The sequence below is a fragment of the Streptomyces sp. CB02980 genome, from assembly GCF_014451325.2.
In the GTDB taxonomy this organism is placed as follows: Bacteria; Actinomycetota; Actinomycetes; order Streptomycetales; family Streptomycetaceae; genus Streptomyces.
The window spans coordinates 566,716-621,987 of the sequence record NZ_JACSCH020000003.1 but is presented as its reverse complement, the minus strand read 5'-3'; the positions used below and the strand labels follow the sequence as shown (position 1 = coordinate 621,987).

General features: G+C 72.1%; 53 protein-coding genes, 3 tRNA genes and 1 pseudogene (2 of these 57 cut by a window edge). 31 read left to right on the top strand and 26 right to left on the bottom strand.

Annotated elements, in window-relative coordinates; translation table 11 throughout:
- Together E0F75_RS09805 and E0F75_RS09800 are read left to right on the top strand one after the other, a co-directional pair.
- Positions 1–496, top strand: the 3' portion of a protein-coding gene (locus E0F75_RS09805) for an alpha/beta fold hydrolase (RefSeq protein WP_187622079.1). Its footprint begins 419 nt before the window's first position; the window shows 496 of its 915 coding nt (coding positions 420–915); its start codon lies off the left edge, out of view; the stop codon is at positions 494–496.
- 163 nt (positions 497–659) lie between these two features.
- A complete protein-coding gene (locus E0F75_RS09800) occupies positions 660–1,718 on the top strand; it encodes an aldo/keto reductase (protein WP_187622078.1) in 1,059 nt (352 codons plus the stop codon).
- Positions 1,719–1,860: 142 nt separating this feature from the next.
- Here the strand turns inward: E0F75_RS09800 and E0F75_RS09795 are convergent, their stop codons facing one another.
- Positions 1,861–2,712, bottom strand: coding sequence for a helix-turn-helix transcriptional regulator (locus tag E0F75_RS09795; protein ID WP_187622077.1), 852 nt, complete (start codon positions 2,710–2,712; stop codon positions 1,861–1,863).
- A gap of 318 nt (positions 2,713–3,030) precedes the next feature.
- Between E0F75_RS09795 and E0F75_RS09790 the strand changes: the two genes are divergently transcribed.
- Positions 3,031–3,831: an alpha/beta fold hydrolase gene (locus E0F75_RS09790; RefSeq protein WP_187622076.1), complete on the top strand. Its 801-nt coding sequence runs from the start codon at positions 3,031–3,033 to the stop codon at positions 3,829–3,831.
- A gap of 16 nt (positions 3,832–3,847) precedes the next feature.
- Positions 3,848–5,053 (top strand): winged helix DNA-binding domain-containing protein, encoded by a 1,206-nt coding sequence (locus E0F75_RS09785; protein ID WP_229312604.1) that lies wholly within the window; start codon positions 3,848–3,850, stop codon positions 5,051–5,053.
- A 162-nt stretch (positions 5,054–5,215) separates the two neighbouring features.
- Here the strand turns inward: E0F75_RS09785 and E0F75_RS09780 are convergent, their stop codons facing one another.
- The gene (locus E0F75_RS09780) at positions 5,216–5,845 is read right to left on the bottom strand and encodes a MarC family protein (protein WP_187622074.1); all 630 of its coding nucleotides are present in this window, start codon (positions 5,843–5,845) and stop codon (positions 5,216–5,218) included.
- A gap of 143 nt (positions 5,846–5,988) precedes the next feature.
- Between E0F75_RS09780 and E0F75_RS09775 the strand changes: the two genes are divergently transcribed.
- Complete coding sequence (locus E0F75_RS09775) at positions 5,989–6,405, top strand: YciI family protein (protein ID WP_187622182.1); 417 nt, start codon at positions 5,989–5,991, stop codon at positions 6,403–6,405.
- A gap of 60 nt (positions 6,406–6,465) precedes the next feature.
- Positions 6,466–7,008, top strand: coding sequence for a GNAT family N-acetyltransferase (locus E0F75_RS09770; protein ID WP_187622073.1), 543 nt, complete (start codon positions 6,466–6,468; stop codon positions 7,006–7,008).
- A gap of 101 nt (positions 7,009–7,109) precedes the next feature.
- Here E0F75_RS09770 and E0F75_RS09765 read toward each other — a convergent pair whose 3' ends face one another.
- Positions 7,110–8,456: a DHA2 family efflux MFS transporter permease subunit gene (locus tag E0F75_RS09765; RefSeq protein ID WP_308189568.1), complete on the bottom strand. Its 1,347-nt coding sequence runs from the start codon at positions 8,454–8,456 to the stop codon at positions 7,110–7,112.
- A 265-nt stretch (positions 8,457–8,721) separates the two neighbouring features.
- Between E0F75_RS09765 and E0F75_RS09760 the strand changes: the two genes are divergently transcribed.
- Complete coding sequence (locus E0F75_RS09760) at positions 8,722–9,522, top strand: TetR/AcrR family transcriptional regulator (RefSeq protein WP_187622071.1); 801 nt, start codon at positions 8,722–8,724, stop codon at positions 9,520–9,522.
- Positions 9,523–9,601: 79 nt separating this feature from the next.
- Entirely contained in the window at positions 9,602–9,889 is a 288-nt protein-coding gene (locus E0F75_RS09755) for a metal-sensitive transcriptional regulator (protein WP_030318196.1), read from the top strand.
- A gap of 89 nt (positions 9,890–9,978) precedes the next feature.
- Here E0F75_RS09755 and wrbA read toward each other — a convergent pair whose 3' ends face one another.
- Entirely contained in the window at positions 9,979–10,587 is a 609-nt protein-coding gene (gene wrbA / locus E0F75_RS09750) for an NAD(P)H:quinone oxidoreductase (RefSeq protein ID WP_187622070.1), read from the bottom strand.
- Between the two features lie 194 nt (positions 10,588–10,781).
- Here wrbA and E0F75_RS09745 point away from each other — a divergent pair, with 194 nt between their 5' ends.
- The gene (locus E0F75_RS09745) at positions 10,782–11,417 is read left to right on the top strand and encodes a TetR/AcrR family transcriptional regulator (protein ID WP_187622069.1); all 636 of its coding nucleotides are present in this window, start codon (positions 10,782–10,784) and stop codon (positions 11,415–11,417) included.
- A gap of 189 nt (positions 11,418–11,606) precedes the next feature.
- Here the strand turns inward: E0F75_RS09745 and E0F75_RS09740 are convergent, their stop codons facing one another.
- Positions 11,607–12,386, bottom strand: coding sequence for a TetR/AcrR family transcriptional regulator C-terminal domain-containing protein (locus E0F75_RS09740; RefSeq protein ID WP_187622068.1), 780 nt, complete (start codon positions 12,384–12,386; stop codon positions 11,607–11,609).
- A 122-nt stretch (positions 12,387–12,508) separates the two neighbouring features.
- Between E0F75_RS09740 and E0F75_RS09735 the strand changes: the two genes are divergently transcribed.
- From E0F75_RS09735 to E0F75_RS09715, 5 genes are all read left to right on the top strand, one after another.
- Complete coding sequence (locus tag E0F75_RS09735) at positions 12,509–14,779, top strand: excinuclease ABC subunit UvrA (RefSeq protein ID WP_187622067.1); 2,271 nt, start codon at positions 12,509–12,511, stop codon at positions 14,777–14,779.
- Positions 14,780–15,275: 496 nt separating this feature from the next.
- On the top strand, positions 15,276–15,848 hold the full coding sequence (locus E0F75_RS09730) for an alpha/beta hydrolase (RefSeq protein WP_187622066.1): 573 nt from the start codon (positions 15,276–15,278) through the stop codon (positions 15,846–15,848).
- A gap of 10 nt (positions 15,849–15,858) precedes the next feature.
- Positions 15,859–16,797 carry a prolyl aminopeptidase gene (gene pip / locus E0F75_RS09725; protein ID WP_187622065.1) on the top strand — a complete coding sequence of 313 codons (939 nt, stop codon included), beginning with the start codon at positions 15,859–15,861 and terminating at the stop codon, positions 16,795–16,797.
- A 41-nt stretch (positions 16,798–16,838) separates the two neighbouring features.
- Positions 16,839–17,492: an HhH-GPD-type base excision DNA repair protein gene (locus E0F75_RS09720; protein ID WP_187622064.1), complete on the top strand. Its 654-nt coding sequence runs from the start codon at positions 16,839–16,841 to the stop codon at positions 17,490–17,492.
- A 115-nt stretch (positions 17,493–17,607) separates the two neighbouring features.
- Positions 17,608–19,161 (top strand): M28 family metallopeptidase, encoded by a 1,554-nt coding sequence (locus tag E0F75_RS09715; RefSeq protein ID WP_187622063.1) that lies wholly within the window; start codon positions 17,608–17,610, stop codon positions 19,159–19,161.
- A 17-nt stretch (positions 19,162–19,178) separates the two neighbouring features.
- Here E0F75_RS09715 and E0F75_RS09710 read toward each other — a convergent pair whose 3' ends face one another.
- Positions 19,179–20,762, bottom strand: a complete 1,584-nt coding sequence (locus E0F75_RS09710; RefSeq protein ID WP_187622062.1) for a helicase HerA-like domain-containing protein — start codon at positions 20,760–20,762, stop codon at positions 19,179–19,181.
- Positions 20,763–20,858: 96 nt separating this feature from the next.
- Between E0F75_RS09710 and E0F75_RS09705 the strand changes: the two genes are divergently transcribed.
- Together E0F75_RS09705 and E0F75_RS09700 are read left to right on the top strand one after the other, a co-directional pair.
- Positions 20,859–21,155: a type II toxin-antitoxin system VapB family antitoxin gene (locus E0F75_RS09705; protein ID WP_015034993.1), complete on the top strand. Its 297-nt coding sequence runs from the start codon at positions 20,859–20,861 to the stop codon at positions 21,153–21,155.
- A 117-nt stretch (positions 21,156–21,272) separates the two neighbouring features.
- Positions 21,273–21,902, top strand: coding sequence for a LytR C-terminal domain-containing protein (locus E0F75_RS09700; RefSeq protein ID WP_187622061.1), 630 nt, complete (start codon positions 21,273–21,275; stop codon positions 21,900–21,902).
- A gap of 39 nt (positions 21,903–21,941) precedes the next feature.
- Here E0F75_RS09700 and upp read toward each other — a convergent pair whose 3' ends face one another.
- Entirely contained in the window at positions 21,942–22,577 is a 636-nt protein-coding gene (gene upp, locus E0F75_RS09695) for a uracil phosphoribosyltransferase (protein WP_024756127.1), read from the bottom strand.
- A 94-nt stretch (positions 22,578–22,671) separates the two neighbouring features.
- On the opposite strand from upp, the gene E0F75_RS09690 reads away from it, so the two are divergent.
- The 4 genes from E0F75_RS09690 (at position 22,672) to E0F75_RS09675 (ending at position 24,345) form a co-directional block, all read left to right on the top strand.
- A complete protein-coding gene (locus E0F75_RS09690) occupies positions 22,672–22,881 on the top strand; it encodes a hypothetical protein (RefSeq protein WP_030318177.1) in 210 nt (69 codons plus the stop codon).
- A gap of 296 nt (positions 22,882–23,177) precedes the next feature.
- Entirely contained in the window at positions 23,178–23,711 is a 534-nt protein-coding gene (locus tag E0F75_RS09685) for a hypothetical protein (protein ID WP_187622060.1), read from the top strand.
- 62 nt (positions 23,712–23,773) lie between these two features.
- Positions 23,774–24,202: a tRNA adenosine(34) deaminase TadA gene (tadA, locus tag E0F75_RS09680; RefSeq protein WP_194480520.1), complete on the top strand. Its 429-nt coding sequence runs from the start codon at positions 23,774–23,776 to the stop codon at positions 24,200–24,202.
- Positions 24,203–24,257: 55 nt separating this feature from the next.
- Positions 24,258–24,345 (top strand) — tRNA-Ser (locus tag E0F75_RS09675).
- A 160-nt stretch (positions 24,346–24,505) separates the two neighbouring features.
- Here the strand turns inward: E0F75_RS09675 and E0F75_RS09670 are convergent.
- Positions 24,506–24,865, bottom strand: coding sequence for a hypothetical protein (locus tag E0F75_RS09670; RefSeq protein ID WP_206706119.1), 360 nt, complete (start codon positions 24,863–24,865; stop codon positions 24,506–24,508).
- Positions 24,866–25,703: 838 nt separating this feature from the next.
- Here E0F75_RS09670 and E0F75_RS09665 point away from each other — a divergent pair.
- The 5 genes from E0F75_RS09665 to E0F75_RS09645 all read left to right on the top strand — a co-directional run bounded on the left by E0F75_RS09665 (position 25,704) and on the right by E0F75_RS09645 (position 29,316).
- Positions 25,704–25,868: a hypothetical protein gene (locus tag E0F75_RS09665; protein WP_167346861.1), complete on the top strand. Its 165-nt coding sequence runs from the start codon at positions 25,704–25,706 to the stop codon at positions 25,866–25,868.
- A gap of 9 nt (positions 25,869–25,877) precedes the next feature.
- The gene (locus E0F75_RS09660) at positions 25,878–26,171 is read left to right on the top strand and encodes a Dabb family protein (protein ID WP_055599441.1); all 294 of its coding nucleotides are present in this window, start codon (positions 25,878–25,880) and stop codon (positions 26,169–26,171) included.
- 223 nt (positions 26,172–26,394) lie between these two features.
- Positions 26,395–27,240, top strand: coding sequence for an RNA polymerase sigma factor SigF (locus tag E0F75_RS09655; RefSeq protein ID WP_187622058.1), 846 nt, complete (start codon positions 26,395–26,397; stop codon positions 27,238–27,240).
- Positions 27,241–27,475: 235 nt separating this feature from the next.
- Complete coding sequence (locus E0F75_RS09650; RefSeq protein ID WP_187622057.1) at positions 27,476–28,381, top strand: RNA polymerase sigma factor SigF; 906 nt, start codon at positions 27,476–27,478, stop codon at positions 28,379–28,381.
- 50 nt (positions 28,382–28,431) lie between these two features.
- Positions 28,432–29,316 carry a hypothetical protein gene (locus E0F75_RS09645; protein ID WP_194480341.1) on the top strand — a complete coding sequence of 295 codons (885 nt, stop codon included), beginning with the start codon at positions 28,432–28,434 and terminating at the stop codon, positions 29,314–29,316.
- Here E0F75_RS09645 and E0F75_RS09640 read toward each other — a convergent pair.
- Positions 29,303–30,241, bottom strand: coding sequence for an oxidoreductase (locus E0F75_RS09640; RefSeq protein ID WP_187622056.1), 939 nt, complete (start codon positions 30,239–30,241; stop codon positions 29,303–29,305). The two genes, E0F75_RS09645 and E0F75_RS09640, sit on opposite strands and share 14 nt — an antisense overlap.
- Before the next feature lie 194 nt (positions 30,242–30,435).
- Between E0F75_RS09640 and E0F75_RS09635 the strand changes: the two genes are divergently transcribed.
- Positions 30,436–31,032 carry a TetR family transcriptional regulator gene (locus E0F75_RS09635; protein WP_229312629.1) on the top strand — a complete coding sequence of 199 codons (597 nt, stop codon included), beginning with the start codon at positions 30,436–30,438 and terminating at the stop codon, positions 31,030–31,032.
- 103 nt (positions 31,033–31,135) lie between these two features.
- Here the strand turns inward: E0F75_RS09635 and E0F75_RS09630 are convergent, their stop codons facing one another.
- Positions 31,136–31,363, bottom strand: coding sequence for a hypothetical protein (locus E0F75_RS09630; protein ID WP_187622054.1), 228 nt, complete (start codon positions 31,361–31,363; stop codon positions 31,136–31,138).
- A gap of 214 nt (positions 31,364–31,577) precedes the next feature.
- Here E0F75_RS09630 and E0F75_RS09625 point away from each other — a divergent pair, with 214 nt between their 5' ends.
- On the top strand, positions 31,578–32,021 hold the full coding sequence (locus E0F75_RS09625) for a MarR family winged helix-turn-helix transcriptional regulator (protein WP_187622180.1): 444 nt from the start codon (positions 31,578–31,580) through the stop codon (positions 32,019–32,021).
- A gap of 15 nt (positions 32,022–32,036) precedes the next feature.
- Positions 32,037–33,656 (top strand): MDR family MFS transporter, encoded by a 1,620-nt coding sequence (locus E0F75_RS09620; RefSeq protein ID WP_187622053.1) that lies wholly within the window; start codon positions 32,037–32,039, stop codon positions 33,654–33,656.
- Between the two features lie 243 nt (positions 33,657–33,899).
- Here E0F75_RS09620 and E0F75_RS09615 read toward each other — a convergent pair.
- The 9 genes and pseudogenes from E0F75_RS09615 to E0F75_RS09575 form a co-directional block, all read right to left on the bottom strand.
- Positions 33,900–34,658, bottom strand: a pseudogene (locus tag E0F75_RS09615) (TetR/AcrR family transcriptional regulator); the annotation flags it as partial.
- A 35-nt stretch (positions 34,659–34,693) separates the two neighbouring features.
- Positions 34,694–36,220, bottom strand: a complete 1,527-nt coding sequence (locus E0F75_RS09610; RefSeq protein WP_187622051.1) for an MFS transporter — start codon at positions 36,218–36,220, stop codon at positions 34,694–34,696.
- 75 nt (positions 36,221–36,295) lie between these two features.
- On the bottom strand, positions 36,296–38,542 hold the full coding sequence (locus E0F75_RS09605; RefSeq protein WP_187622050.1) for a glycosyltransferase family 39 protein: 2,247 nt from the start codon (positions 38,540–38,542) through the stop codon (positions 36,296–36,298).
- Complete coding sequence (locus E0F75_RS09600; protein ID WP_187622049.1) at positions 38,539–39,822, bottom strand: bifunctional glycosyltransferase family 2/GtrA family protein; 1,284 nt, start codon at positions 39,820–39,822, stop codon at positions 38,539–38,541. The genes E0F75_RS09605 and E0F75_RS09600 overlap by 4 nt, the downstream gene beginning before the upstream one ends.
- Before the next feature lie 26 nt (positions 39,823–39,848).
- Entirely contained in the window at positions 39,849–41,414 is a 1,566-nt protein-coding gene (locus tag E0F75_RS09595) for a HAMP domain-containing sensor histidine kinase (protein ID WP_308189563.1), read from the bottom strand.
- 6 nt (positions 41,415–41,420) lie between these two features.
- A complete protein-coding gene (locus tag E0F75_RS09590) occupies positions 41,421–42,164 on the bottom strand; it encodes a response regulator transcription factor (protein ID WP_229312603.1) in 744 nt (247 codons plus the stop codon).
- Positions 42,165–42,249: 85 nt separating this feature from the next.
- The gene (locus E0F75_RS09585) at positions 42,250–43,110 is read right to left on the bottom strand and encodes an amidohydrolase family protein (RefSeq protein WP_229312627.1); all 861 of its coding nucleotides are present in this window, start codon (positions 43,108–43,110) and stop codon (positions 42,250–42,252) included.
- Between the two features lie 112 nt (positions 43,111–43,222).
- The gene (locus E0F75_RS09580; protein WP_187622048.1) at positions 43,223–43,558 is read right to left on the bottom strand and encodes an antibiotic biosynthesis monooxygenase; all 336 of its coding nucleotides are present in this window, start codon (positions 43,556–43,558) and stop codon (positions 43,223–43,225) included.
- Between the two features lie 85 nt (positions 43,559–43,643).
- Positions 43,644–44,474 (bottom strand): DUF2797 domain-containing protein, encoded by an 831-nt coding sequence (locus E0F75_RS09575; protein WP_229312602.1) that lies wholly within the window; start codon positions 44,472–44,474, stop codon positions 43,644–43,646.
- 64 nt (positions 44,475–44,538) lie between these two features.
- Between E0F75_RS09575 and E0F75_RS09570 the strand changes: the two genes are divergently transcribed.
- Positions 44,539–44,934 (top strand): hypothetical protein, encoded by a 396-nt coding sequence (locus E0F75_RS09570; protein WP_187622046.1) that lies wholly within the window; start codon positions 44,539–44,541, stop codon positions 44,932–44,934.
- Here E0F75_RS09570 and E0F75_RS09565 read toward each other — a convergent pair.
- From E0F75_RS09565 to E0F75_RS09550, 4 genes are all read right to left on the bottom strand, one after another.
- Positions 44,919–45,743: a BRO family protein gene (locus tag E0F75_RS09565; RefSeq protein WP_187622045.1), complete on the bottom strand. Its 825-nt coding sequence runs from the start codon at positions 45,741–45,743 to the stop codon at positions 44,919–44,921. The genes E0F75_RS09570 and E0F75_RS09565 overlap by 16 nt on opposite strands.
- A 142-nt stretch (positions 45,744–45,885) precedes the next feature.
- Positions 45,886–46,251, bottom strand: a complete 366-nt coding sequence (locus tag E0F75_RS09560) for a PH domain-containing protein (protein ID WP_030318096.1) — start codon at positions 46,249–46,251, stop codon at positions 45,886–45,888.
- A gap of 106 nt (positions 46,252–46,357) precedes the next feature.
- Positions 46,358–46,430 (bottom strand) — tRNA-Arg (locus E0F75_RS09555).
- 221 nt (positions 46,431–46,651) lie between these two features.
- Positions 46,652–46,742 (bottom strand) — tRNA-Ser (locus E0F75_RS09550).
- A 369-nt stretch (positions 46,743–47,111) separates the two neighbouring features.
- Between E0F75_RS09550 and E0F75_RS09545 the strand changes: the two genes are divergently transcribed.
- Entirely contained in the window at positions 47,112–47,537 is a 426-nt protein-coding gene (locus E0F75_RS09545; RefSeq protein WP_187622044.1) for an SSI family serine proteinase inhibitor, read from the top strand.
- Positions 47,538–47,684: 147 nt separating this feature from the next.
- Positions 47,685–51,638, top strand: a complete 3,954-nt coding sequence (locus E0F75_RS09540) for a PAS domain-containing protein (protein ID WP_187622043.1) — start codon at positions 47,685–47,687, stop codon at positions 51,636–51,638.
- Between the two features lie 118 nt (positions 51,639–51,756).
- Here E0F75_RS09540 and E0F75_RS09535 read toward each other — a convergent pair whose 3' ends face one another.
- From E0F75_RS09535 to E0F75_RS09525, 3 genes are all read right to left on the bottom strand, one after another.
- Positions 51,757–53,409 (bottom strand): long-chain fatty acid--CoA ligase, encoded by a 1,653-nt coding sequence (locus E0F75_RS09535; protein WP_187622042.1) that lies wholly within the window; start codon positions 53,407–53,409, stop codon positions 51,757–51,759.
- 224 nt (positions 53,410–53,633) lie between these two features.
- Positions 53,634–54,179 (bottom strand): SigE family RNA polymerase sigma factor, encoded by a 546-nt coding sequence (locus tag E0F75_RS09530; protein ID WP_073908966.1) that lies wholly within the window; start codon positions 54,177–54,179, stop codon positions 53,634–53,636.
- A 125-nt stretch (positions 54,180–54,304) separates the two neighbouring features.
- Positions 54,305–55,272, bottom strand: the 3' portion of a protein-coding gene (locus tag E0F75_RS09525; RefSeq protein ID WP_229312601.1) for a DUF1906 domain-containing protein. 82 nt of this gene lie beyond the right edge of the window; only the last 968 of its 1,050 coding nucleotides appear in the window; its start codon lies beyond the right edge, outside the window; it ends in the stop codon at positions 54,305–54,307.

Here is a 55,272-nt window from a genome sequence, read left to right as displayed (position 1 = left end):
CCTCGTCGAGGCCGGGCCCGACGGGGCGAACCCCGGCGTCCAGGAACAGATCGGCGGCTGGCTGCGGGCCTGGCCGGTGCCGTTCCCCTCACGGGCGGCGGCCGTCGCGTACCTCGGCGGCGGCACGGACTCCGTCGGCGAGGGCTGGGCACGCGGGCTCGAGGAGCGGGCCGACGGGCTGTGGCCGCGCTTCGACCCCGAGGTCATGGTCCGGTCCCTCGACGAGAACGCCACCCGCGCCTTCTGGGACGAGTGGGCCGCCATCACCTGCCCCACCCTCGTGGTCCTCGGTCAGGGCGAACACGGCGGGATCATCGGCAGCGAGGAGTACGCGGAGATGGTCCGCCGCCGGCCCGCGCTGCACGGCACCAGCCTGCCCGGCACCGGCCACGACGTGCACCTGGAGCGGCCCGGGGTCCTGCACCGGCTGATCGTCGGCTTCCTTGCGGACGGCGGCGCCACGTCTCCTCCGACGGGCCGACCCACGGCGGCTTAGGGCGTCGGGGCGTCAGGGCCGCCTCCATCGGACCTCCGTCGAGCCTCCGTAGGCCCTCCGTCTGCCTCCGTCTGCCTCCGTCGGCCTCCGTCGGCCACGGCGGTCCAGGGCGCCGCACTCATGCCCTTGCCTTGGAGTGCACTCGAATTCCTAGAGTGCGCCCATGCGCTATCGGGTACTCGGCGGGACCGGGTTCGAAGTAAGTACGTACTGCCTCGGCACGATGATGTTCGGCGCCGTCGGCAATCCTGACCACGCGGATTCCATACGTGTCATCCACGCCGCCCTCGACCGGGGCATCAACTTCGTGGACACCGCCGACATGTACTCCTCCGGCGAGTCCGAGGAGATCGTCGGCAAGGCACTGCGCGACTCCAGCCGGCGGGACGCGACCGTCCTCGCCACCAAGGTGTACTTCCCCGTCGGCGGCGAGGGCCCCAACCGGGGTGGTCTCTCCCGTCGTTGGATCACCCGGGCCGTCGAGAACAGCCTCAAGCGGCTCGGCACCGACTGGATCGACCTCTACCAGGTCCACCGGCCCGACCACCGCACGGACATCGAGGAGACCCTCGACGTCCTCGGCGACCTCGTCGGCCAGGGCAAGATCCGGGCATTCGGCTGCTCCACGTTCCCCGCCGAGGAGATCGTCGAGGCCCATGCCGTCGCCGAACGGCGCGGCCTGCGCCGCTTCCGCTCCGAGCAGCCGCCGTACTCGCTGCTCGCACGGGGCGTCGAGGCCTCCGTCCTGCCCGTCGCCCAGCGGTACGGGATGGGCGTCCTGACCTGGGCTCCGCTCGCCTCCGGCTTCCTCACCGGCAAGTACCGCAAGGGGCAGCCGATCGACCTCACCCGCGGGCGCGCCGCGCTCACCCCGCACCGCTTCGACCCGGCGCTCCCCGGCAACGCCGCCAAGCTCGACGCCGTCGAGGAGTTCATCGCCCTCGCCGACGAGATCGGCTGCTCCCTGCCCGAGCTCGCCCTCGCCTTCGCCGCCTCGCACCCGGCCGTGACCTCCGTCATCATCGGGCCGCGGACGATGGAGCAGCTGGAGGGTCTGCTGAAGGGCGCGCCCGTCGTCCTCACGGACGAGGTCCTGGACCGGATCGACGCGATCGTGCCGCCGGGCACGAACCTCTACCGCGCGGACGGCGCCTGGCAGCCGCCCTTCCTCACCCAGCCCGCGCTGCGGCGGCGGCCGTTGGAGGAGCGGGCGGCCGGGTAGGGCTCCCTGGTGCCGTTGTGACCGTTGTGACCGTTGTGACGGCTGTGACGGCTGATCCCGTCGCGGCTGTCGGGGCTATCGCGACTGGCGTAACTGGCGCGACTGCCGGGGCCGCCCGGGTGGCTGTGGCCGCCCGGACCCGTCACCCCTTCGTGAACTGCTCCGTGCCCACCACACCGAGCAGCGCGAGCCGGCTCCCCGTGTCCGTGCCCGGCGGCGGGGTGAACAGGACGAGCCGCTGCTCGCCCTCCGGGGCGAGCAGCACCTGGCAGTCCAGGTCCACCGGGCCGATCACCGGGTGCGCGACCCGCATCCGGTTGTGCCTGCGGACCGCCACCTCGTGCCGCTCCCACAGCTCCGCGAACTCCTCGCTCGCCCCGCGCAGCCGCTCCACCAGCCGGGTCACCGCCGGATCGCCCGAGCGGCGGCCGAACGCCGCGCGCAGATCCGCGACATGGAGGCGGCTGTGGTACGCGTGCTCTTCGGCCGGGTACGACGTCCGGGACTCCGGATCGGCGAACCAGCGCCACACCACGTTCCGGCCGTGCTCCGACACCGTGCACACCCCGCCGAGCAGCGCGCGGGCCATCTCGTTCTGCGCGAGCACGTCCCCCAGGTCGCTCAGGACCTGCGCAGGCGTCGTCCGCAGCTGGTCCAGGAGGTGGAGCAGCCCGGGTGAGACGTGGTCGCCGGCCATGGGGCCCGCCGGCGGCCGGTGCCCTGCCAGGAGGTGCAGGTGGTCGCGCTCGTCGGTGCCGAGCCGCAGCGCGCGGGCGAGCGAGGCGAGCATCTGCGGCGAGGGCTGCGGGCCGCGGGCCTGCTCCAGGCGGATGTAGTAGTCGGCGGACATCCCGGCCAGCTGGGCGACCTCCTCGCGGCGCAGTCCGGGCGTACGGCGCCTGGGCCCCACCGGGAGACCCGCGTCCTGCGGACGGACCCGGTCGCGGGCGCGTCGGAGGAAGTCGGCGAGCTCGCGGCGGTCGATCGTCGTCATATGGTCATCATCCTTCCGGACCCTCGTCAGGAGCAGCTTCTCAGGGCCCTCCCGCGGCTTGAGCAGCACCTCCGCCCGGCCTGAGCAGCACCTCCGCCCAGCCTGATCAGCACCTCCGCCGCGCCTGAGCAGCACCTCCGCCCCGCCGGGCAACACCATCACCCGGCCCGGGCAACACCCTCGCACGTCTCCCCGAGGCCATCCAGGGACTGCCGATCCCAGGGTCGGAAGGGCTCTCCCGTCTGTCTCCGGTGGGCGGCAGGGTTCTGGGTGTCGGCCAACGACACCCCATCCCGACCCACCCCCTGGAGCACACGCATGGCCACCGTCACCGTCGGCACCGCCCTGGTCCGCTACGACGTCGAGGGCTCGGGCGCCGGGCCCGCCCTTCTCCTCGTCCACGGCACCGGCTCCGGTGGCGCCGTCGTCAACTGGGGGCAGACCGCGCCCCGTTTCGCCACCGGCCGTACGGTCATCACGCTCGATCTGTCCGGCGCCGACCGGACCGTCGACGACGGCGGTCCGCTGACCGTCGAGTCGCTCGCCGCGCAGGTGATCGCCGTGATCGAGGACGCGGGCACCGGACCCGTCGACCTGCTCGGCTTCTCCATGGGCTCCCCGGTCTCGGCGGCCGTCGCCGCCCTCCGCCCCGACCTGGTCCACCGGCTCGTCCTGGTCGCGGGGTGGGCGTACACCGAAGGCGACGAGTACCTGCGGAACCTGTTCACGCTCTGGCAGCGACTCGGGGAGTTCGACCCGGCCGGCTTCGGGCGGAGCGTCACCATGACCGGGTTCAGCCGCGGGTTCCTCAACTCCGTCGGCCGCGAGGGCGTCGAGGCGCTCATCCCCAACATGCCGCCCACCCCGGGCACCCTGCGGCACGTGGCGCTCGACCTGGAGGTCGACATCCGGGCGCTGCTGCCGCGGATCACGGCGCCGACGCTGGTCGTGGGGTGCGCGCAGGACGCCACCGTCCCGGTGGAGAACAGCCGGGAGCTGCACGCGGCGATCGGCGGCAGCGCGTACGCGGAGATCGACGCCGGTCATGTCGTCTTCTTCGAGAAGGAGGACGAGTTCGTGGAGACCGTGACGGATTTCCTCGTTCCTGTCCGCGTCTGAGGCCATGCTTGGCCGCATGGGTGAGACGAGGACGAGGACGATCGACGCCGCCGAGCGCAGGGCGCGGCTCGGGGTGCGGCACCGGCTGGCCGGGAGTGTCCGGGCCGGGTCGGCGGAGGAGGTCGCGGGGGCGCTCGTCGCCCTGCACGGGACCGACCCGGCGAGCGTGTTCCTCGCCGTGGGGGCGCGGCTGGCCGGGAAGGCCGGGCCCGTGGCGGAGGTCGAGCGGGCGTTGTACGAGGACCGGTCGCTGGTCCGGATGCACGGCATGCGGCACACGGTCTTCGTCTTCCCCGCCGCGCTCGCCCCCGCGGTCCAGACCTCGACGAGCGACCCGGCCGCCGTCCGCGAGCGCACCACGCTGATCCAGCACTTGGCGGCCGGCAGCGACTTCGACGCCGCGTGGCTGGCGGAGACCGAGCGGCTCGTCCTCGCCGAGCTGGCCGTACGGGGCGAGGCGACCGGCGCCGAACTCGGCAGAGCCGTACCGGCGTTGAGATCGACGTATCTGTACGCGAAGGGCACGCGGCAGGGGGGCGTCCAGTCCGTCGCGAGCCGGGTGCTGCGGGTGCTCGGCATGGAGGGGCGGATCGTACGGGGCCGGCCTCAGGGCACGTGGACGTCCAGCCAGTTCCGTTGGGCGCGTCCCGCCGATGCCCGTTCCGGGCCGGCTTCCGCGCTCGATCCGGCCACGGCGCGCGCCGAGTTGATCCAGCGGTGGCTCCGGGCCTGCGGGCCCGCCACCGAGGCGGATCTGAAGTGGTGGACGGGGTGGAAGGTGACGGATGTGCGCGGGGCGCTCGCCGCCGTCGGGGCGCTGCCGGTGACCCTCGACGAGGGGACCGGTTTCGTCCTGCCGGACGACCTCGACCCCGTGACGGAGCGGGTGGCGGAGCCCGAGCCGTGGGCGGCGCTGCTGCCCGCGCTCGATCCGACGGCGATGGGCTGGCAGGCGCGTGACTGGTACCTGGACCCGGAGCACCGGGCGGCGCTGTACGACCGCAGCGAGAACATCGGGCCGACGGTGTGGTGGGACGGCCGGATCGTCGGCGGGTGGGCTCAGCGCCCGGACGGCGAGATCATCCACCGGCTCCTGACGGACGTGGGCGCGGCGGCCGGGCGGGCGATCGGCGCGGAGGCGGAGCGGCTCGCGGGGTGGGTCGGGGACGTACGGGTGACGCCCAGGTTCCGTACGCCGCTGGAACGGGAGTTGGGCGCCTGAGCCGGTGCCCCTGGTGCCTGAGCCGGTGCCCCGGGCGCCTGAGCCGGTGTCCCGGGCGCCTGAGCCGGTGTCCCGGGCGCCTGAGCCGGTGCCCCCGGCGCCTGAGCCGGTGCCCCCGGCGCCTGAGCCCGTGCCCTTCCCCTACCCTCGCCTCCCCTCCCCTCACTTGCGCAGGTACAGGCCCGGGACGCCCAGTTCCGAGAGGCCGTCCAGGACCAGGTCCACGCCGACGGCCGCGAGCAGCAGGCCGAGCAGACGGCCGAGGAGCTCGATCGTGGCGTGGTGGGTGCGGCGCAGGACGCGGGCGAGCAGCACGACGCAGATCAGGTCGAGCGCGATGACGGAGACGTACGCGCCGACGACGGTCGAGCGCCAGCTGAAGGAGTCGCGGGCGGCCGCCTCGATGAGCACGGCCGTCATGGCGAGCGGACTCACCACGTACGGCATGAGCAGCTCGCGCACGCCGCTGACCAGGTCGGGGGCGTCCTGGTGGGTGGTGTTGGAGCCGAGATGGAGACCGAGGACGAGCCCGACGGCGTAGATGAAGAAGATGACGCCGCCCGCGAGCTGGAGTGCCGGGGTGCTGATGTGGAAGACGTCCAGCAGCCACGGGGCCGTGATGCCCATGACCAGGCCGACGAGGACGGCCGCGCCGGAGGAGATGAGGGCGATGGTCCGCATCTGGCTCACGGGATGGACCTGGGCGAGGCCGGCGAAGGCGAGGAGGACCTTCGGGGGGCCGACGACGGAGAAGAAGGTGATGAAGGCGGCGGAGTAGCTGAAGGCGTTCACACCGGAATCATGGGGCGGGCGGGTGATTTCTCCGGTTTTTCCGGCCGCTGCCCGCGCGGTGTCGAGAACCGGTCTTCCGCTCCGACTGTCCTGCGAGAGGCGGTACGCCCAGGAAGCCGAGAACGATGAGCGAGGAGGACGTCATGAAGTACCTGGTGATGGTGCAGGGCAGTCAGGCCGACTACGAGGCCATGGTGGGCAACCCCACCGACAGCAGCCCCGCCTGGACCAAGCCGGACCTCAAGGCGATGTTCGAGCACATGAACGCGATCAACGAGGAGCTGACGGCGAAGGGCGAGATGCTCGACGGCCAGGGCCTCGCGGCCCCGTCCACGACCCGCTTCGTGACGGTGGACGGCGACGGCGGACCCGTCGTCACGGACGGCCCCTACGCGGAGACCAAGGAGGTCATCGCGGGCTACTGGCTCCTCGACTGCGCCTCCCTGGAGCGCGTGACGGAGATCGCCGCCCAGGTCGCCCGCTGCCCGCAGCCGGCCGGCGCCCCGGAGTACGCGGTGGTCATCAGGCCGGTCGACGAAGCAGGACCCCGTCAGGACTGACCGCGCGAGGCCACTCGCTCGCACCCGGCACTGTCAGTGCCGGGTGCGAGGATCGGCCGCGTGGATATCGGATCCCTCGCTCTGCGACAGTTCACGGCTCCGGAGGACGTCTCCCCGGAGCTGCGGAACGAACTCCTCGACTGCTGGATCGAGGTGACCAACGCGGGTGGGGCGGCCGGTTTCCCCTTCCCGCCGATCGACGCGCACCAGGCAGGACCCGCGGTCGACTTCCTCGTCGCGGGCCTCGATCCCGGGTCGAGCCGTCTTCTGGTCGCGTCGATCGACGACGACGTCGTCGGATGGCTGAACGTCCGCCGCGACGAGTTCCGGCTCGTCGCGCACTGGGGGACGCTCCACCACGTCCAGACCCGGACGGGTCTGTGGGGGCACGGGATCGGGGCCGCCCTCGTGCGTCGCGTACGGGAGATCGCCCGCGACGAGATGGGACTCGAGCAGCTCCGTCTCGCCGCACGCGGTGGCGTCGGCCTCGAGACGTTCTACGGGCGGCTCGGATGGCGGGAGATCGGACGCTGGCCCGGGGCGCTTCGGCTAGCACCCGGGGACGACCGGGACGAGATCCTGATGATCCTGGCCCCGCTCTGATCCTGGCCCCGCTCTGATCCCGTGCCCGCTCCGACCCGTGCCCGCCCAGAACCCGCTCCCGCCCTGCACCCGCGCTCGCTCCGACCTGGGTCGGCCCTCGGTCAGTGCATTCCGTGCGGGCCGCCCGTCATGTGCGGGCGGCCCCTCGGGATGAGCAGTGGGGACGCCAGCGCCGCGGCCGCTGCCGTGACGGTGCAGAGGGTGTACGCGGCGGTCAGGCCGGCCGGGGTGGGGGTCGGGGTGGTCGTGGCGGTCAGGGCGAGGGTGGAGACGAGCGCGACGCCGATCGAGCCGCCCAGTTCGTGGAAGGTGTTCACGATGCCGGAGGCGAGGCCCGCCTCGTGCGGGGCGATCAGGCCCAGGGCCGTCGTCGTCGCCGTGACGAAGACCGCCCCGAGGCCGAGGGACGCCGTCGCGAGGGACGGGAGGAGCGTGGTCCACGGGCCGGACGCGGGGTCGGCGAAGACCAGCGGGAGGCAGCCGAGGGCCGCGACTGTCAGGCCTCCCGTCGCGCAGACGCGCGGGCCTGCCGAGCTCACCAGGCGGGAGCCCAGATGGGCGCCGATCGCCGTGGTGAGTGCGACCGGGAGGAACAGCAGGCCGGTGCGGAGGGCGTCGAGGTGGTGGACGTGCTGGAGGTGCATCGAGCCCAGGAAGAAGAACGAGATCAGGAGCGCCGTCGCAACCAGCATGAGGAGTGAGCCCACGACAACCGGTCGCCGGGTGAACATCCGCAGGTCCATCAGCGGGACGCGGGTCTTCCGTTCGGTGGCCGCGAACGCTCCGTAGAGCACGAGCGCGCCCAGGAGGGGCAGCAGCGTCGCCGTCGACGTCCAGCCGGAGTCGCCCGCCGTGACCAGGCCGTAGACGAGTGCGCCGGTCGCCGTCGTGACGAGGAGGGCGCCGGGGACGTCCAGGCCGCCGCCGCGCTGCGCGGGCTTCGCCGTCGCCGGTACGAACCTCGGCAGGGTCGCCAGGACCGCGAGGCCCACCGGGACGTTGACGTAGAAGATCCACGGCCAGCCCGGGCCCGAGGTGAGGGCGCCGCCGAGCAGGACGCCCACCGCCGATCCCGTACCGCCGACGGCCGCCCAGACGCCCAGCGCCTTCGACCGCTCCCGGCCGCGGAACACCGTCGTGACCAGGGCGAGCGCCGCCGGGGAGAGCAGTGCGGCGCCGATGCCCTGGGCGATCCGGCCGCCGAGCAGGACGCCGGCGTTCGGCGCGAGGCCGCAGGCCAGGGACGCGGCGGTGAAGAGGGCAAGGCCGGTGAGGAGGACCCGGCGGGCGCCGAGGGCGTCGGAGAGCCGTCCGCCGAGCAGCATCAGTCCGCCGAAGCAGAGGGTGTACGCGGTGACGACCCAGGTCAGGGCGGTGCGCCCGAGGTCGAGGTCGGTGGCGAGCGCGGGCAGCGCGACGTTCACCACGGTCACGTCGAGGACCAGCATGAACTGGGCCGCGCAGATCAGGGCGAGGGCCTTCCAGCGGCGCGGGTCGGGGCTCGGGGCGGGGCTCGGGTCGCCGTGGGCCTGGTCGTGCGCCTGGCCGGGGTCGTGGGCCCGGCCGGGATCGCGAGCCTCGTCAGGGTCGTGGGCCTGGTCCTGGTCAGGGTCGTGGGCAGGGGAGGGTGCGGCGGAGTTGGTGGGCATAACTGAACTGTACGGCACAGTACAGTTGAACTCAAGAGTACAGTTTCCTGGGTAGGGTGAGGCCATGGACGCCCAGCCCGCACCGGCCGCCAAGCCCGCCCCCACCGGCCCCCGCGCCGCCCGCAAGCGGCAGGCGATCGTCCGGGCCGCCCGCGACCTCTTCCTCCGCGAGGGCTTCGGCGTCGGGATGGACGCCATCGCCGCCGAGGCCGGCGTCTCCAAGGTGACCGTCTACAACCACTTCGGCAGCAAGGAAGCCCTCTTCACCGCCGTCGTCGCGGGCGGCCTCGACGAGCCGCTCAGCGAAAGCGGCCAGGGCGGTCAGGGCGGTCAGGGCGGTCAGGGCGGTCAGGGCGGTCAGGGCGAACAGGGCGGACGGGGCGGCCAGAGCGGTGAGGGGCGGAGCGACGCGCCCGATCTCGCGCGGCTCGTCGAGGCCGACGGGCCCGACGCACTCAAGGCCGCCCTCACCGACGCCGGTCGCGCCTGGGGCCTGGCCCTGCGCGCCGACACCGAGGGGCGCGCCCTGCGCACCCTCGTCGCCACCGAGGTCCACCGCTTCCCCGAGCTGGGCCGCGCCTGGCGCGCGCACGGCCCGGCCGGCCACCACCCCGCCGTCACGAACGCCCTGCGCACCCTCGCGGACCGGGGCCTCCTCGACATCCCCGACCTGGAGGTCGCCGTCCTCCAGCTCTACTCGCTGCTGGTCTTCCCGCAGATGGTGTTCGAGCAGCACGGGACGGAGCTCGGCGAGGAACTGGGCGAGCGCCTCGTCGTCGACGGGGTCGAGATGTTCCTCCGGCGGTACGCGTCCACACCCGGGTCCGGACCCGCCCCCGCGCCCTCGTCCACGCCCGCATCCTGACGCAGGTGTCATCCTTGGTCTTCGACGGAGCCCCGCGCGGGGAGTAAATTACCCCCTGGGGTATCGATGAGGAGTAGCTGTGGAACTGGATCTCGCTGGTGCGGAGCTGAAGTCGGTACTGAACCGGCTCCGCCGGGCTCAGGGCCAGATCTCCGGCGTGATCCGGATGATCGAGGAAGGCCGTGACTGCGAGGAGGTCGTGACCCAGCTGGCCGCCGCCTCCCGGGCCCTCGACCGGGCCGGGTTCGCGATCATCGCGACCGGCCTCCAGCAGTGCCTGACCGATGTCGAGGACGCCCGCCGGAACGGTGAGGACCGTGACGCGATGCGCGCCCGGCTGGAGAAGCTCTTCCTGTCGCTGGCCTGATCACCGCCCTTCGAGACGCGGACGTACCCCCGGGGGAGCTCCCCCGGGGGTACGTCTTTCATGGACTTCCGTGACGACCGTCGGCGCGATCAGTCGGTCGCGAGGCCCTTCAGGCGCTTCGCGATCGTCGTCAGACGACGGCCCTGGTAGCGGGCGGCCTGGAGGACGTTCTCCTCCGGGGCGCCGTTCGCGCCCGGGTGAGCGGTGCCGTACGGGTTGCCGCCGGCCGCGTAGACCGCCGGGTCCGTGAAGCCGGGGGAGACGATGACCGAGCCCCAGTGGTGGAAGGTGTTGTAGAGCGCGAGCAGCGTCGACTCGTTGCCGCCGTGCAGGTTGTGGGCGCTGGTGAAGGCGGTCGCGGGCTTGTCCGCCATGACGCCCTGCTGCCAGAGGCCGCCCGAGGTGTCGATGTACTGCTTCAGCTGCGCGGCCACGTTGCCGAAACGGGTCGGGGAGCCGAGCGCGTACGCGTCCGCCCACTCCAGGTCCTCGAGGGTGGCGACCTCCACGTCACCGGTGGCGTCCACGTGGGCGCGCCAGGCCGGGTTCGAGTCGATGGCGGCGGCCGGGGCGAGCTCGGGCACCCGGCGCAGCCGTACCTCGGCGCCGGCCTTCTCGGCACCCTCGGCGACGGCCTGGGCGAGCTGGTGGACGGCACCCGTGGCCGAGTAGTAGATGACGGCGACCTTCACGGACATGGCGATCTCCTCAAGCGGATCAGTTTCCGTTTCAACGGAACGAGCCTAAACGGATTGCTATCCGTTTTGCAAGGGGAACGGGTATGCTCACATCGAGGGCTACCGGAACGGGGGACGGGGCGCGAAAAGAGAAACAGCGCGACACAGCGCGCAACAGGGCGCACGGGCGGCGCACCAAGAACAGGAGTCGGCAGATGAGCACCGAGATTCCGCGGGCCGGAGGCACGGCGGCACCCCTGCTCGGCCTCCTCCCCACCGTCGGAACCCCCGCGCCCGAGCGCGCCGACGCCGCCCGCAACCGGCGCAAGATCCTCGACGCCGCCGCCCGGATCGTCAGCGAGGACGGCCCCGAAGCCGTCACCATGAACCAGGTCGCCCATGCCAGCGGCATAGGCGTCGGCACGGTCTACCGCCGCTTCGGCGACGTCTCCCAGCTCCTGTGGGCGCTCCTCGACGACCGCGAGCGCCAGTTCCAGGAGGCGTACATGAGCGGCCCGCCGCCGCTCGGGCCCGGCGCCCCGGCCGACGCACGGCTCGACGCCTTCCTCGACGCGCTCGTCGACCGGGTCGGCGAGCAGCGCGAGATCCTGCTCGCCGCGCACTCCGCCGCGCCCCGCGCCCGCTATCACAGCGGCGCGTACCGCGTGATGCACACGCATGTGGCCCTGCTCATCGGGCGGCTGAGGCCCGGCTCCGACAGCACGCTCCTCGCGCACCTGCTGCTCGCGTCGTTCTCGCCGGACGTCATGCACCATCTGACGGTCGAGCAGGAGCTGTCGGCGGACCGCCTCAAGACGGGGGTACGGGAGCTGCTCCGACTGCGAGCCTGAGCCCCGGATCGACAGCCGCGGGTCGACTGCCCCGCATGGGCAGGCCCGGATCAGCAGGCGCGGGTCGACCGCCCTCGCAAAGGCCGGCCCCTGACCAGCAGCCGCGGGTCGACCGCCCAGCACAGGCAGCCCCTGACCAGCAGCCGCGGGTCGACCGCCCCCGCGTCACCGCCCCCGGCCGCGGATCGGTCAGATCCCGCCCAGCGTCGCCAGGCCGTCCAGCACCCGCGCCAGGCCGAAGCGGTACGCGTGTTCCGCGTCGTACAGGCCGTCGTACGCGAGCGCCGCCGCCTCCCCCACCCGGCTCGCCAGCGGGAACCGCGACTGGTCCAACGCCCGGGCCAGCAGCGGCTCGTGGGCGTCCCACCACTCCCCGTCCGACATCGCGCTCTCCCGCGCCACGGCCCGCGCGTCCAGCTCCGCACGGGCGCCGGACTGGACGAAGCCGAGGACGTACGTCAGCGCCGAGTCCCTGGCCACGTCGTCGAGGCCCAGGCCCTCGAAGGCGCCGAGCTCGTACTCGTACTTGGCCATCACGCCGGGTCCCAGCGGGGCGCGCACGATGCGCAGTTCGACCAGCCACGGGTGACTCAGATGCAGTGCCCGGTTCGCGTCCGCGACCGCCGTGATGCGGTCCCGCCAGGGCTCCTCCGGGCGGAACGGCGGCCGGTCCATGCGCAGGAAGACGGCGTCCAGCATGAGGTCGAGGAGCTCGGCCTTGCCGGGGACGTACGTGTAGAGCGTCATCGGGGTCACCCCGAGGTGCTGGGCCACCGCACGCATGGTCAGAGCGTCGAGCCCGCCGGCGTCCGCGAGGGCGAGGGCCGCGTCGACGACCGCGTCGACCGTGAGGCCCTGCCTCGGGCCGCGGCGCCCCGCCGGGGCGGCCGAGCCGTCGCGCCACAGGAGCTCCAGGGTGCGCGCCGGGTCGCCCGCACCGCTGCTGCTCTTCCCCTTCGCCGCCGCCATGTCGCTGCCGTCCTTCTTCGCGTTCTTCGCGTTCTCGCAGGTCAGGATAGCTCCCGCTTACTTTGTACGCTGTATAGAGTACTCTTCCCCAGCACACAGGACGACCACCGGAGGGCGCACGCATGAACCACCCCGTCGCAGCGGACAGCCACCACGTCATCCAGGTCCGCGGAGCCAGGGAGAACAACCTCAGGAACGTCGACGTCGACCTCCCCAAGCGCCGCCTCACCGTCTTCACCGGAGTCTCCGGCTCCGGGAAGTCCTCGCTCGTCTTCGGCACCATCGCCGCCGAGTCGCAGCGCCTGATCAACGAGACCTACAGCGCCTTCCTGCAGTCCTTCATGCCGTCGCTCGCCCGCCCCGACGTCGACGGACTGCACAACCTGAGCGCCGCGATCGTCGTCGACCAGGAGCGGATGGGCGCCAACTCCCGCTCCACCGTGGGCACCGCCACCGACGCGTACACGATGCTGCGGATCGTCTTCAGCCGCCTCGGCACCCCGCACGTCGGCACCTCGGGCGCCTTCAGCTTCAACCTGCCCGAGGGCATGTGCCCGCGCTGCGAGGGCACCGGCCAGATCTCCGACATCGACGTCGACGAGCTCGTCGACCGCACCAAGTCCCTCAACGAGGGCGCCATCACCGTCCCGGGCTACGCTGTCGACTCCTGGATGTGGCAGGTCATGGCCCACTCCGGTTTCTACGACCCCGACAAGAAGCTCGCGGACTTCACCGACCAGGAGTGGGAGGACTTCCTCCACAAGCCGTCCTGCAAGGTGAAGGTCGGCACCAACAACTTCACCTACGAGGGCCTCGTGGTGAAGCTCCAGCGGACCGTCCTCTCCAAGGACCGGGAGGCCATGCAGGCCCACATCCGCGCCTTCGTCGACCGGGCCGTCGGCTTCCGGACCTGCCCCGAGTGCGAGGGCGCCCGGCTCACCCGGGCGGCGCTGTCCTCCCGTATCGACGGGGTCAACATCGCCGAGTGCTCGGCGATGCAGATCAGCGACCTCGCCGCGTTCGTCCGCCGGATCGAGGACCCCTCCGTCGCCCCGCTCCTCGCCGGCCTGCGCGAGCTCCTCGACTCGCTCGTCGAGATCGGCCTCGGCTACCTCTCCCTCGACCGGTCGTCCGGCACGCTCTCCGGCGGCGAGGCCCAGCGCGTGAAGATGGTCCGCCACCTCGGCTCCCCGCTCACCGACGTCACGTACGTCTTCGACGAGCCGACCACCGGGCTGCACCCGCACGACGTACGGCGCATGAACGACCTGCTCCTGCGGCTGCGCGACAAGGGCAACACCGTCCTCGTCGTCGAGCACAAGCCCGAGGTCATCGAGATCGCCGACCACGTCGTCGACCTCGGCCCGCGGGCCGGGACCGCGGGCGGCGAGATCTGCTACAGCGGAAACGTTCCCGGTCTGCGCACCTCCGGCACCCTCACCGGGAACCACCTCGCGCACCGGGCGAAGCTCCGTGCGGAGGTACGGGTCCCCAGCGGCGCGCTGAGCATCACCGGCGCCACGCAGCACAACCTCAAGGACGTGAGCGTCGAGATCCCGGCCGGGGTCCTGACCGTCGTCACGGGCGTGGCGGGCTCCGGCAAGTCCTCCCTCATCCACGGCAACCTGCCGGGCCGCGAGGGGGTCGTCGTCGCCGACCAGTCCCCCATCCGCGGCTCGCGCCGCTCGAACCCGGCGACGTACACCGGGCTCCTCGGCCCGATCCGTACGGCCTTCGCCAAGGCCAACGGCGTCAAGCCGGCCCTCTTCAGCGCCAACTCCGAGGGCGCCTGCCCGCGCTGCAACGGCCTCGGGCTCGTCTACACCGACCTCGCCATCGCGGCGGGCGTCGCGTCCGTCTGCGAGGAGTGCGAGGGGAAGAGGTTCACGCCCGAGGTCCTCACGTACCGGCTGAACGGGAAGAACATCCACGAGGTCCTGTCGCTGTCGATCGAGGAGGCGTACGACTTCTTCACGGCCAAGAGCCAGGCCCGCACGATCCTCGGCCGCCTCAAGGACGTCGGCCTCGGGTACCTGCGGCTCGGGCAGCCGCTCAACACGCTCTCGGGCGGTGAGCGCCAGCGTCTGAAGCTGGCGATCCACATGGCGGAGAAGGCGGCGGTCTACGTCCTCGACGAGCCCACCACCGGGCTCCACCTGGCCGACGTCGACAAGCTGCTCGCCCTTCTCGACCGGCTCGTCGAGGCCGGCAACACGGTCGTCGTGATCGAACACCACCAGGCGGTGATGGCACACGCGGACTGGCTGATCGACCTGGGGCCGGGGGCGGGGCACGACGGGGGGCGGGTGGTCTTCGAGGGGACGCCGGCGGAACTGGTGGAGAAGTCGGACACCCTGACGGCGCGGCACCTTCGGGAGTACGTGGGCGCCTGACCCGTCGGCGCGGCCCGCCGCCCGCAGTGCGACGCCCGCCTCCGCTTGGGCTGCGCCCGGCCGCCGGGGCACAGCCGTCGCCCGCACGGGCCGCGCCCTCGCCACCCGCCGTGTGGGCACACGCCACGCCCCGCCTCGCCACTCGCCGTGTGGGCAATCGTCCCGCAGGGCGGGACGGGTGGGCACACGGGACGGCGCGCCTGGCGGCGCCTCCGCCCCTTGTGCCTGGACCCGCACCCGACTGTGCACCGCACATGGGGTGCGGGTTCAGGCGCGGAAGCCTAGGCCCGGCAAAGGGCGCCGTTCCGTTGTGCCCACCCGTTCCGCCCCAGCGGAACAGATGCCCACAACGAGGTGGGCGGCGGGCGGAGGCCCAGCCCGGGACGGTGGGGTCCGCCCCAGAGGAACGAATGCTCACAACCGGGCGCCGGAGGCGGTGCGTCCAGTCCTTGGGATCGGGTGGCCCCCGGCACGGGTTCGCGCGCAGCATCTCCGTATGACCGACCCGTCCAAGACCTTCCTCATCCTGCACGGTTTCCAGAACCGGCGGCCCCCCGAGCACTGGCAGCACCAGCTCGCCGAGCAGCTGCGGGCCCGCGGCCACGACGTGCGCTATCCGCAGTTGCCCGAGCCCGAGGCCCCCGTGCTCGGCGACTGGCTCGCCGCGCTGGACGAACACGGCACGCGGCCCGCGCAGGGCGAGTTCGTCGTGCTCGCGCACAGCCTGTCCGTGCTGCTCTGGCTGCGGGCCGGCGCCCGCCGGCCCGCCGCCGACCGGGTGCTGCTCGTCGCCCCGCCCTCGCCCCCCGTCACCGCCTCGATCCCCGAGATCGCCGCCTTCGCCGACGGGCTCGACCTGACGGAGGCCGGGCTCGACGCGCGTCTCGTGTACGGCGACGGCGACCCCTACTGCCCCGGCGGCGCCGACGTGCACTACGGCCTCCCGCTCGGCCTCGACATGGACCACGTACCGGGCGGGGAGCACCTCAACCCCGACTCCGGGTACGGGGATTGGCCCTCGCTCCTGGAGTGGTGCGAAGACCCCTCGGTGCGGATCAAGGGTCATTAGGCTCGGTCGGATGTACTCCGACCACTCCGCACCGTACGACCAGGGCCTGCTCGACGTGGGCGACGGCAACCGCATCCACTGGGAGGTCTCCGGCAATCCGGAGGGCCGGGCCGCGCTCGTCGTCCACGGCGGCCCCGGCTCCGGGTCCTCGCCGCGCAGCCGCCGCTTCTTCGACCCGGAGGCGTACCGCCTGGTCCTGTTCGACCAGCGCGGCTGCGGCCGCTCCACCCCGCACGCGAGCGACCCGGCCGCCGACATGGGCGTGAACACCACCGCGCACCTGGTCGCCGACATGGAGAGGCTGCGCGAGCACCTGGGGATCGACCGCTGGCTGCTGTACGGCGGTTCCTGGGGCTCCACCCTGATCCTGGCGTACGCGGAGGCGTACCCCGAGCGGGTCACGGAGATCGTGATCGCGGCGGTGACGACCACGCGCCGCTCCGAGACGGCCTGGCTGTACGAGGGTGTGGGGCGGTTCTTCCCCGAGGCCCATGAGCGCTTCCGGGCGGGGGCGGACCACGCGGAGGACCTGGTCGGCGCCTACGCCGCCCTGATGAACCACCCCGACCGGGCCGTCCGGGAGAAGGCCGCCGCCGACTGGTGCGCCTGGGAGGACGCGGTCCTGTCGATGGAGGGCCAGGGCACCCCGTACACCGACCGGGTCGACGACACCCGGCTCGGCTTCGTCCGGATCTGCGCGCACTACTTCGCGCACGGTGCCTGGCTGGAGGAGGGCGCCCTGATCCGCGACGCCCACCGGCTCGCCGGCATCCCCGGCGTCCTGATCCACGGCCGGCTCGACATGGGCGGGCCGCTCGGCACCGCCTGGGAGCTGTCCCGGGCTTGGCCGGACGCCGAGCTGCACGTCGTCGAGACCGCAGGTCACCTGGGCGGGAAGGAGACCGGGGAGCTGATCCTCGCCGCCCTCGACCGCTTCGGGAAGGGCTAGTCCACCGCGCGATCACCACGGCCGGGCGGGATGATCGGAACATGAGCCCCGCGTCCAAGAGCCCCGCCGCCGCCTCGCACCCGGAGCACCCCGAGATCCATCTCGCCCAGCAGGCGGAGGCCGACGCGCTGCTCGGCCGCTCGCCGCTGGCCGCGCTCGTCGGCATGCTGCTCGACCAGCAGGTGCCCATGGAGTGGGCCTTCTCCGGGCCGTACACCATCGCCCGGCGGCTCGGCGCGGACGATCTCGACGCGCACGAGATCGCCGCCCGGGACCCGGAGGAGTTCGCCGCGCTGCTCTCCGAGAAGCCCGCCGTGCACCGCTACCCCGGGTCGATGGCCCAGCGCGTACAGCAACTGTGCGCGTTCCTCGTCGAGGAGTACGGGGGCGACGCCGAGGCCGTCTGGGCGGACGCGGCGACCGGGAAGGAGCTGCTCGGGCGCCTCCAGGCGCTGCCCGGCTTCGGCAAGCAGAAGGCGCAGATCTTCCTGGCCCTGCTCGGCAAGCAGTACGGGGTGCGGCCGACGGGCTGGCGGGAGGCGGCGGGCGCGTACGGCGATCAGGGCTCGTACCGCTCGGCCGCCGACATCACGGGGCCGGAGTCGCTGGTGAAGGTGCGGGCCCACAAGCAGGAGATGAAGGCGGCGGCGAAAGCGGCGAAAGCCGCCAAGGAGTCCAAATCCGATGGGAATTGAAAATTCCAGATTTCAATCCTGCTCTATGTGACAGGAATTGTGGAGAAGGTGTTCACAGGATGCCCTGTGGATCGCTAACTTCCCCTCAACCTCGTCCGTAACGGGAAGGACTTCTGTGAACGCTACCCAGCGCCGGGCCGCGGCCATTCTGGCCGCCGCCGCCCTCGCCACCCCGCTGGTCCTCGCCTCGCCCGCCACCGCGGTGAAGGACCCCGCGGCCGCACCCGCCCGCGATGCCGCCAGGCTGGCGAAGAAGCTGGTCCGCGAAACCACTGGCCAGGACGCCTACAAGCACCTGCAGAAGTTCCAGGCGATAGCCGACTCGGCCGGCGGTCACCGCGCCGCCGGCACACTCGGGCACGACGCCTCGGCCGCGTACGTGTACCAGCAGCTCAAGAAGGCCGGCTACGACGTCTCGTACGAGCAGTTCGACTTCATCTACACCCAGACGCTCGCCGAGAAGGTCTCCGTGGAGGCGCCCGCGCCGCGCGCCCTCGAGATCCGCGCCATGACGTACACCAAGTCCACCCCGGTCGGCGGCATCAAGGTCGATCTGGCCGCCGTGCCCGTCGACGCCGACGGCACCACCGGCTGCGAGCCGGGCGACTACGCCGCCGGCGCCTTCACCGGCAAGGTCGCGCTCATCAAGCGCGGTGGCTGCTCCTTCGCGATCAAGCAGGAGCAGGCCGCCGCGGCCGGCGCCGCCGGCGCGATCGTCTACAACAACGTCGAGGGCATCCTCTCCGGCACCCTCGGCGAGCCGGCCGCGGGCAAGATCCCGACCGGTGGCATCAGCCTGGCCGAGGGCGAGAAGCTCGCCGCCGACCTCGCCAAGGGCGCCGTCAAGCTCTCCTTCGAGATCCGCCAGCTCCAGGAGAAGCGCATCACCAACAACGTCATCGCGGAGACCAAGGGCGGCAACGCCGCCAACACCGTGATGCTCGGCTCGCACCTCGACTCCGTCACCGCGGGCCCCGGCATCAACGACAACGGCTCCGGCTCCGCCGGTCTCCTCCAGACCGCCCTGGAGCTCGCCAAGTCGAAGGACAAGGTCCGCAACAAGGTCCGCTTCGCCTGGTGGTCCGCGGAGGAGAACGGCCTCCTCGGCTCCGACCACTACGTCAAGAACCTGACCGCGCTCGACAAGAGCGAGATCAAGCTCTACCTCAACTTCGACATGATCGCCTCGCCGAACTACGGCCTGTTCGTCTACGACGGCGACAACTCGGACAACGTCGGCGAGGGCGCCGGCCCCGCGGGCTCCGCCCAGCTGGAGCGCGACATCACCGACTTCATGGGCTCGCGCGGCCTCCCGAACGAGGGCACCGACTTCTCCGGCCGCTCCGACTACGGCCCGTTCATCAAGGTCGGCATCCCCTCCGGCGGCACCTTCACCGGCGCCGAGGGCATCAAGACCGCCGCCCAGGCCGCCAAGTTCGGCGGCACGGCGGGTGTCGCGTACGACGTGAACTACCACGCCAAGGGCGACGACCTGAAGAACGTCAACATGAAGGCCTTCGACGCCAACATCAAGGTCATCGCCAACGCCGTGGGCACCTACGCCCACGACATCTCCTCGCTGCGCAAGCCGGTCGTCTCCACCCCGACCACGGGCGGCGAGAGCAGCGGCGGCGGCCTGCACAGCGACCACGACGAGGTCACCGAGTAGCAGTCCGGTAGCTCCCGCTACCTCCTGCGGCGGGCGGTGCCGAAGATCGAGCGGCTGATCTCCCGGCCCAGCTGGGTGCCGATCGACCGCGCAAGGGACGTGAAGACCCCACTGCCCACCACCTGTTCGGTGAGGGAGGGCTCCGGCTTCGGAGCCCTCCCTCCACCCTGCTTCTGCGCCTTCTCCGCCTCCTTGGCGGCCGCCGCCTCGAGCGCCGCCGCCTCCGCCGCCTGCTGCTCGGCCGTCAGCCTCTCGTACGCCGACTCGCGGTCCACCGCCTCCGCGTACCGTCCGTAGAGCGGCGAGCCCTTCACCGCCGCGTCCAGGGCGGCCGCGTCGATCGGGCCCATCAGCGACTCCGGCGCCCGCAGCCGGGTCGCCGCGACCGGGGTCGGGGCGCCCTTCTCGCTCAGTACGGTGATCACCGCCTCGCCCGTACCGAGGCCCGTGAGGACCTCCTCCAGGTCGTACGGCGAGTTCGGGAACGTCCGTACCGTCGCCTTCAGGGCCTTCGCGTCGTCCGGGGTGAAGGCGCGCAGCGCGTGCTGCACCCGGTTGCCGAGCTGCGCGAGCACGTCCGACGGCACGTCCTTCGGCGTCTGCGTCACGAAGAACACGCCGATGCCCTTCGAGCGGATCAGCCGCACGGTCTGGGTGATCGACCCCAGGAACGCCTTCGACGCGCCGCTGAACAGCAGATGCGCCTCGTCGAAGAAGAAGACCAGCTTCGGCTTCTCCAGATCGCCGACCTCCGGCAGGTCGTTGAAGAGATCCGCCAGCATCCACATCAGGAAGGTCGAGAAGAGCTGCGGCTTGTCCTGCACCGACGGCAGCTCCAGGACCGAGACGATCCCGCGCCCGTCCGCCGCCGTCCGCAGGAACTCGCTCGTGTCGAACTCCGGCTCCCCGAAGAAACCGCCCGCGCCCTGCTGCTCGAAGGCCGTGATCGACCGCAAGATCACCCCGGCCGTCACCGTGGACAGCCCGCCGATCCCCTTGAGCTCGGCCTTCCCGGTGTCCGAGACCAGGAACGCCACCACCGCCCGGAGGTCCTTGAGGTCCACCAGCTCCAGGCCCTTGGAATCGGCGTAGTGGAAGATCAGGCCGAGCGACTGCTCCTGCGTCTGGTTGAGCTGGAGCACCTTCGACAGCAGTACGGGGCCGAAACCGGTCACCGTGGCGCGCACCGGGATGCCGGGGCCGGTCCCGCCGAGCCCGTAGAACTCGCAGGGGAAGCCCGTCGCCCGCCACTCCTGGCCGACCTGGGCGGCCCGCTCCCGGACCTTCTCGCCGTCCTCGCCGGGGGCCGAGACGCCGGACACGTCGCCCTTGATGTCGGCGAGGAAGACCGGCACGCCGTTCGCCGAGAGCTGCTCGGCGATCAGCTGGAGCGTCTTCGTCTTGCCCGTGCCGGTCGCGCCGGCGACCAGTCCGTGCCGGTTGAGCACGGGCAGCGGGATGCGGATCGGCGCGTCCGGGTGACATGCGCCGTCCCAGAGCAGTGCCCCCAGATCGAGTGCCGCCCCCTCGAAGGCGTACCCGGCGGCGATCTCGGCGGCAGGGCCGCCCAGCGCGGCCGGTGGCTGCTCGCTCACGCTCATCACGGCACCCCAATTCCGGTTTGTCATGGTTCGCACCAGCATCCCACTGCCCGTGCATGGCTGCGCCGGGAGCCGCTCGCCCGGTAGGCTTTCCGTGTGATCTTCAAGCGCATCGGAAACGGAAAGCCGTATCCCGACCACGGCCGGGAAAGCACCCGGCAGTGGGCGGACGTCGCCCCGCGCCCGGTCCGCCTCGATCAGCTGGTCACCACCAAGGGCCAGCTGGACCTGGAGACGCTGCTCGCCGAGGACTCCACGTTCTACGGCGACCTCTTCGCGCACGTCGTGAAGTGGCAGGGCGATCTCTATCTCGAGGACGGACTGCACCGCGCCGTCCGCGCGGCGCTCCAGCAGCGCCAGGTGCTGCACGCCCGCGTCCTGGAAATGGACTGAGCCAGCGCCGACCGGCCCCGTACCCGCTGACCCTTTCGGGGTCAGTTCGCCCCCATCCGGACGCGATCACATGATCATCAAGTAGGCATCGCCGACGGGCGGCATTACGCTGCGTTCATGAGCATGCTCACTCCCCCCGGAATGGGCGGAAAGTACCGCATCACGGGGGACGTCTACCCGCGCATGCGCCGCCCCCACCGCCGGCGCAGGATCATCCTCGCGTCCGCCGCCGCCGCGGTCGTGCTCGGCGCGGCCGGCTGGGGCACGCTCCAGCTCGTCGACGTCTTCTCCGGCGACGAGGGCACCAGGGCGACGGCCGGAAAACAGACCGACTGCAAACCCGTCGCCCGTGCGACGACCGCACCCGCGGCTGCCCTCCCCAAGCCCGCCCAGATCACGGTCAACGTCTACAACGCGACCCCGCGCAGCGGGCTCGCCAAGACGACCGCGGACGAGCTCAAGAAGCGCGGCTTCAAGATCGGCAAGGTGGGGAACGCGCCCGCCGCCTACGACAAGAAGGTCCCCGGCGCCGGACTGCTCCTCGGCGCCACGACCGCCACCAAGGGCGTCTTCCCGGTCCTCGGCACCCAGCTCGCGGGCGCCACGACGAAGACGGACACCCGGGGCACGGCGGACGTGGACCTGATCATCGGGACCGCCTTCAAGAACCTGGCCCCGAAAAAGACGGCGGACGCGGCCCTGGTCGCCCTGACCAAGCCCGCGCCCGTACCGACCGGAAAGTGCTGACGTACTGACCGGGAGCCTTTCGGCGGAGCCGGCAGCCTCCTACTCGGCGGAGCCGTACATGCGGTCGCCCGCGTCGCCCAGGCCCGGAACGATGTAGCCGTTCTCGTTGAGACGCTCGTCGACCGAGGCCGTCACGACGGTGACGGGGGTGCCCGCCAGCTCGCGCTCCATGATCTCGACGCCCTCCGGGGCGGCGAGGAGCACGACCGCGGTCACGTCGTCGGCGCCGCGCTTGATGAGCTCCCGGATGGCCGCGACGAGCGTGCCGCCGGTCGCCAGCATCGGGTCGAGGACGTACACCTGGCGGCCCGAGAGGTCCTCCGGCATCCGCGTGGCGTAGGTCGACGCCTCCAGCGTCTCCTCGTTGCGGATCATGCCCAGGAAGCCGACCTCGGCGGTCGGGAGCAGCCGGACCATGCCGTCGAGCATGCCGAGCCCGGCGCGCAGGATCGGGACCACCAGCGGACGCGGGTACGACAGCTTCACACCGGTCGTGGGCGTGACGGGGGTCTCGATGTCGACCTGCTCGGTCCGGACGTCCCTGGTGGCCTCGTAGGCGAGCAGGGTGACCAGCTCGTCGGCGAGCCGACGGAAGGTCGCGGAATCCGTGCGCTTGTCGCGCAGCGTGGTGAGCTTGTGGGCGACCAGCGGGTGATCGACGACGTGGAGACGCATGGCTCAACAGTAGCCCGCCCCGCACTGGCATCGACCCACGCCACTGGGGGAAGGTGGGTGGCACGGGGACCCAGCGATGGGGTTGGAGTGGCCGATGCCGCACCTGGAAGAACCGGCCGACGGCGCCGCCGAGGGGGCGGCCCGGACACCGGCACCGGAGACCGACGCGGAGCGCCGCAGGCGCCGCGCCCAGTTCCTGCGTGAACTCGGCGAGGCGAAGGCGCTGCGCGAGCGCGTCCAGCCGCGACGCGCGCGGGCGGCCCGGATGCGCCAGGCGATGCGCATGCGCACCTTCCGCTGGTGAGGAGCCTGCCAGGAGTCCGCCAGGAGCCCATCAGGGGCCCCTTGGGCCTGCCGGGCCGCCAGGGGGCTCCCGCCCCGCTCCGGTCCCCGGCCGCGCCCCCGTCCCGTCCCCCTGTGCGCCCCCTGCGTGCGCCGGGGTCGTACGCCCGCCCGATCGCGGGGTCGTTCAGACTGATGCACGACGCAAGAGCCGAAGACCTCTCCTGTGGGCGCCGTATCTGTCACGATGCCGATTGGGCGGGGCGTCAGGAGAGCGCCGCCGGATCGTCACACCTCTGATCAGTGGGAGAGAGTCAGGTGTACTTCGCCGCACTGCTCGCGCGCACCGAAGACGGGTGGGAAGCGAGCGACACGGAGCTCGACGACGTGGAGACCCTGTCGGATCTGACCGAGCTCGCCCGCGAGGCCTCGGACGACGACACGGTGATCGTCTTCATCGAGCAGGAGGACGCGTGGTTCGGGATCGTACGGATCGAGGGTGAGGAAGACCCTCGCATCTACGTCTCGGACGGCGCCGCCGCCGCCCGTTCCTCGTACGGGGAGATCCTCACCCGGGAGATCCTCGGCGACGACCTGGACGACATCGTCGACGAGCTCGAATCGCTGGACCTGGACGGTACGGAGGACGGGGAGCCGCTCGAGGGCGACACGGACGACGACGAGGAGACGAGCGTCGCGGCCGAGGCCGTGCCGGCCGCTCCGGTCGGCGACCGGCTGATCCTGGCGGACCTCGGCATGTCCCCGGCCGATCTGCTGGCGCTCGACAGCGACGCGCTCGCGGAGATCGCGGACGCGCTGGGGGCCGCCGAGGTCCTGGAGGCCGTCCGCTAGTGGCACGCGCTGTACCTGTCGTACCTGTGCCCGACCCCGTTCGGGACCCCTGGCGGGACGCCATGCGGCTCGCCCTCGCCGAGGCCGACGCGGCCGTGCCGGCCGGTGACGTACCGGTCGGCGCGGTCGTGCTCGACCCCGGCGGCGCCGTGCTCGCCCGCGGGCACAACGAGCGGGAGGCCACCGGAGACCCCACCGCGCACGCCGAGGTGCTCGCCCTGCGCCGGGCGGCCGCGGCGACCGGGGAGTGGCGGCTGACGGGCTGCACGCTGGTCGTGACCCTGGAGCCGTGCGTGATGTGCGCGGGGGCACTCGTCCAGTCGCGGGTCGAGCGGGTGGTGTTCGGCGCACCGGACGAGAAGGCGGGCGCGGCGGGTTCGCTCTGGGACCTCGTACGGGACCGCCGGCTCAACCACCGGCCCGAGGTGATCCAGGGCGTGCTCGGCGAGGAGTGCGCGGAGCAGCTCACGGCCTTCTTCCGCACCCGCTGACCTGCCACGGGATACGGATTTCATCGCAGCGCCAGTTTCGGCTAAGCTCTCTCTCGGTAGCGTGTCCGAGCGGCCGAAGGAGCTCGCCTCGAAAGCGAGTGTGGCGCAAGTCACCGAGGGTTCAAATCCCTCCGCTACCGCCAGCAAGAACCCCTCTGATCCGTGGAAACGGATCGGAGGGGTTCTTCTTTTGCCGCCGGCCGGTGGGGTGGACCAGGGCCCTGCCCTGGCCGGGGCTCTGGCCTGGCCGGGGCTCTGGCCTGGCCCGGGCTCTGGCCCTCCGTCAGTCGGAGTCTCCCGGAGTCAGAGGTCGGGGTGGCCGCGGTGCTTCCGCGCCTCACGCTCCACCTCCTGGTCGAACTCCCGCACCATCTCCCGGTCCCGGTCGCGCTCACGGTCCCTTCCGCGGCTCCCGCCCCGGTCCTCGTCCCGGTCCTCGCCCCCGTCGCGGTTCCGCGCACCGAGGCCGAGGTCGTCGCGCAGCTCCTCGACCAGGCCCTTCGGCTTGCGGCGGCGCGTGCTCTCCAGGAGTTCGATTCCGCCGATGACGACCAGGGCGATTCCCAACGGGCGCCCCCTGAACCAGCCGAATTCGAGATCCGGGAAGAATAGGGCGAGCACTCCGCCCGCGATGATTGCCGCGAGGCCGAAAATTCGCTTCATACCTGTGATCCCCCTGGGGTATGTCCGCGCTCGGGTAAAGAAACCGCCAACTCGTCTCCACGGTACGCCATATGACGTGCTAGACGCCCGAGTCGATGGCCGAATGACGGAGGCCAGGCCGAAAACCGACTGCCTGGGCGGGACGATGCCCCGGAGACCGGGAAACGGCCACCGGGCAGGATCGTCACCTCGACGTCGTCGAAGCCCCTGACCGGCAGCCGGCGAGCCGCCCTGCGGCGGGCCGCGACGAACGTGGCGCGCGTACGGGCGTACTCACGGATCCGCCGGAGGTGGGGCGCCACCCCTTCGGAATGCCTGAGGGGCCGACCGGGAATTCTCCCGGTCCCGTGCCGCTTTCGCACGGGCTTCCGACCGCCCTCGTATCCGTCGGTGAATTCAGCCAAGGGCCGCGCGAGACCCCGAATCCGTCCACAGAAGTTGCTTTCGGCAGCGGTTCGTCGCATTCCCCGCAATGCCGGGAGAACACCCTCTCCGAGGGACACCTCGGAGACCGGGCCGGGCGATTCCGGCGCAGAACCAGGACGGGGGGAGCGGCATCGGGGGGACAAGCCGCTCCCCCCGATGAGAACCGGTCCTACAAGCCCGCGCCGCAATCAGGGGGAAGCTCGCGGCGCGGACCCCGCAGTGCGGGCCGGTTCCAGGAGCCCTTCCGATTCCTGCCAGATCCTCCGGGCTCGACATCCATCCTGCTCCGCCGTCACCCTTCCGGGTGGCGGCGAAAGGCCTCGATCGCCGGGCCCTTGGTCCATAAAGCCTCGGTTAGAGTGGCGCGGTCGTACGGCGGGGGAACAGGCGGGGGAACAGGGGAGGGCTGGCAATGGCGCAGGCGAAGAAGGTCGCGCTCTACGCGGTCTCGGTCTTTGTGCTGTACACGATCATCACGTCCCCTGCCCGGGCCGCCGATCTCGTACAGGTAGGGTTCGAGGGCATTTCCAGCGCCGCCCAGGGTGTCGGCGAGTTCATGACCGAACTCATCAACTAGGAGCCCTTCGTGATCCGCCATCTGGTCCTCTTCAAGCTCAACGACGGTGTCGCACGCGACGAGCCGCGTGTCGTCGCCGGTGTCGAGGCGTTCCGCGCCCTCGGCGACCAGATCCCGGAGCTGCGCTTCTGGGAGTGCGACTGGAACATCACGGACCGGCCGATCGCGTACGACTTCGCCATCAACTCGGCCGTCGAGGACACCGACGCGCTCCAGCGCTACCTGGACCACCCCGCGCACCAGGCGGGTGTCGCCCAGTGGCGCGAGTTCGCCACCTGGGTGATCGCGGACTACGCGTTCTAGTCCGCGGTCGACATCAGGCCCCCCGTCGTCGAGGTGGGGGGCTTTTCCGTGCCCGATTCCACACGTGACCTCCCCTTTTTCCGTCACTATGCCCTCAACACGTCGCTATGCGGTGCTTGCACACAGTGGACATGTCTTGTGATGCTATGACCGCTTTTGACGGATGAGTTGACCGTAGTTGACCCAGTCGACCAGCAAGACCAGCCAAAGGGGTGGCGTGAACGTGCCGGCCAGTACAGCGCCTCAGGTCCCGCCCCAGCACGAGGCAGGCGGCGCGGAGCCCCCCCGCCCCCGGCCCCAGAGCACCCGAGGCGCCGACACCCGCGCCCTCACCCAGGTGCTCTTCGGGCAGCTCAAGAACCTGGAGCCGGGCACTCCGGAGCACCACCGGGTGCGCGGGGCCCTCATCGAGGCCAACCTGCCGCTCGTGCGGTACGCGGCGGCCCGGTTCCGCTCCCGCAACGAGCCGATGGAGGACGTCGTCCAGGTCGGCACCATCGGCCTCATCAACGCCATCGACCGCTTCGACCCCGACCGCGGAGTCCAGTTCCCGACGTTCGCCATGCCGACCGTCGTCGGCGAGATCAAGCGGTACTTCCGCGACAACGTCCGCACCGTGCACGTGCCCCGCCGCCTGCACGAGCTCTGGGTCCAGGTGAACGGCGCCACCGAGGACCTCACGACCGCCCACGGACGCTCCCCCACGACCGCCGAGATCGCCGAGCGGCTGCGGATCGGCGAGGACGAGGTGCTCGCCTGCATCGAGGCCGGACGCTCCTACCACGCGACCTCCCTGGAGGCCGCGCAGGAGGGCGACGGGCTGCCCGGACTGCTCGACCGGCTCGGCTACGAGGACCCCGCGCTGGCCGGCGTCGAGCACCGCGACCTCGTCCGGCACCTGCTCGTCCAACTGCCCGAGCGGGAGCAGCGGATCCTGATGCTGCGCTACTACAGCAATCTGACGCAGTCCCAGATCAGCCAGGAACTCGGCGTCTCCCAGATGCATGTGTCAAGGCTCCTCGCCCGCAGCTTCGCGCGTTTGAGATCCGCAAACAGAATCGAGGCGTAGCTGAATCGGGTAGACCGGTTCGGAGCAGTTCCGCGGCGCCCCAAATGCCGTACACCCCTTGTTTCCTGCGGATATGCACCCTCGGCTTGTCGACAAGTCACTACAGCGTGTTGCCGACATGTGACATTCTGCTGGAACCGAGTTTGCCGCAGCCCCGCCGCCGGTATTCAGGTGGTGGCTGCGTTCCTCAGATGGTCGCGGCCACCGCGACCGTCCGCGACCTCAAGGGGGTGGCATGTCCACAGAACTGGGCAGCTCGAAGGTGCTCACGCTCACGCCCGTTCCCGTGCCCACGCAGACGACGGCGCCGACCGCGACCGACCGCGCGGAGGCCACGCCTCCGCCGATGGCCGTCACGTCGGGAGCCCTCGACACCCGCACCCTCTCGCGCTCCCTCTTCCTGAGGCTGCGCGCCCTCGACACCGAGGGCGCCGCCACGGACAGCCCGGAGCGGACCTACGTCCGCGACACCCTCATCGAGCTCAACCTCCCCCTCGTGCGGTACGCGGCGGCCCGCTTCCGCTCCCGCAACGAGCCGATGGAGGACATCGTCCAGGTCGGCACCATCGGCCTCATCAAGGCGATCGACCGCTTCGACTGCGAACGGGGCGTGGAGTTCCCGACGTTCGCGATGCCGACGGTCGTCGGTGAGATCAAGCGCTTCTTCCGCGACACCTCCTGGTCGGTCCGCGTCCCGCGCCGGCTCCAGGAGCTGCGCCTCGCCCTCACCAAGGCCAGCGACGAGCTCGCGCAGAAGCTCGACCGCTCCCCCACCGTGCCCGAACTCGCCGCCGTGCTCGGGGTGTCGGAGGAGGACGTCGTCGACGGCCTCGCCGTGGGCAACGCGTACACCGCCTCCTCGCTCGACTCCCCCTCGCCCGAGGACGACGGCGGCGAGGGCTCCCTCGCCGATCGCCTCGGCTACGAGGACACGGCACTCGAAGGCGTCGAGTACCGCGAGTCGCTCAAGCCGCTGCTCGCCAAACTCCCGCCCCGGGAGCGGCAGATCATCATGCTGCGCTTCTTCGCCAACATGACCCAGTCGCAGATCGGCGAGGAGGTCGGCATCTCCCAGATGCACGTCTCGCGGCTGCTCACCCGCACCCTCGCCCAGCTGCGCGAGGGCCTGATCGCCGACTGAGTCCCGCGTAGGGCTCCCTTGTTGACGGATCGTCAGACAGACTGGCGGTCATGAGGCGAAGGAAGCCCGGACTCGTAGTGGTGGCGCTCTGCCTCGGCGGGGCGCTGACCGCCTGTGGCGGCGGAGGAGACAGCGAGGGGTACGCGGCGGTGGGCGCCGGCCCCTCCCCGGGAACGGCGGGCACCCCCTCGGGCGCGGTCACCCTGGTCCCCCTGGACGGCCCCACGACAAGCGGGGACACGTCCAGCACGTCGTCCCCGTCACCGGAACCGGGCACGGACCCGGGCGGGTCGGCCACGCCACCGCCGGCGGACGGCGCCACGACGCTCCCGGGCACACCCGGGCCCTCCGGCACCGGATCGAGTACGGCGGCGGGCACGGGATCGAGTGCGGGGTCGGGCACGACCGCGCCGGACGGCTCGGACACGGGCTCGGGTACGGGTGCGGGTACGGGCTCAGGGGCGGGCTCCGGCTCGGGCTCCGGCGGTACGTCCTCGCGCCCCGGCGCCGGCGCCCCTCCCCGTACGCCCTCCGCCCCGCCCTCCGCCCCGCCCTCGAAACCCGCGCCCGGCACCACCGCCCCGGCACCCCCCGCGACCCCGGCACCCACGCCGACGCCCGCCCCCGGGCCCGCCGTGGTCACCGTCTCCACGCCCGTCCTCGCCGACGGCGACCGGCGCTGGTGCGAGAAGGTGACGGTCACCTTCCGGAACAGCGGGGGAACGGCGGCCCGTTCGGGCACGGTCACCTTCGCCACCCATGTCATCGGGGCCCTCGGCGTCGACTGGGCGACGCTCACGTCCACCCAGCCGCTGCCCGCGCCGATCGCCGCAGGCGCGGCGCGGACGGAGACGTACACCGTGTGCGTGGACTCCTGGCGGGTGCCGCTCGGGATGCGGATCGACACCCGGAAGGTCTCCGCTACCTGGCGGTGACGGGGAAGGTCACCTCGGTCAGGCGCTCCGAGAGCTCCCACAGCGCGCGCCCCGTCCCGGGGTCGGCGGACGCGGTGGAGGGACGTACCCGGGTGGGCGCGCCGCGCAGCTCGCCCATGCCGTCGGGCCCCACGAACTCGCCGCCCTCCACGCCCGGTTCGGTCGCCGCGTACAGCTGCGGGAGCGCGCCCCGCTCGGGGCGCTGGGCGAGCAGCGGGTTGCCGATGCGGCCGAAGACCAGCTTCACGAGGCCGGAGGTGTCCCGGGTCTGGAGCCGGGTCGCCGTGTAGCCGGGGTGGGCGAGGACGCTCCGGACCGGGCTGCCGGACGCGCTCAGGAGCCGGTGCAGTTCCTGCCCGAAGACGGCGTTGGCGAACTTCGACTGGTTGTAAAAGGCCATGGGCGCGTAGCCGCGCTCGCCGGTGAGGTCGTCGAGGTGGAGACGGCCCTGTCGGTGGTTGATCGAGCTGACGGTGACGACCCGGGGGTCCCGGCCCGCGGCGAGCAGGTCGAGCAGCAGCCCGGTGAGCGCGAAGTGGCCGAGGTGGTTGGCGGCGAACTGGACCTCGTGGCCCTGGGGGCTCAGGGTGCGGGGCGGCGCCATCACTCCCGCGTTGTTGACGAGGACGTCGAGCCGCGGGTGCTCCTCGCGGAGCCGGCCGGCGAAGGCGCGTACCGAGTCGAGGTCCGCGAGGTCGAGCGGGCGGACGGCGAGCAGGCCCGGCGCGATCCCGGCCGCGACGAGCTCGTCGACGGCCCGGCGGCCCTTCTCCTCGTCCCGTACGGCGAGGATCACGCGGCCGCCCCGGCGGGCGAGCTCGCGGGTGGTGGCGAGGCCGAGGCCGCTGTTGGCCCCGGTGACGACGAAGAGCCGCCCGGTCTGGTCCGGTATCCGGTCGGCGGTCCAGCGCTGCTTCTTGGTCATGCGGCACACGCTGCCGCTTGTGTCACCGAGTGTCAAGTATGGAGTTGAGTGCCACAGGGGCGTCCTGGTGCCATCGAAGGCACCGCGTTACGATTCCGACCGTGAGCACTCGCCCCGAAGTCGACCCCGGCCCCGGCCAGGCCCCTGACCCCGGTCCCGGTCCCGGCCGAGCCGCCGGCCCCGCCCCCGTCAGCCTGGCCCAGCGCAAGCGTCAGCTCGTCGCGACCGAGCTCACCGAGGCGGCCCTCCAACTGCTCGCCCTCAAGGGCTTCGACGCCGTCACCGTCGACGAGATCGCGACCACCGCCGGGGTCTCCAAGCGGACCTTCTTCCGGTACTTCGCGTCCAAGGAGGACGTGGTCGTCCAGTTCCTGGCCGACATGGGCGCCGACATGCGCGCGGGCCTCGCCGCCCGACCCGCCGGGGAGCGCCCCTCCGAGGCGCTTCTGCACGCCGTCTCCGTGCCCCTGACGATCTGTGACGCCCACGCCGACCGCGCCCTGCCGGTGGTCCGGCTGATCCTTCGCACCCCGGCCCTGCTCGCCCGCTTCCTGGAGCACCAGGCGCGGTGGCGGGAGGACCTGACGGAGGAGCTGGCGGCCCGCCTGGGCCGCGACCCCCGGGCGGACCTCTACCCCCGGCTGGCCGCAGGGATGGCGCTCGCCGCCTTCGACGCCGTACTGCACCGGTGGAGCGAGGGCGAGGACGCCGGCAGCTCCGCGGACCCGGGCGACCTGATCGGAGAGGCCTTCGCGGTGCTCGCGCCAGCCCTGGACTCCGTCACCCCCTGAACAGGCACCCCGGGCGCGCGGGAAGACGCGCGAAAAGAAAGGTGGGCCGGGTCCGCGTGACGCGGATCCGGCCCACCCGGGGACTCGATGAAGGACGGGTCGGTCAGCCCAGGGCCAGCCAGGCGACGGCCGCCAGGACGACGATCACCGCGACCACGCCCACGATCAGGCCGACCTTCGGGCCGCCCGACGTGGCCGCGACCTGCGGCTGCCGCTGCTGCGGGGCGCCCTCGTCGACGAAGGCGCGGAACATCTGGGTGTTGCCGGCGGGGTCGTAGGAGCCCTTGGGGCCCTGGCCCTGGCCGTACGGTGCTTGGGGGTTGTGTGCCATGGGTCAGGACCCTAGCGAAGTACGGGTGAGGGTCCCAAGCCCCGTACCCCCACCTCTGCGGAACCGTCCGCGACCCACACCTCCGCTCCACCTTTGCCTATTCTTTAGCGCCGTTTGACCGATTTAGTTTGCCTGGAGCAACCATCGATCTCTATGGTTGCCCTAAGCAACAACATCTGCGGAGTGCCCGATGGACGACTCGATGGACAGCTCGATGGACCGGAGCAATCGCTACGAGAACCTCGCCCGCCAGGTGAGCGCCATCGGAGCGGTGAAGCGCGGACTCGCGCGGGTCCTGCCCGCCGAGTGCCCCGGCGGATCCGCCATCGTCCTCGCCCTGCTCAACCACCACGGCGACATGCGGATGGGCCGGGTGTCCGAGCTGATGGCCGTCGACATGTCGGTCAGCAGCCGGCACGTGGCCCACACCGTGGACCGCGGCTGGGTCGAGCGCCTGCCCGACCCCGCCGACCGGCGCTCCCGGATCCTGCACCTGACCCGGGCGGGCGAAGACATGCTCGCCGTCCTCGACCGACGGCTGACCGACATGCTCGCCCGCACCCTCGCGGAGTGGTCCGACGACGACGTCGAACTGCTCACCACCCTGCTCGCCCGCCTCCGCGATTCCTTCGGGGACTGCCGGGCCCACCACGCTTGAGAACGAAGGAACTTGATGGCTACGACCACCACACCAGAGACCGGTGTGAGCGGCGGGAGCGCCAAGCAGGGGGACACCGCCTCCGGCGGCGCCCCGATGACGCACAAGCAGATCATGGAGGCGCTGTCCGGGCTGCTGCTCGGCATGTTCGTCGCCATCCTGTCCTCGACGATCGTCTCCAACGCCCTCCCCCAGATCATCAACGACCTGGGCGGCGGCCAGTCCGCCTACACCTGGGTGGTCACCGCCGCACTCCTCTCGATGACCGCGACCACGCCGCTCTGGGGCAAGCTCGCGGACCTCTTCTCCAAGAAGCTGCTCGTCCAGATAGCCCTGGTCATCTACGTGGCGGGCTCGGTCGTCGCCGGTCTCTCGCAGAGCACCGGCATGCTCATCGCCTGCCGTGTCGTGCAGGGCATCGGCGTCGGCGGTCTGACCGCCCTCTCCCAGATCATCCTGGCCGCGATGATCGCCCCGCGTGAGCGCGGCCGGTACAGCGGCTACCTCGGCGCGACCTTCGCCGTCGCCACCGTCGGCGGCCCGCTGCTCGGCGGTGTCATCACCGACACCGACTGGCTCGGCTGGCGCTGGTGCTTCTACGTGGGCGTGCCCTTCGCGATCATCGCGCTGATCGTCCTGCAGAAGACCCTCAAGCTCCCCGTCGTGAAGCGCAAGGTCAAGGTCGACTGGGCCGGCGCCTTCTTCATCAGCGCCGCGGTCTCGCTGCTCCTCATCTGGGTCACCTTCGCGGGTGACAAGTACGACTGGATGTCCTGGCAGACGGCCGTGATGGTGCTCGGCGCGATCGCGCTCGGCGGGATCTTCCTGCTCGTCGAGTCGAAGGCGAGCGAGCCGATCATCCCGCTCCGCCTCTTCCGCAACCGCACGATCACCCTGGCCTCGCTCGCCTCGCTGTTCGTGGGTGTCGCGATGTTCGCCGGCACGGTCTTCTTCAGCCAGTACTTCCAGCTGGCGCGGAACGAGTCGCCGACGATGTCCGGCGTCCTCACCATCCCGATGATCGCGGGCCTGTTCGTCTCCTCCACCGTCTCGGGTCTGGTCATCACCAAGACCGGCAGGTGGAAGGCGTGGCTGGTCAGCGGCGGCGCCCTCGCCGCGGGCGGTCTCGGCCTGCTCGGCACGATCCGCTACGACACGACGTACTGGCACATCGCGCTGTTCATGGCGGTCCTCGGCCTCGGCCTCGGCATGATGATGCAGAACCTGGTGCTCTGCACCCAGAACCAGGTGGCCCCCGCCGACCTCGGTGCCGCCTCCTCCGTCGTCACCTTCTTCCGCTCCCTGGGCGGTGCGATCGGCGTCTCGGCGCTCGGCGCGGTCATGGCCCACCGGGTCACGGACTACGTCAAGGAGGGCCTCGCCGAGCTCGGCCCGAAGGCCGCGGCCGCCATGGGCCAGGGCGGCACGGGCGGCGGCATCCCCGACATGGACAAGCTGCCGGCCCCGATCCGCACGGTCATGGAGAGCGCCTACGGACACGGCGTCGGCGATGTCTTCCTCTACTCGGCGCCGTTCGCGCTGCTGGCCTTCGTGGTGACGCTCTTCATCAAGGAAGTCGCCCTGAAGAGCAGCTCGGTGAAGGCCGACGAGAAGCCGGTGGCCGTGGAGGCCTAGAAAGACTCCCGGCCGCGCTTCGAGCGGAGGCGCGGCCGGGTCGAGTACGGAGCGGCGGGCAGGGGACGGCCCGCCGCTCCGTCATTTCCCGGTTTCGGGGGCCCTGCCCTCATGGGGCTCGGCTTCACGGGGCTCGGTCGCACGGGGCTCGGCTTCACGGGCCTCGGTCGCACGGGGCTCGGTCGCACGGGCCGCGGCTTCACGGGCCTCGGTCGCACGGGGCTCGGTCGCACGGGCCTCGGTTTCACGGGAAACCATCGCGTCGATGCCGGCGACCAGGACGTCCAGCGCGTAGGCGAAGTCGCGGTCCCAGATCTCGGTGACACTGCCGTGCGAGGCCCGCTCGTCGAGGATCTCCGCCATCGGTTCGATGGCCTCCACGAAGCCCGGGTTGTCACGGAAGGCCTTGACGGACTCCACGTAGAAGTCGTCCTGCGACATCCCGGCCTCCGCCGCGCGCCGCCCGAACTGGGACTCGATCGTCCCGTAGCCGTACACGAACTGGAAGACCGCCGACGTCGCACTGGGCTGACGGTCGATCGGCAGGCCGGTGCCGCCGATCGCCTCCTGGATCTTGGTGCCGACGGCGATCGCGTGCGGGCCGATGTTCAGGTACTGCCCGGCGCTCGGCGACATCCACGGGTGGCGGACCAGCATCCGGCGGTATTCCAGGGCGAGCGCCCGGATCATGTCGCGCCAGCCGTCGGCGGCCTCCACCGCCGCGAGGTCGAACTCGCCGTACACGCTGTCCATGGCGAACTCGATGATGTCGTCCTTGGTGTCCACGTACCAGTACAGGGACATCGCGGTGACGTTCAGCTCGGCCGCCAGCTTGCGCATCGACAGCTTGGCCAGGCCCTCCTCGTCGAGCATCCGGATCGCGGCGGCGACGATCCGGTCCCGGTCGAGACCGGCCGGACCGCCGCCGCTCCGCGGGGTCCGGGTCTCCAGCCAGACGCTGGAACGCGCCGGGTTCTTGGCCCGGTCGGCTGCCTTGACCATCGCGTTCCTCCGTCTGTCAGATCTCCGTGACCATGCTAGGCAGCGATCGACTGGTCGGGCGTCAGGGCCTTCTCCGTCCGCTCGGCCCGCCGGAGCAGGGCCGCCGCCACCAGACCGCCCGCGAAGACGGCGATCGCGCCGACCAGCTGGCTGGTCTGGAGGCCGGAGGCGAAGGCGTCCGCGATCTCCCGCCGCTCGGCCTCGCCGCCGGCTGCCGCCAGGGCGGCCGGGAGGGAGGTCGCGGTGACGGCGACGAGCGCGGCGAAGCGCGCGTTGAGAACGGCGCCGAGGACGGCGACACCGAGGCCGTTGCCGAACTCGGCGAGGGTGCCGTTGATTCCGGCGCCGACGCCCGCCTTCTCCGGCGGGATCGAGCTCATGATCGCGTTGGCCATGGCCGGGGAGGAGACGGCGATGCCGCCGCCCATCAGGACCAGCCCGAGGAGCATGCCCGCGTAGCTGCCGTCGGTGCCGCCGCCGAGCAGCGAGATCGAGGTCAGACCGCCGGCGACCAGGGTCATGCCGAGAACGACGGTGGGCGGGGTGCCCAGCTTCATGACGATCTTCGGGCCGATGCCGGTCAGGTTGAGACCGACGATCGTCAGCGCGAGCGGCGCCATCCGCAGACCGGCCTCCAGCGGCTCGTAGCCGAGCACGAACTGCAGGTGCTGGGTGAGCAGGAAGAGCGAGCCGCCCATGCCGAAGACGACCAGGATCGAACCGCCGATGGCGCCGATGAACTTCTGGTTCCGGAAGAAGTGCATGTCGAGCATCGGGTACGGGGTGTGCAGCTCCCAGAGCGCGAACGCGCCGAGACCGAGCAGCCCGATCGCGGCCGGAACCAGCACCTGGGCGGAGACCCAGCCGTGCTCGGGGCCGCTGATGATCGCGTACACGACGGCGGTCATGCCGATGGTGGAGAGCAGCGCGCCGAGCAGGTCGGGGCGCTCACCCTGCGGGTTCTTGGACTCCGGTACGAGCTTGAGGACGGCGACCAGGGCCACGACCGCGACCGGGATGTTGATCAGGAAGATCATTCCCCACCAGAAGTGGTTCAGGATCACGCCGCCGATCAGCGGCCCGCCGGCGAAGCCGAGGGAGGCGACGGTGGACCAGAGCGCGATGGCCTTCACCCGCTCCGAGTCGTCGAAGATCTGCATGACGACGGCGAGGGTGGTGGTCATGAGCAGCGCGCCGCCGACGCCCATGCCCGCTCGGGCGGCGATCAGCTGCGTGGTGGAGTCGGCGAGTCCGGCGGCGAGCGAGCCGATGCCGAAGAGCGCGAGTCCGATCGCGAGCAGCTTCTTGCGTCCGTAGCGGTCGGCGGCATTGCCCGCGCTGAGCAGCAGGCCGGACTGGACGAGCGAGTACGCGTTGATCATCCACTGGATGTCGGTGGTGGTCGCGTGGAGTTCGGAGGTCAGCGACGGGATGGCGACGCTGAGGACGGTGTTGTCGAGCAGCACGGTGAGCTGGGCGAGGCAGATGACGCCGAGGATCAGCCAGCGCTGAGGGTGACCGCCGGTGGCGGTCGGTTCGGTCGCGGCGGTCGTCGCCGTCATGGGCAGTACTCCTTGTACGGTGTACGAGACTAGGTCTCGTACACCGTACAAGGACTCTCTTACGCTGTATAGCGCTTATGACTTCTCGGCGGTCAGGTCGTAGAAGGTGGCGTTGCCGACCGTGACCTTCTGGAAGGTCTCCGCGACCCAGGCGGAGATCTCCGAGTTGCCGCCGGGCCCACCGCCGCCGCCCATGCGGCCCCCGCCGTCCTCACCGGTGCCGCCGCTCTCGCCGCTGCCGATGAAGTAGTGGATCTTCCCGTCGGCGACGTACTGCTTGAACTGCGCGAGCGTCGGGGACGGGTCGCTGCCGTTGAAGCCGCCGATCGCCATGACCGGCTTCTCGGTGGCGAGCTGGTAGCTGGCCGCGTTCTGGGCACCGACCGTGGCCGCGACCCAGGTGTACGCGTCGGCGTCCTTGAGGAGGGCGCCCTTCGCCTCCGTACCGACGCTGGCGCCGTTGAGCAGACCGCCCATACCCCCGCCACCGCCGCCCTGGCCTTCGCCCCGGGTCATGCCCTGCGCCGGGGTGCCACCGGGCAGCTGGCCCTGGGCCTGGCCTTGGCCTTGGCCTTGGCCCTGGCCCTGGCCCTGGCCCTGGCCGTTGGGCAGCTGACCGCCGGCCTGACCACCCTGACCACCCGGCATCTGACCGCCCTGGCCGCCGGGACCACCGGGCATCCGGCCACCCTGTCCGCCCTGGCCGCCGGGCAGCTGGCCGCCCCCGCCCTGTCCGCCGCCGGGGAATCCCCCGCCCTCGAACATCCGCATGCCGCCGCCGGGACCCCGGCCGCCCATCGCGCCGCCCGCCGGGCCCGCCGTGACGATCGAGCCCTGGTGTCCCGCGTCCACCGTCGCCAGGGTGTACGCGAACGGACCCGCGAGTCCCGCCGCCAGGCCGAGGCCCGCGACCCCGAGGCCGAGCCGCCGGTCCACCCGGCCCGCGAACAGCAGCCCGAGTGCGGCCACCGCGCCCGCGCCCAGGACCGTCCAGCGCAGCCACGGCAGCCAGTCCGGCGTCCGCCCGAGCAGGGTCCAGCCCCACCAGGCGGTCACCGCCACCGTCACCGCGAGGGCCGCCGAGGCGAGCAGCCGGCTCCGTTCCTCCCAGAGCACGGCCGCGCCCATGCCGACGAGCGCCGCGAGGTACGGGGCCAGGGCCACCGTGTAGTACTCGTGGAAGATGCCGGCCATGAAGCTGAACACGGCCAGCGTGATCAGCAGCGAACCGCCCCACACCAGGAACGCCGAGCGTGCCGTGTCCGTCCTGGGCGCCCGCCAGGTGACGACGAGCCCCGCGACGAGCAGGATCAGCGCGGCCGGCAGGAGCCAGGAGATCTGGCCGCCGACCGAGTCGTTGAACATCCGGACGATGCCGGTCTCGCCCCACCGGCCGCCCCCCATGCCACCGCCGCCTCCCCCGCCGCCGACGCTGCCGGTCTCGTCGCCGTTGATGCGGCCGAGGCCGTTGTAGCCGAAGGTCAGCTCCAGGAAGCTGTTGTTCTGCGAGCCTCCGACGTACGGGCGGGAGGACGCCGGCCACAGCTCGACCAGCGCCACCCACCAGCCCGCCGACACCAGCATCGCGAGCCCGGCGAGGGCGAGACGGCCGATCCGGCGCCCGATCCCGCCCGGCGCGCACACCCCGTAGACGAGGGCGAGCGGCGGCAGGATCAGGAACGCCTGGAGGGTCTTCGCGAGGAACGCGAACCCGAAGGCCACCCCGGCCCACACGAGCCACTTCGCCGCGCCCCGGTCCTGTTCGAGGGCGCGCAGCACGCAGTACACGGCCACCGTCATGAGCAGGGCGAGCAGCGCGTCCGGGTTGTTGAAGCGGAACATCAGCGCCGCCACGGGCGTGAGCGCCAGGACGACGCCCGCGATCAGGCCGGCGCCCGCGCCGAACCGGCGCCGCACCGCCGCGTAGAGCACGGCGACGGTCGCCACGCCCATGAGGACCTCGGGCACGAGGATCTGCCAGGAGCCGAGCCCGAAGAGGCGGACGGAGAGGGCCATCGGCCAGAGGGCGGCCGGCGGCTTGTCGACGGTGATGGCGTTGGCCGCGTCGAGCGAACCGAAGAAGAAGGCCTTCCAGCTCTCGCCGCCCGCCTGGACGGCGGCGGAGTAGAAGGAGTTGGCGTAGCCGGAGGCGCTCAGGTTCCACAGGTAGAGCGCGGCGGTGACGGCGAGCAGGCCGAGGAACGCGGGCCGGACCCAGCGGGCGTCCTCGGCGCGGCCGCGCCACAGCCGGGTGAGCGGGCCACCGCGGGACGGCACGGCATGGGCCGCGCCGGCCGGCGCGGCCAGGGAGGTCGAAGTCATCGGTCGTTCCTTGGGTCGTTCCTTGAGGTGGACCGCTCGGGGAAGACCCAGAGCCGGAAGAGGAGGAAGCGCAGGACCGTCGCGGCCAGGTTGGCGACGACCAGGACGGCGAGTTCGGTGGAGTGCGCCGGATCGCCGGTCGCCGCACCGAGGGCGGCGAGCGAACCGCTGGTCAGGGCCAGGCCGATGGCGAAGACCACGAGCCCCTGCGCCTGGTGGCGGACGGCCCGGTCCCGGCCCCGCACCCCGAAGGTGAGCCGCCGGTTGGCCGCCGTGTTGGCGACGGCGGAGACGAGGAGTGCGGCGGCGTTGGCGAGCTGCGGGCCGACACCCAGCCGGAAGAGCGAGTACAGGGCGACGTAGAACAGCGTCGACAGGGCCCCGACCACGCAGAAGCCGACCAGCTGCCGGGCAAGTCCGCCGGGCACACCGGTGAGTTCACGGTCCCGGGGGTCGTCCCCGAAGGGCCTGGCCAGCCGGTCGAGCGGCAGCGAACCCGTCGCGAGGGCCCGGCCCACCCGCCAGACGCCCTTCAGGTCGTCGGTGGCCGTGCTCACGATGTGCACGGTCGAGTCCGGGTCGTCGACCCAGTCGACGGGCACCTCGTGGATGCGCAGCCCGGCCCGCTCGGCGAGGACCAGCAGCTCGGTGTCGAAGAACCAGCCGGTGTCCTCGACCATCGGCAGCAGCCGCTCGGCGACATCGCGCCGGATCGCCTTGAACCCGCACTGCGCGTCGGAGAACCGGGCGGCGAGCGAGCCGCGCAGGATCAGGTTGTACGCGCGTGAGATGAACTCCCGCTTCGGGCCGCGCACCACGCGCGAGGAGCGGGCGAGCCGGGAGCCGATCGCCAGGTCGGAGTGGCCGGAGATGAGCGGCGCGACCAACGGGAGCAGGGCGTTCAGATCGGTGGACAGGTCCACGTCCATATAGGCGAGGACGGGCGCGTCCGAGCCCGACCACACCGTCCGCAGCGCCCGGCCGCGCCCCTTCTGCTCCAGCCGTACGGAGCGCACCTCGGGCACCTCGGCGGCGAGACCGGCGGCGACCTCGGGGGTGGTGTCGGTGGAGGCGTTGTCGGCGACGGTGATGCGGAAGCCGTACGGGAAGGTCCGGAGGAGGTGTTCGTGGAGCCGGCGGACGCACGGCTCCAGGTCCTTCTCCTCGTTGTAGACGGGAATCACCACGTCCAGGACGGGCCGTCCCGCGATGTTCACCGGCAGGTGTTCCCGGGCGGGGAGGGCCCCGGACGGGGGCCCCGCGATCGTTGGGGTTCGCATGCCACCGACACTCGCCGGGGCCGCTGTCACGGCTGTGTGATGAGCCTGTGGCCTGCCTGTGAGGGGGCTTCCGCCGGAGACGCGGCGGGCAGCCGGACGGTGAAGACGGTCCGGCCCGGGGCGCTCTCGACGCCCACCTCGCCCCCGTGCGCGCACACGACCGCCCGGACGATGGCGAGCCCGAGGCCGGTGGATCCGGCGTTGCGGGAGCGGGAGGCGTCGCCGCGCGCGAACCGCTCGAAGACGGCGGGCAGGAGCGCCGCCGGGATGCCGGGCCCGTCGTCCTCGATCCGGACGGTCACCGCACCGGGCTCGGTACGGACCCGCGCGGTGACCTCGGTCCCGGGCGGGGTGTGCGTACGGGCATTGGCGAGGAGGTTGACGAGGACCTGCTGGAGCCGGGCGCCGTCCGCCCGTACGGGGCTGCCGCCGTCCTCCGGCAGTTCGAGGGACCAGTGGTGGTCGGGCCCGGCGGCGCGGGCGTCGCTCACGGCGTCCACGACCAGCGGGACGAGGTCGGTGGGCTCGTACGAGAGGGGGCGGCCGGCGTCGAGCCGGGCGAGCAGCAGCAGGTCCTCCACGAGGCCCGTCATACGGGTCGCCTCGGACTCGATGCGGCCGAGGGCGTGCCGGGTGTCGGGCCCGCACTCCTCGCGGCCGCGCCGGGTCAGCTCCGCGTACCCCCGGATCGAGGCGAGCGGGGTGCGGAGTTCATGGCTGGCGTCGGCGACGAACTGCCGGACACGGGTCTCGCTCTGCTGGCGGGCGTCGAGCGCGGAGTGGACGTGGTCGAGCATCCGGTTGAGGGCGGCGCCGACCTGGCCGACCTCGGTCCGCGGATCGGCCTCCGCGTCGGGGACCCGCTGGTGGAGTGCCACCTCGCCGCTGTGCAGCGGCAGCCGGGCGACCTGCCGTGCGGTGACGGCGACCCGGCGCAGCGGCCGCAGGGCCACCCGGACGAGCACGGTTCCGGCGAGCGAGGCGGCGAAGAGCCCGGCGCCGGTGACGCTGAGCTCGACGAGGATCAGAGTGGAGAGCGCGTCCTCGACCTCGGTGAGGGGGATTCCGGTGAGGAAGGCGCCGCGGCTGCCCTCCCCGTACTCGACCCGGTAGGAACCCAGGCCGCCGGGCAGATCGACGGTGTGCGGCTGTCCGTCACGGGGGACGGCGGAGAGCGCGGACCGCTGGCCGGCGTCGAGCTCCTTGATGGGGAACAGCGGCGCGTCCGCGCCGGCCTCGCCGGCCGCCTCCGTCGAGTAGCCGGCCGCGGAGACCTCCCCGTCGATCAGGACCGCCCCGAGCGTCCCTATCGGTGCGCCGGGGTCGTCGAGGAAGCCGAGCGGCGGCCTTTTCCTGTCCGGATCGGGCAGGCCGACGCGGGCCGGCGGCCCGGCGGCCCGCTTGGACAGGCTTCGGACCTCGTCGTCGGCCTGGTCGTACAGGTACGAGCGGAACGCGATCGTCGTGACCGTGCCGATGACGGCCGCGACGACCGCGATCAGGGCGACCGCCGAGACGACGAGACGGGTCCGCAGCGACCACGGCCTCCGTGTCCGCTGAGACCGTGGCCGCTGCTCTGCACCTCGCACCACGAGCCGCTACTCCCCCGGCTTGATGAGATAGCCGGCCCCGCGCCGGGTGTGGATCATCGGGGCGCGCCCCGCGTCGATCTTCCGCCGCAGGTACGAGATGTAGAGCTCGACGACATTGGCCTGGCCGCCGAAGTCGTACGACCAGACCCGGTCGAGGATCTGCGCCTTGCTGAGCACCCGCCGCGGATTGCGCATCAGATAGCGCAGCAGCTCGAACTCGGTCGCCGTGAGGTGGATGGAGTCCCCGCCCCGGGTGACGTCGTGACTGTCCTCGTCGAGGGTGAGGTCCCCGACGGCGAGCAGCGACTCGCTGCGCGCGAGAGCCGCCCCCGACCTGCGGATGAGCCCGCGCAGCCGGGCCACGACCTCCTCCAGGCTGAACGGCTTGGTCACGTAGTCGTCGCCGCCGGCCGTGAGCCCGGCGATCCGGTCCTCGACGGCGTCCTTCGCCGTCAGGAACAGCACCGGCACGTCGGGCAGTTCGCGCCGGATCCGGCCGAGCAGGCTCAGTCCGTCGACGTCGGGCAGCATGATGTCGAGGATGACGGCGTCGGGCCGGAACTCCCGCGCGGAGCGCAGGGCGGCGGCCCCGTCCCCGGCACTGCGCACCTGCCAGCCCTCGTAGCGCAGGGCCATGGAGAGCAGCTCGGCGAGCGAGGGCTCGTCGTCGACGACGAGAACACGGACAGCGGTGCCGTCGGCACGGAGCAGGTCGGCGCGGGTGCCGGTACGGCGTGTGGTGACGGTCATGGAACCCACGCTGTCGGCCGCCGCTGAGAGGCCTCTTGCCCTTTCCTGTGAATTACCTGAGAAAGGGGCGGCGAGGCCCTGGCCCTCAGAGTTTCACGTGAAACAACGCGGCGCCGTTCTCGTACAGGATCCCCCGGAGCCAGTCGTCCCCGAGCCCGAGGCGTTCGAGGGCGTGGAGCTGGTGCACGTACGGATACGGGATGTTCGGGAAGTCGGAGCCGAGGAGGATCCGGTCGCCGACATCCACGAGCCGCTTGAGCTCCGCCCGGGGGAAGGGCGCGAGCCGCTCGCTGAAATCGGTGAAGGCCATGGTGGTGTCGAGGTGGACGCCCTCGTACCGCTGGACGAGGTCGAGGAAGTCGCCGTACTCGGGCATCCCCATATGGGCGACGATCACGCGAAGCCGGGGGTGGCGGGCGAGCAGCCGCCCCATGGGCCCGGGTCCGGTGAACCTGCCCGGGGTGGGTCCGGAGCCGCAGTGCACCACGACGGGGGTCCCGGAGTCGGCGAGTTCTCCCCACACCGGGTCCAACTGCTCATCGTTCGGGTCGAAGCCGCCGACCTGGAGGTGCACCTTGAAGACCCGGGCCCCCGCGTCGAGCGCCTCACGGACGTACCGCTCGACGCCCGGCTCGGGGAAGAAGGTCGCGGTGTGCAGACAGTCGGGGGTACGGGAGGCGAAGTCGGCGGCCCAGGCGTTCAGCCAGGCGGCCATGCCGGGCTTGTGCGGATAGAGCATCGCGGTGAACGCGACCGCCCCGAAATCCCGCAGGAGGGCGAGCCGGCGCTCCTCCTCCTCGCGGTAGGTGATGGGCCACTCCGTACCGGTCAGGGGACCGACGGCGTCGAAGTAGGCCCAGACCTTGTCGAGGACGTTCTGCGGCATGAAGTGCGTGTGCACGTCGACGAGCCCGGGAATCCCGAGCCGCTCGACGAGCGCCCGGATGTCGGCGCTCTCGCGGGCTTCGGCGCTCTCGTCGCTTCCGCCGCTCTCGTCGCTTCCGCCGCTCTCGTCGCTTCCGTCACTCAGGTCGCTTCCGCCGCTTGCGCCGTTCTCGCTACTCACGCTCAAAGCTGTAACTCCGCTCGACCTTGCCGATGTGGACGCTGTAGCTGTCGTACCAGTGCTCCCGCCCGTACGCCTTGGCGGCCTGGTGCTCGGTCTGGAGACGCCAGGCGTCGAGCGCCTCCAGGTCCCGGAAGTAGGCGATGGATATGCCGATGCCACCGGGGGTGCGGGCGGTCTCGTAGCCGAGGAAGCCGGGAAGCTCGCCGACGATCTCGCGCATCCGGACGGCGGTCTCGGCGTAGCCCTCGAGGGCCTCGGGCCGGATCGAAGTGAACACAGCGGTGTAGTAAGGCGGTTCGAGGTCCGCCACCAGCTTGGGGGTCATGCGATCACCCTCGCCGGGCCGGGGCGGGGATGTCCACGGCGTCCGGTGAAAGGGATCCAAGACTTTACGAAGGGACCGCGGGCCCTCAGAAGAGCTCCCCCTGGCTGCTCAGGTCGACGGCGGACACCGCTTCCGACACCGGCACGGAGAAGGCGTCCCCCTCCCCGGCACCCTGGAGCACCCACCCGCCCATCAGCCGGGTGTCGAGCGCGAGACAGCGTCCGCCGGGGTCGAGCAGGTGCAGATCGGGCCCGGCCGCGGCGAGCAGCCGCCCGCTGACGACGCCCCCGTCGACCAGCTCGCTGACCGTGCCGCCGAACGGCGGCAGCCCGTCGAGACCGAAGGCCGCGGCGTGGTCGCGCGCGGCGAACTCCAGCGGCTCCAGGGTCTCCGTCCAGCCGCCGACCTTCCGCGCCCGCCCGTACAGCTCCTGGACCTCCAGGGCCCGGTCCGGGGCGGGCGGCAGGGTGTGCCGGGCGGCGCGCTTCCGCTCGTACGCCACCCGGTCGGGAACCCCGAGCGCCTGCCGCAGCACCTCCTCGGTCCGCCGGGCGGCCATCAGCGGCCCCCGCCCGAGCCAGCTGAACGTTACGGCGCCCTGTTCGAGCAGCCGGGCCTCGCCCCGGGCCTCCGCGGTGATCCCGACCTTGGTCATCCCGGGCCCGAACCAGGCCAGGTACACGCGGTACGGCTGGGGATCGTCCAGGAACGTGTCGGCGGCGACGGAGTGGGCCCGGTCGAGCCGCGCGCACTCCGCGCACCGCCCTCCGGTGGCCCGGCCGGGCACGACGGCCTCCAGCGGGCAGGGATTCCCCCGGGCCCCCGGGCACCGCCGCTCCCCCACGGCCCGGAAGGCGAGCCCCTGCCCGTACACGAGGGCGCTGACCCTTCCGCCCCGCCACCGCAGTCCGGGCACGCCTCCGCTCCAGGTGATCCCCCGACACCGCCACTCCACGCCCGCGCCTCCCTATGCTCCCCGGATGTCCAGTCTCCGCCACATCCGCTTCCAGTCCCCGACACCGGGCCCCCGGGGCAACCACCCCGGGGTCTTCGGCCTGACCAACCTGCTGGCCCGAGAGGGCAGGCTGGCCCCCGGGGAGTGGGCGATCTGGCGCTCCTCGAACGACTGGTACGACGCCCACTTCCCCGACCCGGCCACGGCCGACCCGACGGTCTACGACCCGGAGCTGAACCCGGGCGCGGCCGCCTGGTTCCGCCCGACGGCCGCCGAGGCACTGGCCCGGGTCGCCCCGTACCTGCGCATCCTGCGTGACCACGGGGTGCCCTGCGTCCGCCTGGAGTCGGCGGACCCGGGCAGGGTCGTCTACACGGACGCGTACCAGATCGTCGTCGTGCCGGCTCAGGGCAGGACGTAGATCCGTGCCCCGTCGGCGTCGGGCCCGCCGACCTGCCGCATGCACCCGCGCTCGATGAGGAGACGTACGCAGTCCCGGACGCGGTCGCCGGAGAGACCGGTGCGCCGGGTGACCTCCTGGGCCCGGTAGCGGACGCCGCCGCGGACCAGGGCGGGAGCGAGGCAGCTCGCGACCGTGCGCACGTCCCCGGTGATGGCCCAGGACTCGACGAGCTGCTGCGGGGTGAGCGCGACGGCGGCGCCGGCACGCTGGCGGGGCACGGAGAGCCGTTCAAGGGAGTCGGCGACCCTTGAGAGGCTCCGCCGGGTCTCGCGGAGCAGCTCCGCGTACTCGGTGTGCTCGGCGTACGCGACGGCCTGCTCGTCGAACTGCCCGTCGAGCCGTACGAGGACGTCGACGAGCTCCGGCGGCAGCACGAACCCGCCGTGTACGAGGGAGGGTTCGAGCCCGTACCCCCCGTACCGCTGGACCGCCGCTATGACCTCGGCCGTCCACGCCCGGAACGGCCCGGCCTCCGGCCTCCGGCAGGCCCCGACGAGCTGCACGAGCCCCTGCAGGCTCACCATCCGCGTCGACGCCCTGATCCCGCACCGGCCGGAGAAGTCCTCGTCCCCGGCGAGCTCCCGCGCGGACGCCAGGCACGTCCCGGGCAGCGTCACCGTCCGCAACGCCTCCCGGGTCCCCGCGTACCCCAGCCGCTTCGCCACGTCCACGACGGGGAACCAGTGGGTCCCGTCGTACGCGGTCAGCCTTCGCAGGGGCGCGCCGGTGGCGGCGTACACCAAGTCATCGATGTCGATCGCATCCATCGATCATCACCTCCGCCTCGCAAGCTAGGACGAAGGCATATTCAACTGACATGCAAATCAGACAGGTTCACCCAAAAGGGGAGAGATTCCCGGGTATACCCCCCAAAATCCCTCCCCCACGCCTACGAAGGCGCCCTGCCGCCTAGCGGGCGACGAACTGCGTGAGGATCGCCTGCACCTCGTAGATGTCGACACCCTTGGTGAAGGTCTTCTGGACCGGCAGCTGGCTGCCCGAGATCCAGATCTTCAGCTCGGCGTCCAGATCGAAGGTGCCGGCGGTCTCGACCGCGAAGTGCGTGATGCTCTTGTACGGGATCGAGTGGTACTCGACCTTCTTGCCGGTGATCCCCTGCTTGTCGACCAGCACGAGCCGCCGGTCGGTGAAGAAGATGGTGTCGCGGATCAGCAGGTACGCGGCGTGCACCTGCTCCCCCTGCCCGAGCAGCCGCGCGTAGTCCTGCTGCGCCTGCGCCGGATCAATCGCGTGCGCGTTCCCGAAGAGCGCCATGCCCCAACCCCCACATCGAAGAGAAAAGAACGATCATCCGACCCTAACCCTCCGCCCCCTCAACGCCGAAGGCCCCGGACTCTCGTCCGGGGCCTTCGACCAACTGTGCACTCGGCAGGATTCGAACCTGCAACCTTCTGATCCGTAGTCAGATGCTCTATCCGTTAAGCTACGAGTGCTTGTTCTTTTGTTTTGTCTCCGCTCCCCGGTCTTTCGACCCGCTCGCGGCGACAGACAGAACATTACATGACTGCCGCCGCCATGTGAAATCCATTGGCCTCACCCCTTGTGACCTGCGAAAACGCCGCACAGGCCGGGTGGCACGGGCGGGCGGGGCGGGACGTCGGCGGGGCGGAAACGGCCGAAGCCCCGGCCTGTGGGGCCGGGGCTTCGGTAGGGGCGGAGGCGGAGGGATTTGAACCCTCGATGGGCTTTAAGACCCAAACCGCATTAGCAGTGCGGCGCCATAGACCGGACTAGGCGACGCCTCCATGCACCCCGCGCATACGCGAGTGGTGCGTGCAGATGATGACACAGGCGAACCGGCTGTCACCAATCGATTCTCACCGTACTAGCCCTCCGGGGTCGAGGGCAAAGCCCAGCGGCCCCGACGTGGCGCCCGGCGAAGCCGTCACAGCCGCCGGGCCCACCGTCAGCCGCCTCCGCACCGCGCCCGCCGACGCCGCCGGACCCACCGGCAGCCGCCTCCGCGCCGCGCCCGCCGCCCGCCCGCCGCCCGCCCGGCGCACCCCGCTTGCGCAACGCCCCGGCGCCCGGAGCGTTAGACGGGGCGGGGCACGTCGTGCGCCCGCGTCCGTCGTACACCGCCGCTCCCCGCTCCCCCGCTCCTGGAGATCCGCATGCTGCGTCGCCTCGTCCTCGCCTCCCTCGCCACCGCCGCCGCCGGCACCGCGGGACTCGGCCCGCTCCCGCCGCTGCCCCTGCTCTCGCCGCCCGAGAAGCTGACCGTGACCATCTCCGAGAGCGGCTACCCGGATGCCGACGGCACCTTCGAGCTGAGGTGCGACGACAGGGCCGCCGGAAGCCACCCGGCGCGGGAGAACGCCTGCGGGCGCCTCGATCAGCTCGCGAAGGAGGGCGCGAACCCCTTCGAGCCCGTGCCCGCGGACCAGTTCTGCGCGCAGGTGTACGGCGGTCCCGCCCTCGCCCACATCACCGGCACCTGGCAGGGCCGCACGGTCGACGCCCGTTTCTCCCGCGCCAACGGCTGTGAGATCAACCGCTGGGAGAATCTGGAGCCGGTCCTTCCTCTTGTCCGGGGATGAGACGGGATGGGACGGGATGAGATCGGGGTCGCCCCCCGGAGGCTCCCTTAGACTCCCTTCCGTGACAGGGTGCGGCCCGAGGGGCAAGATGGGGCCGGCCGGCCGATAGGGCATGCACGTTGCAGTGCGTCAGGGAGGAACGTCGTCGTGAGCAGCAGGCCATCCCGGGGCGCTGCTCGCCTCGCAGCCATACTCGACGCCCTCCCCGACGGCCTCGTGCTCGTCAACTGCAACGGCACGGTCGTCAACGCCAACACCATCGCCCTCGGCATGTTCGAGACCCCGGGCACCGCACTCGTCGGACGCGGCCTGCTCGATCTCCTGCCCGGCTTCGACTCCCGCCTCATCCCCGGCTCCATGCGCCGCCCCGAGGGCACCGACGAGCGCGGCCGCACCAAGCCGACCCGGATGATCGCCCGCCGCACCGACGGCAGCGAGTTCGCCGTCGAGGTGACCAGCGCCAGCCTGGAGGACGGCCGCGAGGCCTACGACTCGTACGGCGGCTACACCGGCGACGAGCTGCTCATGCTGGTCGTCCGGGACCTCACCGGCACCCTCGACACCGAGGCCGAACTCGCCCGCTCGCAGCGGCAGACCGAGATGATCCTGCGCGCCGCGGCCGAGGGCGTCGTCGGCACGGACACCGACGGCCGCGTCGTCCTCGTCAACCCGGCCGCCGCCCAGATCCTCGGCTACCGCGCCGGCGAACTCGGCGGCCAGGAACTGCATCCGCTGATCCTCGCCAAGCGCCCCGACGGCGAGCCCTTCCCGTACGAGGAATCGCCGCTCGCCGACACCCTCAAGTCCGGCCGCAAGCACCGCGTCCGCGGGCAGGTCCTCTGGGCGAAGAAGGGCGACCGCGTGCCCGTCGACCTGACGACCGCCCCGGTCCGCGACGGCGACCAGCTCGTCGGCGCCGTCATGACCTTCACCGACCGCAGGCCGTACGAGCAGCTCGTCGAGGAACACGCCGCCGAGCTCAAGGAACTCGTCGAGCAGAACGCCGCCGAACTCGCCGACCGCGCCGAGCGGAACGCCGCCGACCGCGAGACGCAGCAGGAGCGCTACGCCTCCCTCGCCGCCCGGCACGAGCAGCTCACGGCCGTCCTCGCCGAGTCCCTCCGCGGCCCCCTCCAGGAGCTGCGCACCCAGCTGGGCGCCCTCGCCGCCGACGACGCCGGACAGCTCTGGCCCGAGGCCAACCAGGTCCTGCACCACCTCGCCGCCGGGTACGCCCGCATGACGGCGCTCGTCGACAACGTCCTGGGCTACCAGCGCCTGGACGCGGGCACGGAGGCGCTGGACAAGCGCGTCGCGCTCCTCGACGGGGTCGTGACGGCGGGCATCGACGGAGCGGTCGACCTGATCGGTCCCGGCCGCGCCCAGTTCGCCGTGCACGCGCCGCCCATCGAGGCCGAGGTCGACGCGACCCGGCTCGCGACCGCGCTCGCGCACCTCGTGGCGGACGTCGCCGGCGTCGACGCGACCGGCAAGAACCGCGCCACCGCCCAGGGCTCCGGGCCTGCCGACTCCACGATCGTCGTCGCGGCCGCACAGCGCGGTGACGTCGTACGGATCGAGGTCCGCGGCCCGTACGCGGGTGGCGACCCGGTCCACGGGCCGGTCGTACGCGGCATCGTGGCGGCGCACGGCGGTGTCGTGCAGACCCACGAGGTGCCGGGGACGACCGGCGGCGCGTACGTCCTCGAAGTCCCCGTCGGTACGGGGCGGGGCACGGTCCCCGCGACGGAGACGGGCCATGCGGGGTCAGCGGACGGATCGGGCGGATCGGGCGGCACGCCCGGACTCGGACCGGTCGGCGGACCGGTCGGCGGGCAGGTCGGCGGTGGTCGGGAGGCGCTCGCGCTGCCCGCGCAGGCTTCCGCGCCCGTCTCGGCTCCCGCCGGTTCCACCGGTTCCGCCGGCCCTTCCGGTTCCTCCGCTCCTCTCGCGCTCTCCGCCGGCTCCCCGGAGACCTCCGGCGGCGGGGGACGGCGACGCGCCCGACGGAGCTCCACGGACGCCTTCCTGGAGAGCTCGGTCGTCCCCGAGGGCGGTGCCGAGCCCAGTGGGCGTCGCCGCGCCCGTACGGGAGGCGCCGCCGGCGGACCCGCCGAACTGATCCCGGCCCAGCAGAACTCGGGCGTGGAACAGGCCGTTCCCGCCCTCGGTTCGGCCCCGGGCGCCCCTGGCGCCTCCGTCGTCGAGCCGACCGGCCGCCGCCGCGGCCGGCCCGCCGAGGGGTCCGTCGTGACCGCCGCCGAGGGCGCGCAAGGACGGGCCGCGCTCGGCGCCGCCGTGCCGCCGCAGGGTGTCGCCGTCGAGCCCTCGGGGGTCTCGTCGGCTCCCGCGCTCGCTCGCGCCCTGCCGGCCGTGGCCTCCGCCGAGGTCGCGCCCGAGCCTCAGCCGAGCGGGCGCCGTCGGCGTGCGCTCGCCGCCGCGCAGGAGCGGGCGGCGGCGGCCGATGCCGGGCCCCGGACGCCGTTCGCGCTCCCGCCCGCCGATGCCGACCGTCCCTCCGAGCCGGGTCCGGCGCCGTTCGCGGGACCGGGTGCCCCCTCTCCCGTCACCGGGCCGCTGCCGGTCTCCGACGAGGGACAGCACGAGGCCGTACGGGGTGTCCCCGGCGCCGATCACACGCCGCCGCAGCCCCATCCGCACGCACAGCCGCCGGCCGAACCGACCGGGCGCCGCCGGGCCGTGACGCCCCCGCCGCCCGAGCCGGAGTCGCTGCCGGCCCTGCCGTCGCTGCCGCAGGCCCAGGACCCGGCTCAGTCCGCGGCTCACGCCGTTTCCACCGCGCAGGCCGAACCCCGGGACACCACCGGTTCCGGATCCGGGGCCGGGTCGTCCAGCACCTCGTCGACCGGTGCCGGCACCGGTTCCGTACCGCTGCCGCCCGAGCTGCCCATGCCGAAGGACTCGACCCAGGGGCGGGCGTTCAGCGTGCGCACCCTCGGGCAGGGCGTCCCCTTCGTCCCGCCGCCCGCCCCGGCCGCCCCGGCCGCCCCGGCGACCCCCGCCGTCTCTCCCGTCCCGGCGACCCCCGCGGCCCCCGGCGCGCCCTCCCACGGCGCCGGTGGCTCAGGTGCCTCAGGCGGCTCCAACGGCTCCGGGCGGCGGCGCAGGCTCGCCACCCCGCCGGAGGCCGACCCGCCGGTCCTGGCCGCACTCCCCGTACCGGCCCTCGGCGAGGCCAGGCCGCACCCGCAGGCGGACACCCCGTCGCAGGCGCCGTCCCGCGCGCCCGAGGGCCGCGCGTACGCCATAGGAGCGCCCGCCGAGGGCTCCGACGAGGGTCCCGAGCCGCTCGACGGCCCCGGTGGCGCCGTGGAGGTCGCCAACCGGCCCGCGCCGCGCCCCGTCGACGACGAACTCCCCCCGGAGCCCCTCGACAACCCGCGCCGGCTGCTCGTCTGGCCCGCCCCCGACGTCTCCACCCAGCAGGCGCTGAGCGACCGGGGCTACCGGCCGGTGATCGTGCACTCCCGCGAGGAGGTCGACGCCCAGATCGCCGCCTTCCCGGCCGCACTGTTCGTCGACCCGCTGACCGGGCCCATCACCCGTACCGCGCTCCAGTCGCTGCGCCAGGCGGCCGTCGCCGCCGAGGTGCCCGTACTCCTCGCGGCCGGGCTCGGACAGGCGACCCGGGAAGCCGCGTACGGCGCCGATCCGGCCGTCCTCCTCAAGGCGCTCGCCCCGCGCGACAGCGAGCAGCACCCGTCCCGCGTCCTCCTGATCGAGGAGAACGAGGACATCGCGGAGGCGCTCGCGGCCACCCTGGAGCGGCGCGGGATGCAGGTCGCGCGGGCGGCCACGGACACCGAGGCGGTCACGCTCGCCACCCAGACGCAGCCGAACCTGGTGGTGATGGACCTGATGCAGGTGCGCCGCCGCCGGGCCGGGATCATCGACTGGCTGCGGGCGAACGGGCACCTCAACCGCACCCCGCTCGTCGTCTACACCTCGGGCGACCTCGCCGAGGAGGAGCTGCCGAAGCTGTCCTCCGGCGAGACGGTCCTCTTCCTCGCCGAGCGCTCGAACAGCGCCGAGGTCCAGGCCCGGATCGTCGACCTGCTCGCGAAGATCGGCACCAACTAGCCGGGCGCGGACACGAGTACGGCGAAACGAGTACGGCGAAACGAGTACGGGGAGGGCTTCGTCGCCGAAGCCCTCCCCGTCGCCGTATCCGTATCCGTACCCCGGTACGGATACGTGACTACAGCTGCGTCACGTCCAGCTCGCCCTCCGCGTACTGCCTGCGGATGACCTTCTTGTCGAACTTGCCGACGCTCGTCTTCGGCACCGCCGGCACGATCGCCCAGCGCTCCGGGAGCTGCCACTTGGCGATGCCGCCCTCGTCGGCGAGGAAGGCCTTCAGCGTCTCGTAGTCCGCCGTGGCACCGTCCTTGAGGACGACGGTCGCCAGCGGGCGCTCGCCCCACTTCTCGTCCGGCACGGCGACGACGGCGGCCTCGGCGACCTCCGGGTGCGCCATGATCGCGTTCTCCAGCTCGACGCTGGAGATCCACTCGCCGCCGGACTTGATGACGTCCTTGGCGCGGTCGGTGAGGGTGAGGAAGCCGTCGGGGCTGATCACGCCGACGTCACCGGTCTTGAGCCAGCCGTCCTCGCTGAACTTGTCCGCCGGGCGGATGACCTCTCCGTCGATGCCGCCGAAGTACGAGCCCGCGATCCAGGTGCCGCGCACCTCCAGCTCGCCGGCGGACTCGCCGTCCCAGGGCAGGTGTTCGCCGGCCGGGCCGACCAGGCGGGCCTCGACGCCGGCCGGGAAACGGCCCTGCGTGACGCGGTACGGCCACTCCTCCTCGGCGGTGAGGCCGTGCGGCGGGTGGGCCATCGTGCCCAGCGGGGAGGTCTCGGTCATGCCCCAGGCGTGACAGAGACGGACACCGAGCCGGTCGTACGCCTCCATGAGCGCGGGCGGACAGGCCGCGCCGCCGATGGTGACCTGGGACATCGAGGAGAGGTCACGGGGGTTGGCGGTGACCTCGGCGAGGAGGCCCTGCCAGATGGTGGGAACGGCGGCCGCGTGGGTCGGCTTCTCGCGCTCGATCATGTCGGCGAGCGGGGCCGGCTGGAGGAAACGGTCCGGCATGAGCATGTTGATGCCGGTCATGAAGGTGGCGTGCGGCAGGCCCCAGGCGTTGACGTGGAACTGCGGGACGACGACCAGGGTCGTGTCCCTGTCGGTGAGGCCCATCGACTCGGCCATGTTCACCTGCATCGAGTGCAGGTAGATCGAACGGTGCGAGTAGACGACGCCCTTGGGGTCGCCGGTGGTGCCGGAGGTGTAGCACATGGCGGCGGCCGAACGCTCGTCCAGCTCGGGCCAGTCGTACGTGGTCGGACGGCCCGCGATCAGCTCCTCGTAGTCGTGCACGCGGGGAGCCACGCCGTCCAGGACGGAGCGGTCGCCGGGGCCCGCGACCACGATGTGCTCGATCGTCGGCAGGTGCGGCAGCAGCGGGGCGAGGAGGGGGAGCAGGGAGCCGTTCACGAGGACGACCCGGTCGGCGGCGTGGTTGACGATCCACACCAGCTGCTCGGGGGGAAGACGGAGGTTGAGGGTGTGCAGGACCGCACCCATGGAGGGAATCGCGAAGTACGCCTCGACGTGCTCCGAGTTGTTCCACATGAGGGTCGCGACCCGCTGATCGCCGGTGACCCCGAGTTCGTCGCGCAGGGCGTTGGCCAGCTGGTGCGCGCGTGCTCCGGCCTCCGCGAACGTGCGGCGCTGCGGCTCGGGCTCGCCCGTCCAGGTGGTGATGATCGACTTCCCGTGAATCGTCATTCCGTGCTTGAGAATGCGGCTCACGGTCAGCTGTACGTCCTGCATGGTGCTGTACACGGGGCGTCCTCCCGGTGGGCGCTACGTGGCAGAAAGGATGGGGCGATTCTGCGCACGTACCGCGCGGTATGTCACTACCCGAGAGTACGGAAAATGCCAGTGATCACTGGCACGAGTGGAACGCCGTACCGATTTTGACGCTTTTCTCCTGCTTCCTGTCGGCTTCCTGCGGACCCACGTACCCACGTACCCACGTGCCTACGTCCTGCGGGCCTGCGGGCTTCCTACCGGACGGGGGTCAGTTCCGGGTCTTCGCGGAGCTTGCCGAGCGCCCTCGACACCGCGCTCTTCACGGTGCCGACGGACACTCCCAGGACCTCGGCGGTCTGGGCCTCGCTGAGGTCCTCGTAGTACCGGAGAACCACCATCTGGCGCTGACGCTCGGGCAGCTTCAGCACCGCGCGCCACATCGCGTCGTGCAGCACCTGCCGCTCGGCCGGGTCCGGCTCCGGGACACCGGAGGGCTCCGGCAGCTCGTCGCAGGCGAACTCGTCGACCTTGCGCTTGCGCCACTGCGACGTACGGGTGTTGAGCAGCGCGCGGCGGACGTAGCCGTCCAGGGCGCGGTGGTCCTCGATGCGCTCCCAGGCGACGAACGTCTTGGCCAGCGCGGTCTGCAGCAGGTCCTCGGCGTCGCAGGGGTTGGCGGTCAGGGAGCGCGCGGTGCGCAGGAGCACGGGCCCACGCGCCCGTACGTACGACGAGAAGGTCGAGTACGACGCGTACTGCGAGGCACCGGCGCAGACGGGGCCAGAAGGTGGCGGAGTCATGACTCCACGCTATGAGGGGAGGGGTGCCCGGCGGATCGGCCCCAGGTCCCGACCCGCTGTCCGCCTCAGGTTGTAGGGGTGGGGACGGCCCGACCTCCTCTGGGTGGAGAGCCCTCGGGGCGGCCTCAGGGTCGGGGGACGGAGGACGCCGCGTCCCCGGCCCGGTCGGGAGTCCCGCCAGCGGCGGGAACGCCGGCCAAGGCGGGAACGCCCGCCAAGGCGGGAATCCTGGCTGGGGCGGTAACCCCGGCCGCGCGCGCGGCCAGGGGGATGACACGGGCTACGGGCGCGTCCATCGCGTTCCGGTCGATGGTGAGGCGGCGGCCGCCGTACGCCTCGGTGACATTGCCCGCGTACTGGTGGATCCGGGCGTGCGGCGTCCAGGCCTCCGGCTGCAGCACCGATTCGGTGTACAGCGCGGGCCGCCCCAGCCAGCGCGCGAACCACATCACGGCCGGCAGGTCCTGCGTCCCCGCCCGCCGCTCCGCCTCGATGTCCTGGACCCCCGTGTCCGCGCTGCTGTAGTACCCGGGCACGTAGCCGAGGCGACTCACCTCCCGGTTCCAGGCGCGGACGAAGGAGAGGGTGGTCGCGGCGCAGCCCGCGTCACCCTGCTCGTACGCCTCGATGTCGAGGTAGAGCGGGCTGCTCACGTCCAGACCCAGAGCCTGCGCGGCCCGCACCGCCTCACCCCCCTCGCGGGTGCCCTGGCTCACGGGGTTGCTGCCGATGGCGAACGGCCGCTTGGCGGCGGCGTGCACACACGGCGCCTGCGACCCGACGAACAGCGGCAGCAGCCCCCAGCCCATCGCATCGACGGAGGCGACCCAGGCGGGGCTCAGCTCCTGCTGGGTGGGGCAGCCGCGCCCCCGTCCGCCGAAGTAGATCCCGACGGCCCCGTACGGCGAACTGCTCCAGGCCTTCATCACCGCGAGGGACGGAGCCTCACAGGTGTCGAAGGCCTGCCCGACGTAATGCACGAGGGCAGGGGCAGCGGCGGAGCTGTCGAGGGCGGGGCCGTCAGGGGCGGGGTCGATGGGAGCGGCAGCGCGGGCGAGGGGACCAGCGGCGGGGGCAGGGGCGGGAGCCGCCG

What these genes read in the sequence shown, in the direction of transcription:
- E0F75_RS09800 (WP_187622078.1), top strand. Translation starts at nt 660, where the DNA reads ATGCGCTATCGGGTACTCGGCGGGACCGGGTTCGAAGTAAGTACGTAC.
- E0F75_RS09720 (WP_187622064.1), top strand. Translation starts at nt 16,839, where the DNA reads ATGAGCCCCGCGTCCAAGAGCCCCGCCGCCGCCTCGCACCCGGAGCAC.
- E0F75_RS09620 (WP_187622053.1), top strand. Translation starts at nt 32,037, where the DNA reads ATGGCTACGACCACCACACCAGAGACCGGTGTGAGCGGCGGGAGCGCC.
- E0F75_RS09710 (WP_187622062.1), bottom strand. Translation starts at nt 20,762, where the DNA reads ATGAGCGTGAGCGAGCAGCCACCGGCCGCGCTGGGCGGCCCTGCCGCC.
- E0F75_RS09760 (WP_187622071.1), top strand. Translation starts at nt 8,722, where the DNA reads ATGGACGCCCAGCCCGCACCGGCCGCCAAGCCCGCCCCCACCGGCCCC.
- E0F75_RS09590 (WP_229312603.1), bottom strand. Translation starts at nt 42,164, where the DNA reads ATGACCGTCACCACACGCCGTACCGGCACCCGCGCCGACCTGCTCCGT.
- E0F75_RS09545 (WP_187622044.1), top strand. Translation starts at nt 47,112, where the DNA reads ATGCTGCGTCGCCTCGTCCTCGCCTCCCTCGCCACCGCCGCCGCCGGC.
- E0F75_RS09795 (WP_187622077.1), bottom strand. Translation starts at nt 2,712, where the DNA reads ATGACGACGATCGACCGCCGCGAGCTCGCCGACTTCCTCCGACGCGCC.
- E0F75_RS09640 (WP_187622056.1), bottom strand. Translation starts at nt 30,241, where the DNA reads ATGACCAAGAAGCAGCGCTGGACCGCCGACCGGATACCGGACCAGACC.
- pip (WP_187622065.1), top strand. Translation starts at nt 15,859, where the DNA reads ATGTACTCCGACCACTCCGCACCGTACGACCAGGGCCTGCTCGACGTG.
- E0F75_RS09600 (WP_187622049.1), bottom strand. Translation starts at nt 39,822, where the DNA reads ATGCGAACCCCAACGATCGCGGGGCCCCCGTCCGGGGCCCTCCCCGCC.
- E0F75_RS09605 (WP_187622050.1), bottom strand. Translation starts at nt 38,542, where the DNA reads ATGACTTCGACCTCCCTGGCCGCGCCGGCCGGCGCGGCCCATGCCGTG.
- E0F75_RS09730 (WP_187622066.1), top strand. Translation starts at nt 15,276, where the DNA reads ATGACCGACCCGTCCAAGACCTTCCTCATCCTGCACGGTTTCCAGAAC.
- E0F75_RS09740 (WP_187622068.1), bottom strand. Translation starts at nt 12,386, where the DNA reads ATGGCGGCGGCGAAGGGGAAGAGCAGCAGCGGTGCGGGCGACCCGGCG.
- E0F75_RS09745 (WP_187622069.1), top strand. Translation starts at nt 10,782, where the DNA reads ATGAGCACCGAGATTCCGCGGGCCGGAGGCACGGCGGCACCCCTGCTC.
- E0F75_RS09625 (WP_187622180.1), top strand. Translation starts at nt 31,578, where the DNA reads ATGGACCGGAGCAATCGCTACGAGAACCTCGCCCGCCAGGTGAGCGCC.
- E0F75_RS09775 (WP_187622182.1), top strand. Translation starts at nt 5,989, where the DNA reads ATGAAGTACCTGGTGATGGTGCAGGGCAGTCAGGCCGACTACGAGGCC.
- E0F75_RS09565 (WP_187622045.1), bottom strand. Translation starts at nt 45,743, where the DNA reads ATGGATGCGATCGACATCGATGACTTGGTGTACGCCGCCACCGGCGCG.
- E0F75_RS09560 (WP_030318096.1), bottom strand. Translation starts at nt 46,251, where the DNA reads ATGGCGCTCTTCGGGAACGCGCACGCGATTGATCCGGCGCAGGCGCAG.
- E0F75_RS09645 (WP_194480341.1), top strand. Translation starts at nt 28,432, where the DNA reads ATGAGGCGAAGGAAGCCCGGACTCGTAGTGGTGGCGCTCTGCCTCGGC.
- tadA (WP_194480520.1), top strand. Translation starts at nt 23,774, where the DNA reads ATGCGGCTCGCCCTCGCCGAGGCCGACGCGGCCGTGCCGGCCGGTGAC.
- E0F75_RS09765 (WP_308189568.1), bottom strand. Translation starts at nt 8,456, where the DNA reads ATGCTGGTCCTCGACGTGACCGTGGTGAACGTCGCGCTGCCCGCGCTC.
- E0F75_RS09570 (WP_187622046.1), top strand. Translation starts at nt 44,539, where the DNA reads ATGTCCAGTCTCCGCCACATCCGCTTCCAGTCCCCGACACCGGGCCCC.
- E0F75_RS09785 (WP_229312604.1), top strand. Translation starts at nt 3,848, where the DNA reads ATGGGTGAGACGAGGACGAGGACGATCGACGCCGCCGAGCGCAGGGCG.
- E0F75_RS09650 (WP_187622057.1), top strand. Translation starts at nt 27,476, where the DNA reads ATGTCCACAGAACTGGGCAGCTCGAAGGTGCTCACGCTCACGCCCGTT.
- E0F75_RS09700 (WP_187622061.1), top strand. Translation starts at nt 21,273, where the DNA reads ATGAGCATGCTCACTCCCCCCGGAATGGGCGGAAAGTACCGCATCACG.
- E0F75_RS09670 (WP_206706119.1), bottom strand. Translation starts at nt 24,865, where the DNA reads ATGAAGCGAATTTTCGGCCTCGCGGCAATCATCGCGGGCGGAGTGCTC.
- E0F75_RS09580 (WP_187622048.1), bottom strand. Translation starts at nt 43,558, where the DNA reads ATGACCCCCAAGCTGGTGGCGGACCTCGAACCGCCTTACTACACCGCT.
- E0F75_RS09790 (WP_187622076.1), top strand. Translation starts at nt 3,031, where the DNA reads ATGGCCACCGTCACCGTCGGCACCGCCCTGGTCCGCTACGACGTCGAG.
- wrbA (WP_187622070.1), bottom strand. Translation starts at nt 10,587, where the DNA reads ATGTCCGTGAAGGTCGCCGTCATCTACTACTCGGCCACGGGTGCCGTC.
- E0F75_RS09610 (WP_187622051.1), bottom strand. Translation starts at nt 36,220, where the DNA reads ATGACGGCGACGACCGCCGCGACCGAACCGACCGCCACCGGCGGTCAC.
- E0F75_RS09530 (WP_073908966.1), bottom strand. Translation starts at nt 54,179, where the DNA reads ATGACTCCGCCACCTTCTGGCCCCGTCTGCGCCGGTGCCTCGCAGTAC.
- upp (WP_024756127.1), bottom strand. Translation starts at nt 22,577, where the DNA reads ATGCGTCTCCACGTCGTCGATCACCCGCTGGTCGCCCACAAGCTCACC.
- E0F75_RS09630 (WP_187622054.1), bottom strand. Translation starts at nt 31,363, where the DNA reads ATGGCACACAACCCCCAAGCACCGTACGGCCAGGGCCAGGGCCCCAAG.
- E0F75_RS09690 (WP_030318177.1), top strand. Translation starts at nt 22,672, where the DNA reads ATGCCGCACCTGGAAGAACCGGCCGACGGCGCCGCCGAGGGGGCGGCC.
- E0F75_RS09735 (WP_187622067.1), top strand. Translation starts at nt 12,509, where the DNA reads ATGAACCACCCCGTCGCAGCGGACAGCCACCACGTCATCCAGGTCCGC.
- E0F75_RS09665 (WP_167346861.1), top strand. Translation starts at nt 25,704, where the DNA reads ATGGCGCAGGCGAAGAAGGTCGCGCTCTACGCGGTCTCGGTCTTTGTG.